Source organism: Serratia sp. NCCP-200, assembly GCF_059697885.1.
Window position 1 is genome coordinate 113,230 of record NZ_BAAKUJ010000001.1, and the last position, 57,671, is coordinate 170,900.

Sequence of the window (57,671 nt, forward strand, 5' to 3'; positions counted from 1 at the left end):
CCCGGCTGAAGACTTTTTCTGGAATGCGTGCAGAACATACACGGCATCACCAAACTTAACGGTATAGACTGCACGATAAGTATCAGTAAGAAAGTCTTCTACTACCTCTAGTACTCCTGCCCCACCAAACCCTCTTAAGGGTTTCGTCTGGGAATGCTTACCACCTGCCTGCGCCAAGTGTAGAGCATAGCCGAAAACATCCTGAACCTCTTCGGGTAATGACTGGAGGTCTTTCTTACTGCTACCAACCCAATATAGTGGCTTCATCCGCGTTATCCATGCGTCAAATTATACCTATATGGATATAATTTAACATGACCAATGGTCGATTTATAGTCAGAAAGCGAAAGAAGTTGATTTGATTAGTTCATACCACGTGTCCAACCGGCTCGTGCTGGAGCAGCGCCATAAACAGCAGGTCGGTCAGGGCGAACTGCGCGGTGCTGGAGGATATTGCTGCGCTGCGGATATTGGGCTCTTGCGCAATGGTATAAAGGCAGTGATCGGCCCGTTGCTGTAGGCCATTAGGTGAGAAGCTGGTCAGTGCCAACACCTTGGCTCCGGCAATACGTGCTTCTTCGGCGGCCAGGTTGATTTCACGCCGTTCGCCGCTAAACGAGATCGCCAGCAGCAGATCCTCCCTACTCAGCGCCTTTATCGTCGCCAGTTGAACGTACATATCCGCTTCTGCCACCGCCATCACGCCAATCTTTAGCAGCTTGAACGACAGGTCTTTGGCCACTAGCCCGGAAGCCCCGATGCCGACCAAGATCACCCGCCGCGCCGCACGCAGCATCTCCAGGGCGGTAAGCAGCCGCTGTTCACTGTTGATATCTAGGGTAGCTCGTAATGCGGCCTGCTTTTCCAGCAGCAATTTCTCACCGACGGTTTTGAGAGGATCGCTGCTGAGAATGTGGTTATGGACCGTCACCACCGGTGCGACCTGCGGTTGAGCCACCACCTCACCCAATGCCAGTTTCAGTGCTGGAAATCCCTTGTAGCCCAGTTTCTGGGCGAACTTGACCACGCTCGATTGGCTGACACCGGCCAACTGGGCCAGCTTTTGTGAGCTGAGGTGGCAGGCCTGTTCGGCGTTATCCAACAGAAAGTCCGCCAGTTTGCGATCGTTTTGTGCCAGCGTTGGGTAAATCTGACGAATGCGAAGAAGGGTACTCATGGTTTTTTCCTTTGAGCCAGCCAGCATTCTGCCATGCCGGTGGCAAAACGGGCAGCAATCATTTTTGCGAGCAGGTCGCTAAAACGCTTGCAGCAACACTATGACTTGATGAGTTAACGCGCCTTTGGCGTTGACCAATGTCGGTTGTATCTGGTCGGTCTAGTGATTACGATAATAGCCGGTTGTATTTTCACCTGCATAATGGGGTCAACGATCCTGAGGAGTAACGTTTGACTGACAAACCGGTTGCACAGGCCCAGCGCGTGGTATTTTTCGATCTGGATGGCACCTTGCATCAGGAAGACATGTTTGGCAGTTTCCTGCGCTTTTTGCTACGGCATCTGCCGTTGAACCTGGTGCTGGTAGTGCCGCTGTTGCCCATTATCGGATTGGGTTTGTTGATCGGTGGGCGGGCGACACGCTGGCCCATGAGCCTGCTATTGTGGGCAATGACCTTTGGCCGTTCAGAGACCAGGCTGAAAGCGCTGGAGGCGAAATTCGTCGATTATTTTCGCCGTAAGGTCACCGCCTTTCCGGTCGTGCAGATGCGTTTGCGCCAGTACCTGGATGCCCAGGATGCTCAGGTGTGGTTGATCACCGGCTCGCCGGAACGACTGGTGGAGCAGGTTTATCGGGACTCTGCGTTCCTGCCACGGGTACGGCTGGTGGGGAGTAGCATTGTGCGTCGCTACGGGGGCTGGGTGTTGCCCATGCGCTGCCTGGGCGTGCAAAAGGTAGTACAACTCGAGCAGCGCCTGGGAGCGCCATTGAAACTGTTCAGTGGCTACAGCGATAGCAAGCAGGATAACCCTTTGCTCTATTTTTGCGAACACCGCTGGCGGGTGGGTAAAGAAGGCGAGTTACAGCAGTTGGACTAAATAAGGCTCCCCCAGTAAACGAGGGAGCCTGGCAGCGGTTACATGGCTGCTTTGAAGATGGCCACAATCTGTTCGTGGCTTGCCTGGATTGGATTGGTAAATCCGCAGGCATCGTTCAGGGCGTTAGTGGCTAACGTAGCAAAGTCTTCTTCTTTGACCTGCAGATCGCGTAAGCCAGCAGGAATTCCCACGTCTTTCGCCAGTTGGCGAATGGCGGCGATACAAGCGGCAGCCCCTTGCTCATCGCTAAGGCCTGCAACATTTACGCCCATAGCGGCGGCAATGTCTTTCAGACGCCCTGCGGCAACCTGAGTATTGAACTCTTGCACGTGCGGCAACAGCACGGCGTTGCACACCCCATGTGGCAGGTTGTAGAAGCCACCCAACTGGTGCGCCATGGCGTGCACATAACCCAATGAGGCGTTATTAAACGCCATACCGGCCAGGAACTGGGCATAGGCCATGTTCTCGCGCGCCTGCATATTTTGCCCGTCGTTGACTGCATCACGTAAAGATTCGGCAATCATGGTGGCGGCTTTCAGCGCGCAGGCATCGGTGATTGGGTTGGCGGCGCTGGAGACGTAGGCTTCGATAGCGTGGGTCAGAGCATCCATACCGGTTGCGGCGGTAAGGCCTTTTGGCATGCCAGCCATCAGGTGAGGATCGTTGACTGACAGGATCGGAGTCACGTGCTTGTCGACAATCGCCATTTTGATGTGGCGCGCTTCGTCGGTGATGATACAAAAACGCGTCATCTCGGAAGCGGTACCCGCAGTGGTGTTGATCGCAACGACCGGCAGTTGCGGCTTAGCTGAGCGATCAACCCCTTCATAGTCTTTGATTTCCCCGCCGTTAGCGGCGACCAGGGCAATCCCTTTCGCACAGTCATGCGGCGAACCGCCACCCAGAGAAACGACACAGTCACAGTGATGTGCGCGCAACAGTTCCAGGCCCTGTTTTACGTTTTCCGTGGTCGGGTTGGGATGGGTGCCGTCATAGACGCAGCTTTCAATGTTCTGTGCCGCTAACAGGGCTTGCACCTGAGCGACGACGCCAATGCCGTTCAAAACCTTGTCGGTCACGATCAGTGCGTTATGCAGACCATGCTCTTTCATGGTTTTTGCCGCGTCTTCCAGACAGCCGGAACCAATCATGTTGATGGAAGGGATAAAGAATGTTGAGGCAGCCATAACCTACTCCTTATAAAGGCTTTTTGCGTGAGGTAAACATTATCGTGCTAATGCTTAAGAGAATATGATCTATCACAATTTAGTTAGAAAAAATTTGCTTAATTTTACGGCTTGATTTTCCACCGGTTTATAACGTTTATCTGAAATTTTAAGAAATGAACAAAATTTAATCATCATTAAATATGATGTTATTGATTTGTTGGTGGCGTTTTGAGCGATCGACAAACGTGGCGGGTTCAAGCTTATTTGCATCAACAGGGCCGAGTGGCTGCGGCAAAAGGGACTAGTGTGTATAATGCCCGCCGCGATGCGCACGAGGATTGATGTGGTGAATGAATATAGTGATGAGTATTGGATGCGTCAGGCGTTAAGCCTGGCTCAACGTGCGCAGGAGGAAGGTGAAGTGCCGGTTGGGGCGCTGCTGGTGCTGGACAATCAGGTGATTGGCGAAGGTTGGAACCGGCCGATCGGCCGCCACGATCCCACCGCTCATGCTGAGATCATGGCGCTGCGGCAGGGGGGAGCGGTATTGCAGAATTATCGCCTGCTGAATGCCACGCTGTATGTCACGCTGGAGCCTTGCGTGATGTGCGCCGGGGCGATGGTGCACAGCCGCATCCGTCGTTTGGTATACGGCGCGGCCGATGAAAAAACCGGAGCGGTGGGTTCGCTGGTGGATATTCTGCGCCATCCGGGCATGAATCATCAGGTAGAAATCGTCTCGGGCGTGCTGGCAGAAGAGTGCGCCGCCACCCTCAGCAACTTTTTCCGCATGCGTCGCGAGCAGAAAAAAGCGCTGAAGCTGGCGCAACGGGCCGGAAAAGACCCACAATAACTACATATTGAATCACTACAGGGCGAGCGCCAGCTTGGCTTCCACGGCAGGATAGCCTTTGGCCAGTTCGGCCTGTTTCATTGCTTCTACCGCCTTCTTCTCTTTTTCCAACAGATAGCCCACCAGGCTGACCTGATAACGGCGGATGTTTTCCACGTAGTTATAGGCTTCGCGGCCACGGGCATAGCCATAGGTGAGTGATGGATAGTAGCGCTTCTGGCTCAGCATCGGCAGGCGCTGTTTCACATCGACCCAACTGTCGGGGTTGCCTTGCTGGTTTTTGGTGAGTTTACGCGCGTCCAGCATATGGCCCCAGCCCATGTTATAGGCGGCCAGTGCGAACCAGATCCGCTCATCTTCCGGCACCGTATCGGGAACCTTCGCCATCAGACGCTGCAGATAGAGCGCCCCGCCTTGAATACTCTGCTCCGGATCGAGCCTGTCGGTGACGCCCAGGCCGTCTGCAGTGGCCCTGGTCAGCATCATCAGCCCACGGACACCCGTAGGGGAGGTCGCCTGAGGATTCCAGTGAGATTCCTGGTAGGCGATGGCGGCCAGCAGCTTCCAGTCAATTTCGCTGGCATACTTTTCAAACAGCGAACGGAAAGTGGGCAATACCGAGTCGATGGCCGACAGGAAGGTTTTGGTATCGACGTAGTCAAAACTGCCCACGTGCCCCAGATACTTCTCTTCCAACCGTGCCAGCGTGCCGTCTTCTACCCTTTGGCTATAAAAATCCAGCAGCGCGGCGTACAGGCTATCGTCATTGCTGCGCTTCAGATACCAGGTCACTGGCTCTTCATCGGTAATGTCAAAAGCGACGGCCAGCTGTGGATGGATACGCTGCAGCAGGGCAATGGTCACGGAGTCGCCAATGGTGTAATCCAGCTTGCCATCGGCCACCTGTTCCAGCAGCTCTTTTGACGTCATATCGCTCGACGCTTCCCAACTGAGATCGGGGTATTTGCTTTGTTTGAGCTGCTTTAGCGTGCTGACGTGCGCCGAACCGGAGGCCACTGCCAGCTTGCCTTTGATATCGGCAAAGGATTTTGGCCGCGTGGTACCCAACCGATAAACCAACTGCTGGGAAACGGAATAGTACGCCGGGCCGGTACTGGCGCGGCTGAGGCGATCCCGGTTGTAGATTAACCCGGCGGCGAGAATATCGGCATTGTCGTCATCGAGATCGTCAAACAGGTCATTGATGTTTTGGTGTGGGATCACCACCAGCTTGACCCCCAGGTAGTTGGCAAAGCTTTTGGCCAGCTCATAGTCAAGGCCACTCGGCCCCTGTGGGGTAGTGAAATAGGTTAACGGTGAGTTTAACGTGCTGACGCGCAGTTCCCCACGCGCTTTGATCGCCTCGAGTTGGCCTCCCTGTCCACCACGCCAGGCGATATTGGGCCACAGGGCTAGCGCCAGCAACAGGGCCACAACACCGATTAGAATGTAATTTATTTTTAGGCGTTTCAAATAGTTATCTCAAATAGATGCACGCTTTATATTGACCGGAATCAGGATTTTTTCATGGTTAAATCACCAGTGCCGGGGCATTTTGCGCAACATTACGCCAGCGTGCAACTTTATTGATAGGTTATGAGAATTCGTCAGCGGGAATAGCTTTTATCAATAATAGCTACGCAAACGGTTTCGTCGGCGGCGCGGATTATCTATAATGGCGCGCGTTTTCCCCCTGTTGCGCCCAATGAAGTGCTGAACCCAGTTGCTTCGAAGACGAGAGAACTTTGATTATGGAAATACTGCGTGGTTCGCCCGCTTTGTCGGCTTTTCGTATTACCAAACTACTGTCCCGCTGCCAGGATGCTCAACTGCCGATCGTTGATATCTATGCCGAGTACGTTCACTTTGCCGATGTCAGCGCACCGCTAAGCGCCGAAGAGCAGGCCAAGCTGCAGCGGTTGCTCAAGTACGGTCCTTCTCTCGCTGAACATGCTCCGCAAGGCCGCCTGCTGTTGGTGACGCCGCGTCCGGGCACCATTTCGCCGTGGTCTTCCAAAGCCACCGATATCGCCCATAACTGTGGCCTGACGCAGGTGGTTCGTCTTGAGCGCGGCCTGGCATTTTATGTCACAGCGCCGACCTTGACCGATGCCCAGTGGCAACAGCTTGCCTCCCTGCTGCACGATCGCATGATGGAAACGGTATTCAGCGAGCTGCAACAGGCGGAAACACTGTTCTCTCATCATCAGCCCGCCCCGTATCAGACGGTGGATATCCTGGCCCAGGGCCGCAGCGCGCTGGAACAGGCCAACACCCAACTGGGGCTGGCCCTGGCGCAGGACGAGATCGACTACCTGCTGGCCGCCTTTACCGAGTTGGGGCGCAACCCAACGGATATTGAGCTGTACATGTTCGCACAGGCCAACTCCGAACATTGCCGCCACAAGATTTTCAACGCCGACTGGGTCATCGACGGCGAACAGCAACCGAAGTCGCTGTTCAAAATGATCAAAAATACCTTTGAGCAGACGCCGGACTACGTGCTTTCTGCCTATAAAGACAACGCAGCGGTGATGGAAGGTTCCCAGGTAGGGCGCTTCTTTGCCGCGCCGCAAAGCGGCCTGTATGACTATCATCAGGAAGAAGCACACATCCTGATGAAGGTGGAAACCCATAACCACCCGACGGCGATCTCGCCTTGGCCAGGAGCTGCGACCGGTTCTGGCGGTGAGATCCGCGACGAAGGCGCTACCGGCCGTGGCGCGAAGCCGAAAGCTGGCCTGGTAGGGTTCTCGGTTTCCAACCTGCGTATACCGGGTTTCGAGCAGCCTTGGGAACAGGATTTCGGCAAGCCGGATCGCATCGTCACCGCGCTGGATATCATGACCGAAGGCCCATTGGGCGGTGCGGCATTCAATAACGAGTTTGGTCGCCCGGCACTGGTCGGTTACTTCCGTACTTATGAAGAGCGCGTCAATAGCCACAACGGCGTTGAGCTGCGTGGCTACCACAAACCGATCATGCTGGCAGGCGGCCTGGGCAACATCCGCGCCGATCATGTGCAAAAAGGTGAGATCACCGTGGGTGCCAAACTGGTGGTGCTGGGTGGCCCGGCGATGAACATCGGTTTGGGCGGCGGGGCGGCTTCTTCGATGGCCTCTGGCCAGTCCGATGCCGATCTGGATTTTGCTTCCGTACAGCGTGATAACCCGGAAATGGAACGCCGCTGCCAAGAGGTGATCGACCGCTGCTGGCAGATGGGCGATAGCAACCCGATCCTGTTTATCCACGATGTGGGTGCCGGTGGCCTGTCGAACGCGATGCCGGAACTGGTTAGCGACGGTGGCCGCGGTGGCCGTTTCGAACTGCGTGACATTCTCAACGACGAGCCGGGCATGAGCCCGCTGGAAGTGTGGTGTAACGAATCCCAAGAGCGCTATGTGATGGCGGTAGCGCCTGAGCAGATGGCGACCTTTGAGGAAATCTGCCGCCGTGAGCGCGCACCTTTTGCGGTGATTGGTGAAGCGACGGAAGAACGCCATCTGACGCTCAACGATCGTCACTTTGACAATCAGCCGATCGACATGCCGTTGGATGTACTGTTGGGCAAAACGCCAAAAATGACCCGCGACGTGAAACGTCAACAGGCGAGCGGCGAAGCGTTGCAGCGTGCTGATATCTCCATTGCCGATGCGGTCAAGCGGGTGCTGCACTTGCCAGCCGTGGCGGAGAAAACCTTCCTGATCACCATTGGCGACCGTACCGTCACCGGCATGGTTGCGCGCGACCAGATGGTCGGCCCGTGGCAGATCCCGGTAGCCGACTGTGCGGTAACCACGGCCAGCCTGGACAGCTATTACGGGGAAGCGATGTCGATCGGTGAGCGTGCTCCCGTCGCATTGCTGGATTTTGCCGCCTCAGGCCGCCTGGCAGTTGGGGAAGCGCTGACCAACCTGGCCGCGGTGGAAATCGGTTCGCTCAAGCGGGTGAAACTTTCTGCCAACTGGATGGCCGCAGCGGGCCACCCTGGCGAAGATGCTGGCCTGTATGAAGCGGTGAAGGCGGTGGGTGAAGAACTTTGCCCGGCGCTGGGGATCACCATTCCGGTGGGCAAAGACTCGATGTCGATGAAAACCCGCTGGCAGGAAGGCAATGAACAGCGGGAAATGACGTCACCACTATCGCTGGTGATCACCGCATTTGCTCGCGTGGAAGATGTGCGCCGCACCGTGACGCCGCAACTGCGAACCGACAAGGGTGATAGCGCACTGTTATTGATTGACCTGGGTAATGGCCACAATGCCCTGGGGGCAACGGCGTTGGCGCAGGTTTATCGCCAACTGGGCGACAAGCCAGCCGATGTTCGCAACGTGGAGCAATTGGCCGGTTTCTTCAACGCGATGCAGCAACTGGTGGCGGATCGTGCGCTGTTGGCCTATCACGACCGTTCCGACGGCGGCCTGTTGGTCACCTTGGCCGAGATGGCATTTGCCGGGCATTGCGGCGTAGAAGTCGATATTCAGGCACTGGGTTCCGACGCCTTGGCTGCCTTGTTCAACGAGGAACTGGGTGCGGTGATCCAGGTGCCAGCTGCGCAGTTGGCAGCCGTACAGCAAGTCTTTGCCCAACACGGTCTGACGGATAACGTGCATCACCTTGGCCAGGCGCTGAGTGGCGATCGTTTCGTTATCACCAGCGCTGGCAAACCAGTGTACAGCGAAAGCCGCAGCACTCTGCGTACCTGGTGGGCTGAAACCACCTGGCAGATGCAGCGCCTGCGTGATAACCCGGAATGTGCCGATCAGGAGCACCAGGCCAAGCAGGACGAGCGCGATCCGGGCCTGAACGTCAAGCTGACCTTCGCTACGGACGACGACATCGCGGCACCTTATATCGCCAAGGGCGCACGCCCTAAAGTTGCGGTATTGCGTGAGCAAGGGGTTAACTCTCACGTTGAGATGGCTGCAGCGTTCCACCGTGCCGGTTTCGATGCGGTTGATGTTCACATGAGCGATCTGTTGGCAGGCCGCCGCGATTTGCAAGAGTTCCACACGCTGGTGGCCTGTGGCGGCTTCTCTTATGGCGACGTGTTGGGGGCTGGTGAAGGCTGGGCGAAATCGATACTGTTCAACGAGCGCGTACGTGATGAGTTTGCCGATTTCTTCCATCGCCCGCAGACCTTGGCGCTGGGCGTTTGTAACGGTTGCCAGATGATGTCCAACCTGCGTGAACTGATCCCGGGGGCTGAACATTGGCCGCGCTTTGTGCGCAACCTGTCGGATCGTTTCGAAGCGCGCTTCAGCCTGGTGGAAGTAGCCAGTAGCCCGTCGCTGTTTATGCAGAGTATGACAGGCTCGCGCATGCCGATTGCCGTTTCTCATGGTGAAGGCCATGTAGAAGTGCGCGATGCGGCGCATCTGGCGGCGTTGGAACATCACGGCCTGGTTGCGTTACGCTTTGTCGATAACCATGGTCAAGTGACTGAAGCTTACCCTGCCAACCCGAACGGTTCACCGAATGGGATTACCGCAGTGACCAGCAGCAATGGCCGCGCCACCGTAATGATGCCACATCCAGAACGCGTGTTCCGCACCGTCAGCAACTCCTGGCATCCAGAGGAGTGGGGTGAAGACAGCCCTTGGATGCGCATGTTCCGCAACGCTCGCAAGCAACTGGGATGATTTAACCAGAGGTTTGCGTGAAGTTTACTGAGGCGCCGCGTAGGCGCCTTTTTTCTTTATTTTTTAAGTGGTTAGCCCGTGTGTCGGTTTTTTGAGACAAAGGCCATATTGCTTGTCTCTAAAAAGAGACACTTAACTAATTGATTTTAAACAGGGTTAAAGCGATTGAGTTTAGTTGTCGTGTTTTGGCGACGGTATGTCGGATTAATACTCAAGCTCGACTACCCAAGTAGAGCGCTGGAAGTGACATAAAAATAAATTATCGTTAATAAACAATGTTGTGAAAATATTTTTGTAAAGTTGGCACGGAAGGTGCATTATAACTATCAGTTGCTCATTCAACTTTTTATGATTGGCCCCGTCTAGCACGGAACAGCGCCTCATAAGCCTCCGAATGATGCCTAAGAAATGGTGCCTATCGTCCAACCAAACCGATAACAGACGCGCAAGCGACTTTATCAAGCATCGGACGACACGTGGAGTGAGGCACCGCCTAGTATCCAACTGTGATGAAATGTTCATCAATCCCGGATACTTTTTGGATGCTATTCGTCCCAATCAGATGCCAGCTTAGTGCTACATCACCTGGGGACGAGGAGTAAGGGCATCCACATATTCCTTGCGATGGGGCATCATGCCCCAGCGTCAAAATCCAAAGCGCGTTGCCTCCGTTATTTCCCTCGATACGTTCTCAAACCACATCAGTTTCCTCTTTTGGGATAACGCGTTTTTGCTTATCTGAACGCCATTAATCCGCTGCCGGGCTTTTCTCTCCCCGGATTGTCGGTTAGCATCTGGGCAGACTAGAGATAATGAGATGATTTCTTTGAAAAGATGGCGTCTATTTCCACGCTCGTTGCGCCAATTGGTCGTAATGGCGTTCCTGCTGGTGCTGTTACCGCTGCTGGTATTGGCTTATCAGGCCTACCAAAGCCTGGATCATCTCAGCGCGCAGGCGGCGGATATCAACCGTACGACGCTGGTGGATGCCCGGCGCAGTGAGGCAATGACCAGCGTGGCGTTGGAAATGGAGCGCAGCTATCGTCAGTATTGCGTACTGGTCGATCCGACCCTGGAGCGGCTGTACCAGAACCAGCGTAAACAGTATTCACAAATGCTGGATGCCCACGCCCCGATCCTGCCGGACGAACGTTACTACCAGACACTTCGTAAACTGCTGACGCAGCTTGCTACCATCAAGTGCCAGAGCAGCGGGCCGGACAAGGACGCTTCACTGCTGTTAGAGTCTTTTTCACATTCCAACGCCGAAATGGTCCAGGCCACCCGTACCGTAATCTTTTCCCGTGGGCAGCAGCTGCAGCAGGCGATCGCCGAGCGTGGCCAATACTTTGGTTGGCAAGCGCTGTTGCTGTTCCTGGTCAGCGTGCTGTTGGTGGTGCTGTTTACCCGCATGATTATCGGGCCCGTCAAGGCCGTTGAGCGTATGATTAACCGCCTGGGGGAAGGGCGGCCTATCGGCATGACGGCGTCCTTTAAAGGCCCGCGTGAACTGCGTTCTTTGGCTCAGCGTATTGTCTGGTTGAGCGAGCGCCTGGCCTGGCTGGAATCGCAGCGTCATGAGTTCCTGCGCCATATCTCCCATGAGCTGAAAACGCCGCTGGCCAGCATGCGTGAAGGCACCGAGCTGTTGGCCGATGGTGTGGCAGGCCCGCTCACCTCCGATCAGAAAGAGGTGGTGGCGATCCTCGATCAGAGCAGCCGCCATTTGCAATTGCTGATTGAGCAACTGCTGGATTACAACCGCAAACTGGCAGATGGCCCGTCGGAACATGAAAACGTCGAGCTGGAAGAACTGGTGGATATGGTGGTCGCCGCCCACAGTTTGCCGGCACGTGCCAAGATGATCCGTACGGAAGTCAAACTTGACGCGGAAATCTGCTGGGCAGAGCCTACGCTATTAATGCGCGTACTGGATAATCTCTACTCCAATGCGGTGCACTACGGCAAGGAATCCGGTAACATTTGGATCCGCAGCCGCCAGGTCGGCCAGCGGGTACAGATTGACGTTGCCAATACCGGCAGCGCGATCCCGCAAGCGGAACGAACCATGATTTTTGAGCCTTTTTTCCAGGGGAGTCACCAGAGAAAAGGGGCCGTTAAAGGAAGCGGACTGGGGCTGAGCATTGCACAGGACTGTATTCGCCGTATGCGTGGCGAATTGACATTGGTGGATCTCGCCGATGCCGACGTCTGCTTCCGTATTGAATTGCCATTAACCGCCGAGAATGAATAAATAATGTACACAGGGTCTAATCGCGCTTATCAATCGCAGACCGAAGGTTCACCGCGTGTTTCTCTACGCGCACCGCTCGGCAAACATTCGCTTTCTTTTTTGGGCACGATCCTTTTTGCCCCGTTTCTGCTGATCGGCTGTGTCGATCGTGCCGTCAGTAGCGGCCCGGCCCAGCAGCAACAGGAAGCGATCCCGGATACCAAGGTGGTGGATTACCGCATTGCGCCTTGCGATACGCTTTGGCAGCTTGACGAAAAAGAAGCCTTGGAAAACTCACTCTTTTGGCTGCGGGCGATGGACTGCGCCGATCGTATCGGCTCCACGCAGGCCAGAGCGTTAGCGAAAACCCTGCCGGGCAACAATTGGCAGGACGTGTTCAAGCAAAGCATTTTGCTGGGCAGCGCTGAGCCGAGCTCGAGTGAGCGCCGTCAGATCATCGATCGTCTGAACAGCTATCGTCTCGAGTTCCCTAACTCGCTGCGTCCATTGCTACAACTGTGGCGTCAGCAGCAGGCGTTGCAAGTGAGCCTGTTTGACGAGCGGGCGCGTTACCAGCACCTGCAGGAAAGTTCAGACAGCCAGATCGATTCGCTGCGCCAGAACCAGATCCATCTGCAGAGCCAGTTGCAGGAGACCTCCCGCAAACTGGAGAACCTGACCGATATCGAGCGCCAGCTCTCGTCACGCAAGCAACTGCAGGGGGAAATCCCGGAAAGCAGCGTGGCGCAGCCTAAAGCCGAGCCCGCAGGCAAGCCCGCAGCGCCCGCCAAAGTGGCCGAGCCCGCAGAGCCAGCCCCGGTGACTGAAACCGGTACCGCCTTGCCGGTAGAGCCGGAAGAGACCTACACGCCGCCCGCGGCTAACAAGGAGTCCCCAGCGCAATGACAGCTCGCAAACCGGCCAATCTGTTGTTGGTTGACGACGATCCCAGCCTGCTCAAGCTGTTGGGAATGCGCCTGACCAGCGAAGGTTTTCACGTTACCACGGCGGAAAGCGGCCAAGAGGCTTTGCGCCTGCTGGCCCGCGAAAAGATCGACCTGGTGATCAGCGATCTGCGGATGGATGAAATGGACGGCATGGCGCTGTTTGCCGAGATCCAGAAATACCAGCCGGGAATGCCGGTGATCATCCTGACCGCCCACGGTTCTATCCCGGACGCGGTGGCGGCGACCCAGCAGGGGGTGTTCAGCTTCCTGACCAAGCCGGTCGATCGCGATGCGTTGTATAAGGCGATCGATGAAGCGCTGTCGCTGTCGTCGATCCCTGCCGGTGATGACAGCTGGCGCGAGGATTTTGTCACCCGTAGCCCGATTATGCTGCGGCTGCTTGAACAGGCCAAGATGGTCGCCCAGTCTGACGTCAGCGTGCTGATCAACGGCCAAAGCGGCACCGGTAAAGAGGTGTTGGCACAGGCCATCCATGCGGCCAGCCCACGGGCCAAGAAAGCCTTTATCGCCATCAACTGCGGTGCGTTGCCGGAGCAACTGCTGGAGTCGGAGCTGTTCGGCCATGCCAAGGGGGCGTTCACCGGTGCCGTCAGCAGCCGTGAAGGTTTGTTCCAGGCGGCTGAAGGGGGCACCCTGTTCCTGGATGAGATTGGCGATATGCCGCTCTCGCTGCAGGTAAAATTGCTACGCGTGTTGCAGGAACGCAAGGTGCGCCCACTGGGCAGCAACCGCGATCTGGATATTGACGTACGCATCATTTCCGCCACCCACCGCGATCTGCCTAAAGCGATGGTAAAAAACGAGTTCCGTGAAGATCTCTATTACCGTCTGAACGTGGTTAACCTGAAAATACCAGCGCTCAACGAGCGGGCCGAAGATATCCCGCTGCTGGCCAACCATCTGCTACGTGCTTCGGCGCTGCGCCACAAACCTTTTGTACGCAGTTTCTCCTCCGATGCCATGAAACGCCTGATGACCGCCAGTTGGCCCGGCAACGTGCGCCAGTTGGTGAACGTGATCGAGCAGTGCGTGGCATTGACTACGGCACCGGTGATCAGTGAAGCGTTGGTTGAGCAGGCGCTGGAAGGGGAAAACACGGCGTTGCCAACCTTTGTCGAGGCGCGCAACCAGTTTGAATTACACTATCTACGTAAACTGTTGCAGATCACCAAGGGTAACGTTACCCAGGCCGCGCGCATGGCGGGCCGTAACCGTACTGAGTTCTATAAATTGTTGTCGCGCCATGAACTGGATGCCAACGATTTCAAAGAATGATGTTTTCTTTTCTGAACCTGTATGCGCAGGTTCTCAACAAAGTAGCCGGAATGATTTACACTCCGGTTTCTTTGTTGTGGCATGGCAGACCATAGAGATATGAGCAGATCACTTTCCATTGCGTTGGCCCAGCTGAATTTGCTGGTGGGCGATATTGAAGGCAACAGCGAGCGCATGTTGCAAACCGTGCAGGAGCAGCAGAAGGCGGGAGCCGATCTGGTCATGTTCAGCGAACTGGCGCTGTCCGGCTATCCGCCGGAAGACCTGCTGTACCGTGATGATTTCTACCAGCGCTGCGATACCCAGCTAAGCCGCTTGCAGCAGGCCTCCGCCGAGGTGGCGATCCTGGTCGGCCACCCGTGGCGTGAAGACGGCAAGCTGTATAACGCGCTGTCCCTGTTCTCTGAGGGGGCTTTGCAGGCTCGTTACTTCAAGCAACAGTTGCCTAACTACGGCGTATTCGATGAGAAGCGCTACTTCCATGCGGGTGATAAAAACTGCGTGGTGGAGCTGAAGGGTTACCGCCTGGGGCTACTGATCTGCGAAGACCTGTGGTTCCCGGAACCGGTCGATGCGGCGAAAGCGGCGGGCGCAGAGATCCTGCTGTCGATCAACGCTTCCCCGTATAACCGTGAAAAGCCGTATATCCGCAAAACCCTGATGTCCGGTCACTGCCAGCGTACCGGGTTGCCGTTGGTCTATCTGAATCAGATCGGCGGGCAGGACGAACTGATTTTTGACGGTTGTTCAAAAGTCTTTGATGCCGCTGGCAATATGACTCATCGCCTGGCGGCTTTCGCCGAACAGGTGACTCTGCTTGAGTTCAAAGGCCTGGAAGTGGTGCCGATGACGGCTCCGGCGGCAGAGTTGCCACAGCTGGCGCAGGTGTATGAAGCGCTGGTGCTGGCCGTACGCGATTATGTGACCAAGAACGGTTTCAAAGGCGCGGTGCTGGGCTTGTCCGGTGGGATCGACTCGGCGCTGACCCTGGCGATCGCCGTGGATGCGTTGGGCAAAGACAAGGTTCAGGCCTTGATGATGCCGTTCCGCTATACGGCAGATATCAGCATCGCCGATGCCAAGGAAGAGGCCGAAATCCTCGGCATAGAATTTGACATCGTCTCGATTGAACCCATGTTCGACGCCTTTATGGGCCAGCTCGCCCCGATGTTTGCCGATACCGGAAGGGATACCACCGAAGAAAACCTGCAGGCCCGCTGCCGTGGTGTGGTGCTGATGGCGCTGTCTAACAAACGCGGCAGCATCGTGTTAACCACGGGTAACAAAAGCGAGGTGGCTGTCGGTTATTGCACGCTGTATGGTGATATGGCTGGTGGTTTCGACGTATTGAAAGATGTGCCGAAAACCCTGGTGTTCAAGCTTTCTGAATACCGTAATACCGTCTCCTACGTGATCCCTCAACGGGTGATCGATCGTCCACCGTCTGCCGAGCTGGCGCCGGATCAGCTCGATCAGGATAGCCTGCCACCGTATGACATTCTGGATGCTATTCTGGAAGGTTATGTCGAGCGCGATAAATCGGTAGCCGATCTGGTTGCTGAGGGCTTTGAAGAAGCCGTAGTGCGCAAGGTGATCCGCCTGGTGGATATCAACGAGTACAAACGCCGTCAGGCCGCCGTCGGGCCGCGCATTACCGCCCGTAACTTTGGCAAAGACCGCCGCTATCCGATCACCTCCGGCTTTGGCCGTAAAAATTGGTAATTAAGGAATAAAAATGAAAAAAATTGACGCGATTATCAAGCCCTTCAAACTGGATGACGTGCGTGAAGCACTGGCCGAAGTAGGCATCACCGGCATGACGGTGACCGAAGTGAAAGGCTTTGGGCGCCAGAAGGGCCATACCGAGCTGTACCGTGGTGCCGAGTATATGGTCGACTTCCTGCCAAAGGTTAAAATCGAGATCGTGGTAGCTGACGATATCGTGGATACCTGTGTGGAAACCATCATGCAGACGGCGCAGACCGGTAAAATTGGCGACGGTAAAATCTTTGTCTTCGACGTGGCCCGTGTGGTGCGTATCCGTACTGGCGAGCAGGACGAAGAAGCGATTTAATCAAAGCCCTAACAGGCTCACAACCAAGGCGCGGCTTAGCTGCGCCTTGGTTGTTTTTGTGCACTCCCTCCCTTTTTCCGTTCTAAAAAAGCGAATGACATCGCGTTTTTCACACATTTCCTGATGGCTTACCGGTGAGCATCTACACTCAAACCAACTGTTTTGTTTGAGGTTGTTACCATGATGACGTTACGCCAAATCCGCCATTTTATTGCCGTGGCCGAAACCGGGTCGATCTCGGCGGCGGCGCAGGCGGTGTTTGTGTCACAGTCTTCGCTCACGCTGGCGATCCAGCAGTTGGAAACCGACATTGGCGTCCGGCTGTTCGAGCGCCACGCCAAGGGAATGAACCTGACCCACCAGGGGCACCAGTTCTTGCGCCAGTCGTACCTGATCCTGGCAACGGTGGATAATGCCAAGCGCAGCCTGCAACTGGGCACTGAAAGCCTGAGCGGCAAACTGACCATCGGCGTCACCAGTCTGGTGGCGGGATATTTTCTGGTGGAACTGCTCAAGCGCTTCAAGTCTGCCTATCCCAACGTGACTATCCAGGTGATTGAGGACGAAAGGCCCTATATCGAGCATTTGCTGGTGAGCGGTGAAATCGATATCGGGGTGCTGATCCTGTCGAACATTGAAGATCGCGACGCCTTACAGACCGAAGTGCTGATGCACTCCCCGTATCGCCTGTGGCTACCGCCGCTGCACCCGCTGCTGGAGCACGAAAGCATCGGTTTGGCAGACGTGGCCAAACAGCCGCTGATCCAGCTCAACGTCGATGAAATGGACGTTCATGCCCGGCGTATCTGGGGACGCGCGGGCCTGAAGCCGGAGATCGCCATGAAAACCGCTTCTACCGAAGCGGTACGCAGCCTGGTGGCGGCAGGCATGGGCATTGCCATCCTGCCGGATATGGCTTACCGCGCCTGGTCGTTGGAGGGCAACATGATTGAGGCGCGCAAGCTGGTGGATTTGCTGGAACCGTTGGATATCGGCCTGGCCTGGCGGCGTGGCAGTGCGCGGCCTGAATTGGTGACCCCATTCCTCACGATTGCGCGGGAGAACAGCAAAACGAACATGACCGGCCTCAAGCCTTCGATTTAATCGAACGCTGCCTTCAGTATTTAGAATTTGTTGTCCGCAGTGCGCTCGCTTAGTCTGGTTAAAACTAACTTATCACATTTAGTTAACGTTTTTGTCACATGAGGCGGCGCAATGGCAGAGCTACAGTTGGTTTCCGGTTTGTCCTGTCGGCAATTCATTAACGGCGAGTCAGTCGAGGGTGAAGGCCATCAGGAGACCATTGTTAATCCTGCCAACGGTGAAACCCTGGTTTCCATTGCCGAGGCAACGCCAACCCAGGTGGGGCACGCAGTTGCCGCCGCGCAGCAGGCATTTTCCCACTGGTCACGCACCACTCCCGCTTTCCGAGCAACAATCCTGCTGCGTATTGCCGATGCCATCGAACGGCAGGCAGAACATCTGGCGCGCCTTGAAGCGCTGAACTGCGGTAAACCTTTCCATCAGGCACTGAACGACGATCTTCCCGCAGCCATTGACGTATTCCGCTTCTTCGCCGGGGCCGTGCGCACCCAGCAAGGCCAGTTGGCCGGTGAATATGTTGAGGGCCATACCTCCATGATTCGGCGTGACCCGATCGGTGTGGTGGCCTCCATCGCACCATGGAATTATCCGCTGATGATGGCGGCCTGGAAGATTGCTCCGGCGCTTGCAGCCGGCAACACCGTAGTATTCAAGCCTTCCGAACATACGCCATTGACCATTCTGGCCTTGGTGCCTGCGTTGCAGGAAATTCTGCCGCCAGGCGTGTTGAACATTGTCTACGGCGGTGGCGAAGGGGTGGGCAGCCATCTGGTTGGTCATCCGCAGGTTCGTTTAGTGTCGGTTACCGGCGATATCGTTACCGGGCAAAAAATCTTGCAGGCGGCGGTCAAAAGCGTCAAGCGCACCCACCTGGAACTGGGCGGTAAAGCCCCGGTGATCGTCTGTGACGATGCCGATCTGGATGAGGTCGTCAGCAGTATCCGTACCTTCGGTTACTACAATGCCGGGCAGGATTGCACCGCGGCCTGCCGCATATACGCCCAGGCAGGCATCTATCCGAAGCTGGTGGAAGCCTTGGGGGAAGCGGTCGCCAGCCTGCGTTTTGCCCGCAAGCGTGATGAAGATAATGAAATCGGCCCGCTGATCAGCAGCCGCCAGCGTGACCGGGTTGCCAGCTTTGTCGAACGGGCTCTCAGCCAGCCACATATCGAATTGATTACTGGTGCGGCGGCACACTCTGGCCCCGGCTTTTACTATCAGCCCACGTTATTGGCTGGCTGCCTGCAAACCGATGAAATCGTCCAGCGTGAAGTGTTTGGCCCGGTGGTCAGCGTGACGCGTTTCGAGACTCTGGAGCAGGCGGTGACCTGGGCCAATGACTCCGAATACGGTCTGGCCTCCTCGGTGTGGACACAGAATATCGACCGCGCACTGCATATCGCGGCGCATCTGCAATATGGCAGCACCTGGATCAACACCCACTTTACGCTGGCGAGCGAAATGCCTCACGGCGGCTTAAAGCGCTCCGGCTACGGCAAAGATCTCTCCAGCGATTCATTACAGGATTACAGCGTTGTCCGGCACGTGATGGCGAAGTTCAAGGCTTCCTTCTAGCCACACGGCCGATAAAAAATCGGCGGCAACCGTTCCTTGCCGCATACCAACATGCAACACAGGGGTAATTACGATGGGAAAAACACACGCAATCACCACAGTCACCGCGCTCTGTATGACGATCCTTTGCGGTATGGCTCAGGCCGCCGATACGCCACAGCAGTTGGGCAAGGGGGAAGGGCGGTTGGACATCATCGCCTGGCCCGGCTACATCGAACGTGGTCAGTCCGACAAGAACTACGACTGGGTGACCCAGTTTGAGAAACAGACCGGCTGCGCGGTGAATGTGAAAACCGCCGCGACCTCGGATGAAATGGTCAGCTTGATGGCAAAAGGCGGTTACGATCTGGTGACCGCTTCTGGCGATGCCTCGCTGCGCCTGATCTACGGCAAACGCGTGCAGCCAATCAATACCACGCTGATCCCTAACTGGCAGAATATCGACCCACGCCTGATAAACGGCCCTTGGTACAACGTGGCGGGCAAAACCTACGGTACGCCATATCAGTGGGGGCCAAACCTGCTGATGTATAACACCAAAACCTTCCCGACGCCGCCAGACAGCTGGGCTGTAGTGTTCCAGCAGCAAAATCTGCCGGACGGCAAGACCAATCAGGGCCGGGTGCAGGCTTACGACGGCCCAATCTATATCGCCGATGCGGCTCTGTTCCTGAAAGCGACTCAACCCCAGCTTGGCATCACCGACCCTTACCAACTGAACGAAGAGCAGTATCAGGCGGCACTGAAACTGTTGCGCAGCCAGCATGCGTTGATCCACCGCTACTGGCATGACACCTCGGTACAGATGAGCGATTTCAAAAACGAAGGCGTGGTGGCCTCCAGCGCCTGGCCATACCAGGCCAACGCTCTGAAAGGCGAAGGCCAGCCTATCGCTACCGTATTCCCGAAAGAAGGGGTTACTGGCTGGGCGGATACCACCATGTTGCACGCCGAGGCCAAGCATCCAAGCTGCGCCTACCAGTGGATGAACTGGTCGCTGGAACCGAAGGTACAGGGTGACGTTGCGGCCTGGTTTGGCTCGTTACCGGCAGTTCCTGCCGGTTGCAAAGCCAGCACCTTGCTCGGTGACAAAGGGTGTGAAACCAACGGCTTCAACCAGTTTGACAAAATTGCCTTCTGGAAAACGCCACAGGCCGAGGGCGGCAAGTTCGTCCCTTATAGCCGCTGGACCCAGGACTACATCGCCATCATGGGCGGTAGATAACCCTTATAGCTCTCACCCGCGAGCGCCAGACGGCTCCCTCTCCCTTTGGGAGCGTTGGGGTGAACAGCTGGATTACATCGCCATTATGGGCGGTAATAACCATCATTGCTCTCACCCGCGAGCGCCAGACGGCTCCCTCTCCCTTTGGGAGCGTTGGGGTGAACAACTGGACTACATCGCCATTACGGGCGGTAGATAACCACCACCGTTCTCACCTACGAGTGCCTGACGGCCCCCTCTCCCTGTGGGAGAGGGGTGGGGTGAGGGGCAACATTTTGGAGCGTACATCATGACCATTGCTGTGCAATTTATCGATGTCTCGCGCATTTTCGGCGATGTTCGCGCCGTAGATCGGGTTTCTGTTGAAATACAGGACGGCGAGTTTTTCTCCATGCTTGGGCCTTCAGGCTCGGGTAAAACCACCTGCCTGCGGCTGATCGCTGGCTTTGAACAACTTAGCTCCGGCTCCATCCGTATTCATGGGCAAGAGGCGAGCAATCTGCCGCCTTACCAGCGCGATGTGAACACCGTGTTCCAGGACTATGCGCTGTTCCCACACATGTCGGTGCTGGAGAACGTGGCCTACGGCCTGATGGTGAAAGGCGTTGCCAAGCGTGAACGGCTGGCGCGGGCGAATCAGGCATTGGAAAGCGTGGCATTGGGGTTTGCTGCCGAACGTAAACCGGCGCACCTTTCCGGTGGCCAACGTCAGCGCGTGGCTCTGGCTCGTGCATTGGTCAATCGCCCACGCGTGCTGCTGCTGGACGAACCGCTTGGGGCGTTGGACCTGAAACTGCGTGAGCAGATGCAGGGGGAGTTGAAGAAGCTGCAACGCCAACTGGGCATCACCTTTATCTTCGTTACGCACGATCAAAGCGAAGCCCTGTCGATGTCCGATCGGGTGGCGGTATTTAACAATGGCCGCATTGAGCAGGTAGATGCGCCTCGCGAACTGTATATGCGGCCAAGAACGCCGTTTGTTGCCGAGTTTGTCGGCACGTCCAACGTGGTACGCAGCGCACTGGCGGAGCGGTTGCTGGGGCAATCGGCCACCTTCTCGATCCGCCCAGAGCATATCCGCCTGCTGGATCAAAGCAGCGCAGCGCAGGGGGAAGTTCAGGTTCAGGGTACCTTGCAGGATATCCATTACCAAGGGGCGGCGACACGCTATGAAATCGCCCTGAGCAGCGGTGAGAAACTGCTGGTCAGCCAGGCTAACCCACAGTGGCAGGCCGTGGCACAGCAGTGCCTGATCGGTCAGCCGGTCACCGCCTGTTGGGCCAGAGAGGCAATGGTACCGCTGCTGGAGGAGAGGTGAGATGGACGTGAGCATCGAGCAGCCGGCAGCGCCCGGCGGTAAAATTCGCGCGATTTCCACCTACCTGTACCGCAAGCCAACGCTGTATCTGCTGCTGTTGCTGGTGCCACCGCTGCTGTGGTTTGGGGCAGTGTATCTTGGCTCGCTGCTGACCCTGCTGTGGCAGGGCTTTTACACCTTCGACGATTTCACCATGACGGTGACGCCGGAACTGACCTTCGCCAACCTGAGCGCGCTGTTCAACCCGGCCAACTACGACATCATCGTGCGTACGCTGACCATGGCGGTGGTCGTTTCGCTGGCCAGTGCGGTATTGGCATTCCCCATCGCCTATTACATGGCACGATACACCAGCGGCAAGGTGAAGGCGTTCTTTTATATCGCCGTGATGATGCCGATGTGGGCCAGCTACATCGTTAAAGCCTATGCCTGGACGCTGCTGCTGGCGAAAGACGGCGTGGCGCAGTGGTTCCTGCAACATATGGGGCTGGAGCCGGTATTGGCGAGCATTCTGAGCATTCCCGGCGTAGGGGGTAATACGCTATCCACTTCCGGTCTTGGGCGCTTCCTGGTGTTTGTCTATATTTGGCTGCCGTTCATGATCTTACCGATCCAGGCGGCGTTAGAGCGCTTGCCGCCTTCGTTGCTGCACGCTTCTGCGGATCTGGGCGCGCGCCCGTCCCAAACGTTCCGCTATGTGATCCTGCCGCTGGCGGTACCGGGTATCGCAGCCGGTTCCATCTTCACTTTTTCGCTGACGCTGGGTGATTTTATCGTGCCGCAGTTGGTGGGGCCGCCGGGCTACTTTATTGGCAGCATGGTGTATGCCCAACAGGGGGCGATCGGCAATATGCCGATGGCGGCCGCCTTTACGCTGGTGCCGATCGTTCTGATCGCCATTTATCTCTCGATTGTGAAACGCCTGGGGGCCTTCAATGCACTCTGAACGCGCGCCGTTAGGGCTGAAACTGGCCGCCTGGGGTGGCCTGATCTTCCTGCACTTCCCGATAGTGATTATTGCCATGTACGCCTTCAATACCGAAGACGCGGCATTCAGCTTCCCACCGCAGGGCTTTACCCTGCATTGGTTTAGCGTAGCGGCGGGGCGGCAGGACATTATTGATGCGGTACTGCTTTCGGTACAGATCGCCTGCCTGGCCACGGCGATTGCGCTGGTGCTTGGCACGCTGGCCGCAGCGGCTTTGTATCGCCGGGATTTCTTCGGCAAGGACAGCATTTCTCTGCTGCTGCTGTTACCTATTGCCTTACCGGGGATCGTCACCGGTCTGGCATTGCTGGCGGCCTTCAAGGCGCTGAACATCGAACCGGGGATCATGACGATCGTCATCGGCCATGCCACCTTCTGCGTGGTGATCGTGTTCAACAACGTGATCGCCCGCTTCCGCCGTACCTCACACAGCCTGATCGAAGCCTCGATGGATTTGGGGGCCGATGGCTGGCAGACCTTCCGTTACGTGATCTTGCCGAATCTGGGCTCGGCACTGCTGGCGGGAGGAATGCTGGCGTTTGCCCTGTCATTCGACGAAATCATTGTGACCACCTTCACCGCCGGGCACGAACGTACGCTGCCGCTGTGGCTGCTGAACCAGTTGGGCCGCCCACGTGATGTGCCGATCACCAACGTGGTCGCGCTGTCGGTGATGGTATTGACGATGTTCCCGATCCTGGGCGCGTACTACCTGACCAAAGGCGGAGAAAGCGTCGCAGGCAGCGGTAAATAGCACCTCAATTCCTAAATAGCTTATGCCAATATTTCAAAGGATAACCCTATGCAAAGCCAACTGCTGATTAATGGTCAACTGGTTACCGGCCAGGGCGAAAAGTTGCCGGTCTACAACCCGGCAACGGGAGAAGTGATTGTTCAAGTGGCCGAGGCCAGCGCACAGCAGGTTGAAGAGGCCGTGCAGGCCGCCGATGCGGCGTTTGAACAGTGGGGGCAAACCACCCCGAAAGAGCGTGCCGAACACTTACTGGCGCTGGCGGACGTGATTGACCAGCATGCGGAAACCTTCGCCAAACTGGAGTCTCTCAACTGCGGCAAGCCTTATCACTGTGCGCTGAATGACGAACTGCCTGCGGTGGCCGATGTCTTCCGCTTCTTTGCCGGTGCCAGCCGTTGCTTGAGTGGCATGGCGGCCGGTGAATATCTGGCGGGGCACACTTCGATGATCCGCCGCGATCCGTTGGGCGTGGTGGCTTCGATTGCTCCCTGGAATTACCCACTGATGATGGCCGCCTGGAAGTTGGCACCCGCATTGGCGGCAGGGAACTGCGTGGTGATCAAACCTTCTGAACAGACGCCGTTAACCACCTTCAAGCTGGCCGAACTGGCCGCTGGCGTGTTCCCATCGGGAGTGCTCAACGTGCTGTTTGGCCGTGGTGCCAGCGTGGGCGATGTGCTGACCGGCCACGACAAGGTGCGCATGGTGTCTCTTACCGGCTCTATTGCTACCGGCGAACATATCATTGCCCATACCGCTCCAGGGATTAAACGCACCCATATGGAGCTGGGCGGCAAAGCGCCGGTAATCGTCTTCGATGATGCCGACATTCAGCAGGTTGTTGACGGCATCCGCACCTTCGGTTTTTACAATGCCGGGCAGGATTGCACCGCCGCCTGTCGGATCTATGCGCAAAAAGGCATTTACCCACAGCTGGTGAAAGCGCTGGGTGAAGCGGTGGCCAGCTTGAAGATCGGGCCACCGGAAGACAGCAGTACCGAATTAGGACCGTTGATCACTTCCCAGCATCTGGAGCGGGTGATTGGCTTTGTTGAGCGGGCCAAAGCACTGCCTCATATCCAGGTGGTCACCGGGGGCGAAAAAGTCGCTGGCCCTGGCTTCTATTTCCAACCAACGCTGTTGGCAGGCGCGCGCCAGGAAGATGAGATTGTCCAGCGTGAAGTGTTTGGCCCAGTAGTGACGGTGACAGAATTCGACGACGAGGCGCAGGTACTGGCCTGGGCCAACGCCTCCAATTACGGCTTGGCTTCCTCTTTGTGGACACGTGACGTAGGCCGTGCCCACCGCCTGAGCGCGCGTTTGCAGTATGGCTGCACCTGGGTGAACACCCACTTTATGCTGGTGAGCGAAATGCCGCACGGCGGGCAGAAGCTGTCTGGCTATGGCAAAGACATGTCGATGTACGGACTGGAGGATTACACCACCATTCGCCACGTCATGTTCAAACACTAATCTGCTTGATCTGACAGGATTTATACGCACAATAACGCGGCTCTCAGGCTGGTTTCGGCTGGCCTGATAATAATAAAGAATAAAAGGACGCTTTTATGGCTATCACCCGTCGCGATTTTCTTAATGGGGTGGCGATCACCATCGCCGCCGGGCTTACGCCGATGCAGATCCTGCGCGCATCGCCGCAAGCCGCCCATCAAACCCTGTATTACCCACCCGCGTTAACTGGTCTGCGTGGCAATCACCCAGGCTCCTTCGAACATGCCCACCAACTGGGGCGTGATGGCAAAACCTTTGATTTTGTCAACCTGCCGATCGAGGAAGAATTCGATCTGGTGGTCGTTGGCGCTGGCATCAGCGGCCTGGCGGCGGCCTGTTTCTGGCAGCAAATGAAGGGCAAACAGCAACGTATTTTGCTGATTGATAACCATGATGACTTTGGCGGCCACGCCAAGCGTAACGAATTCAGCAGCGAGAACGGCACCCTCCTCGGTTACGGGGGCAGCGAATCGTTACAGTCGCCGCGTTCCAACTTCAGCCCGGTCGCCATGGGGTTGCTGAAAAATCTGGGCGTTAGCCTGGACGGTATGGAAAAGGCCTTCGACACCACTTTCTATCCGGACCTCAATCTCAGCCGTGGCGTCTACTTTGATCGCCAGAACTTTGGCGTTGATAAGGTAGTGAGTGGCGATCCGGGCCGAGTGGTGGCGGATGATATTCCGCGTGATCGCCTCAATGGTCGCTCTTATGAAGATTTTATCAACGACTTCCCGTTGCCGCAGGCCGATCGCCAGGCCTTGATTGCGTTGCACACCGTCGAAAAAGACTACCTGCCGGGCCTGAGCCAGGAAGAGAAGGTAGCCTGGTTGGACAAGCACAGCTATAGCCAGTTCCTGCGCGAGAAAGTGGGGCTGAGCGAAATGGCGATCCGCTATTTCCAGCAAACCACCAACGATTTTCAGGCCGTCGGCATTGATGCGACCTCTTGCAGCGATGCCCGCATCTGTGATCTGCCAGGCCTGAACGGCATGAACCTGCCGCCGTTGGATGAGGAATCGCAGGCCGATCTTGACGATCCCTATGTATTCCACTTCCCGGATGGCAACGCTACGCTGGCTCGCCTGATGGTGCGTCATTTGATCCCGGCGGTGGCACCGGGTGGCAAAGATATGAACGACGTCATCCTGGCAAAGTTTGATTACAGCCAGCTGGATCGCCCCGATTCGCCGGTGAAACTACGCTTGAACAGCACCGGGCTGCACGTGGCCAACGTGGGTGATAAGGCCGAGGTGACCTATATCAACGGCGAGAAGATGGTCAAAGTGCGGGCCGGGCAGGTGGTGATGGCCGGTTACAATATGATGATCCCTTATCTGATCCCGGAAATGCCTCACGAGCAGCAAGAGGCGCTGAAGCAGAACGTCAAATCGCCATTGGTGTACAGTAAGGTGGTGATCCGCAACTGGCAGCCGTTTATCAAACTGGGAGTGCACGAAGTCTATGCCCCGACCGCGCCTTATAGCCGGGTGAAATTGGACTACCCGGTAAGCATGGGGGGATATCAGCACCCACGCGATCCAAACCAGCCTATCGGGTTGCATATGGTGTATGTGCCGACATTGCCCGGCAGCGGCCTTAGCCCGCGTGAACAGTCGCGCAAAGGGCGAGCGCTGTTGCTAGGAACCCCGTTTGAGGTACATGAGAAGATGATCCGTGAGCAGCTGCAGGGAATGTTAGGTGATGCCGGATTTGATCATCAGCGGGATATTCAGGCGATCACCGTCAACCGCTGGTCGCACGGTTACTCCTATTTCCTCAACGGTATGTTCGATGATGAAGATGAGTCCCAAAAGATCATCGAAACCGCGCGGCAACCGATCGGCAAGATCGTCATTGCCAATTCCGATTCCGACTGGAGCCCGTATGCCAACTCGGCGATCGATCAGGCTTGGCGAGCCGTGAATGAACTGGCCTACGGCAAGGTTGCTGCCAAGGAGGGGGTATGACATTACGTCCGTGGTATCTGATGCTGTTGCTGGCTGGTGGCTCGGCTCACGCCATGTCCGCCGGGGAATACGTGGCCAAGGCAGGGGACTGTACGGCTTGCCATACCGCTCCGGGTGGTAAGGAACTGGCGGGCGGGATGAAGTTCCCAACGCCGGTAGGGGATATCTATGCCACCAATATTACGCCCGATAAACAGCAAGGTATTGGCAGTTACAGCTTTGCAGAGTTCGATCGTGCCATGCGGCAGGGCGTGGCCAAAGATGGGCATCGTCTGTATCCCGCCATGCCTTATACCTCCTACGCCAAAATGAGCGAGCAGGACATGCGTGCTCTGTATGACTACCTGATGCACGAAGTCCCGGCGCAAGACACTGCCAACCGGGAAAGCGATATCAGCTGGCCAATGTCCATGCGTTGGCCGTTAGCGGTATGGAATACGCTGTTCCATGAAGACCAAACCTATCAGCCAGACAGTAAGCAAAGCGCCCAGTGGAATCGCGGTGCTTATCTGGTACAGGGGCTGGGCCACTGTGGCAGTTGCCATACTCCGCGCGGCTGGGCGATGCAGGAAAAAGGGCTGGATAACCAATCCCCTGAGTTCCTGAGCGGCGCAGAGTTGGATGGTTGGTATGCCCCGAGCCTGCGTGGGTTGAAGCCGGATGATGTGGTTGCGCTGCTGAAAAGCGGCCGTAGCCAACACGCGGCTGTGGCCGGGCCGATGAGCGACGTGGTGGCGCATAGCACGCAATACCTCAGTGATGACGATTTAAAGGCTATCGCGCAGTATGTACACAGCCTGGAGATAGAGGCACCGAAACCTGTAGCAACCATGGCGGCATCAAGCGCGAGCATGGCTTCTGGCGGGCAGATCTATGCGATGTACTGTTCAACTTGCCATGGCAATAAGGGGGAGGGGAGCGACAACGTCATACCTGCTCTGGCGGGTAATCTGTCGGTGACGGCGGATAATCCACTGACCGCCTTGCGCGTGGTGCTGGAGGGGGCGCATACGCCGGTCACCCAACATGCACCATCGATCGTTATGCCGGGCTATGGCTGGGTGCTCAACGATCAGAAGGCTGCCGATCTGATGAGCTATCTGCGCGGGAGCTGGGGGAACCAGGCTGCGCCGGTGACGGCGGAACAGGTACGGGATGCGTGGAAGCTGACTAAATAACAGAGTGTTGCGGTGTGTTACTCTGTGCTTGTTTTATAGGGTTCGAACATGTTCGAACCCTATAACTTCAGCCACTCTCATCGAATGCCACCTCCAGATTGTCGAAGCGCCGTATATCGTACCCAGGCAAACCCCACCGTATACACCAAATTAACATCATGTCTGCGATATCTGATGCAGCTAATTAAAAAATAATTAACCATCGTGTTTTCCCTTCCGAATAAGCTCGTCATAATACTCAGGCGTATGGATCAAGGTTTGTATAAACTACTTCACCTAAATAGCTGCGCCTAATAGTAGATCACTTAAAGGGAACTCAGCCCGGGTTGTGCGATCTGATCAATCGCCAAACCAACCAAAATCACCAACCGGACTGAGTTATGCCGATCATAGCACCCATCCCCCGAAATGAACGACGCCAGATGCAGAAAATCATCCATAAAACACCAGATAAAAATCATGCCCGCAGGCTTATGGCTATGTTGATGTTGCACCGTGGAGAACGCGTCAGCGACGTCGCAAGAACTCTCTGTTGTGCCCGTTCATCCGTAGGCCGCTGGATTAACTGGTTTACATTATCGGGTGTCGAAGGTCTGAAATCCTTGCCTGCCGGGCGCTCTCGACGCTGGTCTTTTGAACACATCTGCACATTGTTACGCGAACTGATAAAGCACTCTCCCGGCGATTTTGGGTATCAGCGTTCACGATGGAGTACAGAACTGTTGGCGATAAAAATCAGAGAGATAATAGGATGTTCGTTACATGCCGGAACTGTACGTCGCTGGTTGCCGTTAGCCGGACTGGTCTGGCGCAGGGCAGCACCAACCCTGCATATCCGTGACCCACACAAGGATGAAAAGATGGCTGTAATCCATAACGCGCTGGCTAAATGTAGTGCAGAACATCCGGTCTTTTATGAGGATGAAGTGGATATCCATCTCAACCCAAAAATCGGCGCAGACTGGCAACTTCGCGGACAACAAAAGCGAGTGGTAACGCCGGGCCAGAATGAAAAATACTACCTTGCCGGGGCCTTACACAGCGGTACGGGAAAGGTCAGTTACGTAGGTGGCAACAGCAAAAGCTCGGTGTTGTTCATCAGCCTGCTTAAACACCTTAAAGCCACATACAGACGGGCAAAAACCATCACACTCATCGTGGATAACTACATTATCCATAAAAGCCATGAAACACAGCGTTGGCTAAAGGCGAATCCAAAGTTCAGGGTGATTTATCAGCCGGTTTACTCGCCGTGGGTGAACCACGTTGAGCGTTTATGGCAGGCGCTTCATGACACAATAACCCGCAATCATCAGTGCCGTTCAATGTGGCAGTTGTTGAAAAAGGTTCGTCATTTTATGGAAACCGCCGGCCCATTCCCTGGAGAGAAACAGGGTCTGGCAAAAGTGTAGCGGTATTAAGCGCAGCTATTTAGGAACGCCAGTTATTGATATGGAGAGTTAACTGCTGGAAATCGGCAGCTAACCCTACTGTATCATTACAAAAATCATTTGCATATTAAATTAATAATGCAGATATTTTCTATAATACTCTTCAGTATCCTGTACTGAATTAATATCCGTGTAAGATCCTCTGCATCGAATGCTTATTTGCTCATCTGGAATATCAGCGACATTCCCTATCCTTCCCTTTTCATTGCTACCTACACAAACATATACTTCATCTTCATCTGCTTCTATGCAAGCGATAAACTCATCATGATGAACACTTGCCAATGGCTCCCATTCTCCATATAAATCAAAGTTATCCATTCTACCATTCAGTAGAAACCCAACAACTTCCTTCTTCCAGAAAACTTTATCTTTTCGCATAGTTACTCCAACTCTTTTTTCACATCAACAATTTTGAAACCTGATTTACTAGTTCCTTTTCCCTTAGGCGGAACATATAGATCCTTAATTCCGAACTCATTCATTTCCTCATCTCTAAACCTATTGGGTTTTGTTCTTCCACCTCTAGTTTCAAGTTCCAGATTGAAATCTATGCCAGCACTTTTTGGACCTCTAATCGTAATAAGCTCCACATTTCTACCGTCATTTAATGCCTCACGAAATTCACGTTCTGCCCCAGCTTTATCAAAAGTTGTAGATATCACTGGACTGCTACCTCCACCAGCCTGAGCATGCTGCATAGCTCTAACCGCGTCTGCAGGATCATCAGACTCCAGTTTTCCAAGCAATTTCTTCCGCTGATTATTTGCCTGCATTATAGATTTACCTTTCTCACGCTCACGCAAGAATGCACCACCTAAAACAATATCTGAATTAGGTCTCACGGGCTGAACTCGATAAACTTCAACCAGTTCTTCACCCGCATGCGCTCTTACTCCTGTGCCCGGCGGCTCCGGACAATCTCCAGGAACGCTAGCCAAACCAAGCGGATCCACCCACCCGGTAGGGTTAGGTACATACTGCGTCTGGTTTAGGCCACCGGCCAGCCCAATCGGATCAGGGATGATAAACCTTGCGGTCTCCGGCGAGTAATAGCGATACCGGTTATAGTGCAACCCGCTTTCTACATCGAAGTACTGCCCCTGAAAACGCAGTGGTTGCGGCACAGATTCAACGAACGCTACCGCCAGATTGCCGTAGGCGCGGTACGCCGCGCTCCAGGCAATCTGTCCTTTGCCGTTGACCAGTTCCTCGGGGGACCTAGGTAGTCATTCAGATTGTTCAGGTCGATATTTTCATATCGACCTTTCTGAGCTACCTTTATATCATTTCATTCACTTTATAGTTATAAATTCCTTTTTTATTATCATCTATTTCTTGATTGATTGAGATTTCAATTGCATACTCAAGAAGTAATTTCATAAAATGGTGGGGATCTTCTAAGATGTCACCAAATACTAACTTATGCAAAGCATCTTCAAAAGACTCGTCAGCATTCAAAAGATACTTCTCAAGCACGGTAATAGTTAAAAACATCCAAGCAGGGATGATGCCAGATCACTTTTTATATATTTATCAAATAATTTAAAAATGCTTGACTTATCGGAGAAATTGCATTCAAATATATCCTCACTCCACAGTAGTGATATTTGAGTTGAAGGGGCTTAACACCCCCCCTAAAAACCCCATCGCTTTCAGCCTTTTCTTTTTATTTAATTTCACTTTTACTGTCCCCGTTTAGGATGGCTGGTTAATGGACTGCCATTATCATCAATATCTTTCCCCATATGTTGAGGCCTTTTTGAAAGACTGTTGTCACCTCTTTGTTTCAATATCAATTTGGCGTGATAAATAGAGTTAAGCTGATCTCGTTGGCTTAAATATCGTTTCGGAGCTCTAGGGGACTTTCGCTTGCCCAGCTTTCGCGGCACTTTTATGTATTACTGCTTGATAAACCGGACTGTATCCAGTGACTGGAAAGATAAGTGATGTAAAAAGCCGGAACTATCAGAAGTTCCAGCATTCTCATCTACAACATAACTAATGAATTACGTCAAGTTATCATGAGAGCAGTGGGTTAACATTTATCTAATATTGTTTATTATTTCCCTTGCTTTATAAGTCAAAACAAAACAATCCTCCAGTGGTTCTCCATCTAACGCCCAGTATTCAATTAACTGAAAATGCTTCTGGTGATTATTTGAAAGCAAATCTAATGCTTTAACGATAACTTCATTATTAGTATCCATTCCCATACTTAAACAATCATTAGTAACATCGAGTATCAATTGCATCAGCAAATCTCTCTCTGATTCTGAATAATTATCATTTGAGTAAGTTAAGATATATTTGTTCAGATATTCCTCGGTACGAAATTCCTCAGGTAATTCATATGTCCAATCTTGAGTAAAATCATCCCCGCAAGGTAAGCCAAGATCTCTGCATATCCGTTCTATTGAGTTCATTTTTTGCAACTTTATAATTTTTTTTGAGATGTGTTAAGTTATATAGCAATGACGTTATGGCAGAGCCAGAATATCAATCTGGTGTGACTGTAAGCATGATATCCGACAAGGTGATTCGGTGTGGCAAAGGAATATACTTATATAACAAAAAAGATATAAGGCCGAAAAAATCTTAACCTCCGGCCTTTCTAATCACTTAAGCATATACAACTTCGCACTGACCTATCACATCAAAGACATGATCATAAGTACTTAAAATGTAATTGTTATTTCCTCCTGAAACAATCAAATCAAAACAAGACTTCTTTATCAACTGATAGTCTGATTCATCAATCATTATTATTTTTAAGCTCTTTATGTTTTTGAATTTAAAACAAACTAGAGCTTCAATATTACTTTCTGTGGGCGGCTGACAAAAAGACAGATCAAGTAAAGCATTCACCTCAATGCTCATGGGGTACATATCTAACTTGACATCCTTTAATATTAGCGCATCTCTTCCATGTATTGTCCCGTACTGAGTTTTAATTGCTCTGTTTTCCATTTTTAATTCCTCACCCTTATATTTTTCCCACCTGTTTTAGTGGAGAACCTGTCAACTAAATTAATCCCTTTCAAATCATCCGGTGTTGCCCATCGTGTTGGAATTTGGGATATTCCAGCCTCCTTAGCTGCATATAACCTTCTGTTGTCTAAAGAAAATACTGAATGTTTGTGCGCTCCTTGTGACAATAGTTTTTCTTGGACTTCAACAGGGAGATCCACCATCCTCACTCTTCTTATTGGCTCAACTTGATTGATATATGAAGGATCATTTTTCAATCTAAATATTAAATCATTAATTTTATTACCGTCACTAAAATGTGGATTAATACTATCTTGAGAGTACTGGATAGTTTTAGGATTTATGAACTTAATTGATGGCGGACAATCTCCCAACGCATTCGCCAACCCCAGCGGATCCACCCACCCGGTAGGGTTAGGCACGTACTGCGTCTGGTTTAGCCCACCAGCCAGCCCAATTGGGTCAGGCGTGATAAACCTTGCGGTCTCCGGCGAGTAATAACGATACCGGTTATAGTGCAACCCGCTTTCTGCATCGAAGTACTGCCCCTGAAAACGCAGTGGTTGCGGCACAGATTCAACGAACGCTACCGCCAGATTGCCGTAGGCGCGGTACGCCGCGCTCCAGGCAATCTGTCCTTTGCCATTGACCAGTTCCTGCGGGGTACCCAGGTGGTCATTCAGGTAGTAGTAAATCTCCGACTTGCGTCCTTTACCCAGTAACTGCGCCAGCGGCACAAAGCTGCCGGGGCTGTACAGGTAGCTTTTATAGGTCGCCAGGTGCGCCGGTTTTGGATCGTCCGCTGTGAAGATATTATCATCGTCGGCGCATTCTGCCACCATCCGCTCACCCTGCCAGAAGAACCGGGTTACGGCATCAGGCCGTTGGGCTAGCAGGTCCTGCTTTTGGATGCGTCGACCAAAGGCATCATAGGTATAGGCAAAATGGGTTTTCTGCCCCTGGCGTTGTTCAATGAACTCCACCAGCCGGTGCTGGCAGTCATAACGGAACTCCCGCACCCACAGTGGCTTGGTGCTGCGCACTTCACGTGTCAGGTTGCCAAACTCGTCATACTCGAACCGCACATCGCCTTTCTGCTTCAGCAGGTTGCCACGCACTTGTGTTCCACGGGAGGCAGCATCGTTCCCCAATACGTTACCCGCTGCATCGTGCGTAAATTGTTCACTGATACCCCGCCAGCGCAGCGCCTGCGGCAAGGCTTCGGGGTAGGCTATCGGGTGGTGCAGCGCTTCGGTCAGGCGATGTTGCTTATCGTAGCGGTATTCCCGGTTGCCCTTGTGCGGGTCGAGGATCTGCGTCAGGTTGCCTGCCGGGTCGTACTCGTAGCGGCGCTGCATCACCGGCGTCACGTCTGGGGCGTCACCCTCCATTTCTGCCTGTACCACGGCGGTAGCCCGTTGATGGCGCAGGCGTTGCTGCGCGTCATAATCAAACTCGCTGACCACCTCACCGGTGATGCGCCGGGTTTCCCGCTCGCCGCGATACTGGTGTTCACTGAGTATGCGGCCATTCAGGTCAATGCGTGAGACTTGCCCCTGTTGGTAGTGGTAAGCCAGCAGGTTGCCATCGGGCAGGCGTTGGCGTGTCAGGTTGCCCGCGCTGTCATAGCCGTAAAACAGGCTGGCAAAGCCCTGATACTCCTCCGTCAGTCGACCAATTTCATCGTAACCGTATGCCAGCGGCCAATGCCCGTCATCCACCAGGCGCAGGCGGTTAAAACTATCGTAGGCGTAACTGACTTCCTTGCCGTCCGGCAATACTTTACGAACTAGCCTCCCGGCAGCATCCCGCTCGTAGCGAGTCACCAGCGCGGTCTGTTCACTCTGGCTAGTGCCGTACTCGGTGCGCTGGGTCAGGTGCCCGTTAAGGTCGTAGTTATAGAGGAAGTGGCGTCCGTCAACGGTGTGCTCTTCACTCACCAACCCGTTGGGGTGATAGTCCAGCCGATGATGTTCACCGTTCTGGTTGATGATGTCGCTGACGAAGTTCTTCGGGTTGTCATAGCGGTATTCCACCTGGCTGAGGTCGGGGTAAATGACTCGGCTCACCAAATGGGAGTTTGGATGGTATTCGTATTGGGTGGTCAGCCCCTTTTCATCACGCTCGCTGGTCACCTTGCCGTAGGCGTTGTACCGGTAGTGGCGCACTGAGCCGTCAGGCGCGTGAATAGCCTCCAGCCGGTTGGCGGCATTCCAAGTATAACGGGTACCGTTTACCCCCGCCTCGTCCAGTGGGCTGTCGCTGTGCCGGATCACTTGCCCCAGCAGGTTGTAGCGATAATAGTGGGTCAGCCCGTTGCGCTGATGGTGTTCCAGAACCTGGCCAAAGGCATCGCGGACAAAGCGCTCGCGGCTGCCATCCGGGTATTGCACCTCGTTGAGTGCCCCTTGCGCAGACCACAGGTAGTGGCAGGTATTGCCCAACGCATCGGTTTCTTCCGTCAGGTTGCCCTGCGTATCGTAGCGATACCGTTCACGGATCTTGTCCTCCTGATCGAGGCTCCAGGTGGTTTTCTCTACTACTCGGCCCCGCGAATAACGGTATTGGGTCTCTTGTCCGTCAGGAGTGCGCACCCAAGTGCACTGTAGTTCACCGTTATAGCCATATTCGGTGCGGTTGCCCAACGGATCGGTTTCACTCAGCAGCTCACCGCGTTCACCGTATTCGTTGTGGTGAATCGCCCCGTCTGGGTCGACCTTCTTTATCAGGCGGCGAAAGCGGGTGTCATGTTGCCAGGTCTCCCGTGAACCGTCCTGATGGACCAGGGTGACGGCCCCGGGTTGCTCATCCCACAGAAAACGTTGGTCAAAGTTAGGCAGGTTGCTCCAGTGGCGCACCGCACGAGCTTGTTTGCCTTCCCCTTGCCATTCCCAATAAAACTCAGCCCCGCCGGCCAACTGCCGCAGGCTGAATACATAGTCATCACGATACTGATAGCGCTCGGCTTCCCCGGCTGCATTGATAGCGGCACTCAGTTGCCCCCGCTCATCGTACTCATAGGTCATCAGTGGATGGAGAGCCTCTTCCCGGCCCGATTCTGGGGTCAGGCTCAACTGCGTCAGGCGCCAGCCTTGAGGGAATTCCTGATAGCTGAACTGCAAGGCAGCACCAGCCGGATGTTCCAGCCGAACAGGTAAGCCATCGTGATAGTGCAGGGTCAACCGCAACTGGCGGTGTGAAAGGCCGGTGATGCGCCCGGTCGTTTGCCCCGTAACCCGATGCACATGCAACACCCAGCCTTCCATGCTACCGGCCATCAGGCAGTAGCTGTCAGGTTCCTTGTCCAGATAGGCGGCGGCCCCGGCTACATAATTAAGCCCACTTGGGGAAACTTCGGTAGGTAACGGCAGAATGGTGGTGAGGGTCTGGTGATCGGTCCAGTGCAGTTCATCATCGATAAACTCGACGGTATGCTGCAGGCTATGGCTCCAGCCAAAACCAAACACCGACGTGCGTTCGACCGCGGTGGTGCGGTACTGACGCTGGAAGATAAAGGGCGTCAGGCCAATCAGTTGCCCATCGTCCAGAGTAAGCAACTCTTCGCCGTTGATCAGCGAGACCGGGCAGCCGGTGCCGGGGGTGCACTGCGAGTTCACCGTGGGCTGGTCAGCCGCATTTGTCGCGGGGTTGTTTTTCACCGTGCCTGAGTTATCCACCAGTCCAGTATGGTTTGACGAACCCAGCTGGTTTTTCCGATCCTGTTTCAACTTGGCATTGGCCTGGCGCTTGAGGTTCAGTTGGCGGGTCTTCTCAAAGAACCGTTTGACCAGTTCCAGGGTGGCAAACAGAATCGTCTTCAGCCCCTGCCAGACAGACTGCAATGCGTTGCCCAGTTTCTTGAGCAATCTGCCTACCTTATAGATCAGGAACGCCACGCCCAACCCGGCGGTCACCAGGGTCAGCAGCGCCCCGAAGACAATACCGACCAACGCATCGCTGATAATGGACCCCCCTATTTTTACCATCGGTTCCAGTAGTGCGCCCCAAGGGTACATACGCACTTGCAGTTCCACTGAGCGCATAAACAGGTACAGCGCAGCTTCATCATTGAACAGCGCCAACAGCTCGCGGGCCATCTGCTTGCTGCCTTCCAGCAGCGACTTCAGCTTCTGTTCATCTACCTGGGTGATCAGATCCTTATACTTACCCGCTTCCGCATAGATTTTCTGCCCGTACTTTGCGGGGTCGGTGATCACGTCGTAGGCCAGTTTCACGTCGTCCCACAGCCCAAACATGCCGTCGTACAACCCAGAGCCCAGCGCAGTCAACAGGCCGGCATTGATTGGACTCAACTGCCACTGCGGCCTGTAGGTCTGCCATTGCGTTGACAAGGTGTCGTACATCTCCAGCATCAGGCCGTCATAGGCTTGCAGCATCTGGTCATTGTGCTGCTCCAGCTGGGGATCGGTGGCTTTAACGTAATATTTCTTGCCCGCAGTCAGACCAGGGAAACGGGCTATGCCTTGCTCATCGGTTTGCTGGGTAGCCACCTTGGAGTCAAAACCAAAACTGACATCTTCATAGATCTCAATGGTTACATCGGGGATAGGCAGTTCAAGCGTGGACTCGTAGGCGAGAGCCACCTTGATCTCGCCACTCTTCGGGCAGGTCACTACGCTACTCTCAAAGCTGCGATCGTTTTCCGAGACCACGGTCTTGTTGTCGTTGAGCCGCAGAGTTTTTTCCATCCCCAGCGTCGGCCCACCTAATCGCCCCGAAATGCTGCTGGCCGTGGCCCACTCCTTGACGATCTGCCGATACTCTTGGGTGATCAGGGTCTTGTTTTTGAAGCCCAGCAAGGCATTGTCAATACTCGCAATATATTCGGTCGTCATAGTCCATTACTCACGGTCGAAAAGAGGAAACGTTGAAGGTGATCACCTCGAACGGATTGGTACGGCGGCTTAGCGCATCTACCAGGGCCTGGGACAACCGGGCGGTTCGCTTCTTCGGATCTGGCGTCTGTTGCCAGACCTGTGGGTAAAGCCGCAGCGCTATCTGGCGCAGAACCGGTTCTGGCACGGCTTGATAGAGTTCAAACTCATTCTCGCGCAGCCAGGTCAGCTGGTTGGCGATCAGCGGCTCCGGATCTTCATCCAGCAGAGCATCCACCATCCCTTGGGGCACCTGCCACCAGGGGCTGATCTGGGCCTGCGCAGAAGGATCCACCGGGCAGGTAAAACCCTCGCCGTTTACCCAGTAATCGGAGAATACCGGCAGGATAGAGCGCCACTCATTGCCAAAGTAGCGCAGGTAAGCTGGCAGATAGCGCCCATCCCAATAGCGGAAAAACACCGCTTTGCCGCTGGGCATGATCACCTGTGTCAAACCGGCAAGGTGGACCGCCAGGGCAGCCTGCGGCAACGGCGAACGTGCCAGCCAGCCCCAGTTGCGTAAAGGGGTTTCTGCCACCCAGCGTAAGAATGGGCTGCCTTCGTTTAGCTGCACCAGTACCGGCATCACTTCAAACCAGTTGGCATAGGGCGTATTGGCGTAAAGCCCGTGCGGCGTGCGGCTGCCGTCCTCACGGTAATAGGCCTTGATGCCTTGCGCACCATGGGTATTGGCCAGGATGGCATACAACGGTGTACCCGCCGTGTTTCTTACCCAGTCCTGTACGGTCTGTTGCATCTCTGTACCTCCTTGAAGATGACGCAAATAGTGAGTCCACTGATGCGATCAACGTACACTTTCCATAATTAACAACGTGAATGAACAGCTATGGCTGCCAAAAAAGGTATTAGCCTGACGGGAGTATGGCGAGAGTGGCGGGTCAGATTACTGGCGAAAATACAGCGGGATGCTGAAAGCTGGATCATCCTTGCGCTCCATGCAAAGTCCTTATCAATGGGGCGTAGATTTACCACAATGTCGGTTTAAAAACGATAGTGGAAAGGGGAATAACATTAAGGAAATTGTAGGTTTTAGATTGAGGTCAAATCCGTTGAGGATTTTCGCGGGTACCGTTTCTTAGGCACCCGCACTTATCGCGCAAAGTAATCAATAACATTCGTACCTGATAATGTTATCAAGACACTAGGATGTTACAGCACCTTATGCGGGCCGAAGCATTCGTAGTGGATACGTTCGGCCTCCACGCCCATCTCAAGCAACTGCTTACCCACGTGCTGCATAAACGGCACCGGGCCACAGAAGTAGTAATGCATCTGTGGATCGCTTAACTCGCTACGCAATGCGCTCAGATCCATCAGGCCCTGGCTGTGATAATCGCGGCCCTGCACATCATCGGCATTGGGTTCACGGTACCAGACATGACGGCTCAGATTAGGCATACGCCCGGCGATATCCGCCACTTCGTCGGCAAAAGCATGCACCGCACCGTTTTCTGCGGCATGTAACCAGTGGATGTTGGCCGGATGCTGATTGTCGTGCAGGGCGTTAAGCATCCCCAGCATTGGCGTTTGGCCAACGCCTGCCGAGATTAATGCCACTGGCGTAGTCGGTTCTACCTGCAGGAAGAAATCGCCGTGTGGTGCCGCGAGATGAATGATATCGCCTTCTTTGGCCTGCTGATGCAGGAAGTTGGAAACGGCGCCCTGTTCCTCACGTTTGACCGCGATACGGTAATATTCCCCGTTCGGTGCGGTGGTGAGTGAATATTGGCGGATCTCCTGATGTTGCAGGCTGTCATCGTTAATATAAACCGCCAGATACTGGCCTGGCTGATAATCGGCCACGCGACCACCGTCTACTGGAGCCAGTACAAAGCTGGATATGACCTCGCTCTGAGGCTGTTTTTTCACGATGCGGAAGGCACGCAAATCACGCCAGCCACCGTCACTCTTTTCCGTTTCCTGGTAGATCTGGCCTTCACGTTGAATAAACACGTTGGCCAGCACCCCGTAGGCTTTTCCCCAGGCATCAAGCACTTCCTGGCCAGGGCTGAGCATTTCGTCCAACGTGGCTAACAGGTGGTGGCCGACAATCTGATACTGATCGGGCTGGATATTGAAGCTGGCGTGCTTCTGGGCAATGCGTTCTACCGCAGGCAGCAGGGCGGCCAGGTTTTCCAGATTGCTGGCGTAAGCGCAGATGGCATCGAACAACGCCTGGCGCTGATCGCCGTTACGCTGGTTGCTCATATTGAAAATATCCTTCAATTCAGGGTTATGGGCAAACATGCGATCGTAGAAGTGGGCGGTCAGTTTGGGGCCGGTTTCGGCTAACAGGGGAATGGTTGATTTAACGGTGGCGATGGTTTGACTATCCAGCATGGTGATACTCCTTGGCGGGCGTTTTATGTTTGTCTAATAGGTGTATTTTAAATGCATCTTATAAAATTACCCCGTGCTTGTAAATATCCCTGTTATTGTTATGGGGTTGTTAACCGTCGATCGCCTTCACAGAACATGAAAAAAGCGCATTTTGTTGATGAGTAAAACTCCGTTGCCAAAATGTGGCCTTTAAGGGTTCAAAGCCTTACGCCACGTGATGCCAATCGTTTGCGTAAAAACCTCTGTCAAGACCTATCTTCGATAGGCCGAAACGGTTTACACTGTTGCCCAGCACCCGTAGGGGTAAATTAAGTTAGCTGATTTCAGTCAGGAGATGCCGGATGTTAAAGCGTGAAATGAACATTGCTGATTATGATGCCGAACTGTGGCATGCAATGGAGCAGGAAGTCGTGCGTCAGGAAGAGCACATTGAGCTGATTGCGTCTGAGAACTACACCAGCCCGCGCGTGATGCAGGCCCAGGGTTCCCAACTGACCAACAAATACGCAGAAGGCTATCCGGGCAAGCGTTACTACGGCGGTTGCGAATACGTTGATATCGTTGAACAACTGGCGATCGATCGCGCCAAAGAGCTGTTCGGTGCCGACTATGCCAACGTGCAGCCACACTCAGGTTCCCAGGCTAACTTTGCCGTTTATACCGCGCTGCTGCAGCCGGGCGACACCATCCTGGGGATGAACCTGGCACACGGCGGCCACCTGACGCACGGTTCACCGGTGAACCTGTCCGGTAAGCTGTATAACGTGGTGCCTTACGGCATCGACGAAACTGGGCAGATTGACTATAACGATCTGGCCAAACAGGCGCAGACCCACAAACCAAAAATGATCATCGGCGGTTTCTCTGCCTTCTCCGGTGTGGTTGATTGGGCAAAAATGCGTGAAATCGCTGACAGCATCGGCGCTTATCTGTTCGTGGATATGGCACACGTGGCGGGCCTGATTGCCGCTGGCGTTTACCCGAACCCGGTTCCTCATGCCCACGTTGTGACCACCACCACCCATAAAACGCTGGCGGGTCCGCGCGGTGGCCTGATCCTGGCCAAAGGTGGTGATGAAGAGCTGTATAAGAAGCTGAACTCTGCCGTCTTCCCTGGCGGCCAGGGGGGCCCGCTGATGCACGTGATCGCCGGTAAAGCGGTAGCGTTGAAAGAAGCGATGGAGCCTGAGTTCAAGGTGTACCAGCAGCAAGTGGCCGATAACGCCAAAGCGATGGTGAAAGTGTTCCTGGAGCGCGGTTACAAAGTGGTTTCCGGCGGCACCTATAACCACCTGTTCCTGCTGGATCTAGTAGATAAGAACCTGACCGGTAAAGAAGCCGATGCCGCGTTGGGCCGTGCTAACATCACGGTTAACAAAAACAGCGTGCCAAACGATCCGAAGAGCCCGTTTGTGACTTCTGGCATCCGTCTGGGTACTCCAGCGGTGACTCGCCGTGGCTTTAAAGAAGCCGAAGTGCGTGAACTGGCTGGCTGGATCTGTGACGTGCTGGACAACCTGAACGACGAAGCCACCATCGAACGTACCAAGAAGAAAGTGCTGGATATCTGCGCTCGCTTCCCGGTTTACGCCTAAGTACTTCGATTGCTTTGCAGATAAACCCGCCTCGGCGGGTTTTTTTAGCATTGTTGCAGTTAAACTGTGAACTGCTTTGCACTCTAGCCCTTTGAACATGAATGAAGATTGCTGCAAGGTGTGAGCTCTGTCAAAGTATTGCCCTCATCCTGGAGGGAACATGGTTCTGCAATCAACGCGTTGGCTCGCTCTCAGTTATTTCACGTACTTCTTTTCCTATGGCATCTATCTCCCGTTTTGGAGCGTTTGGTTAAAAGGTGAGGGTATACCGCCTGAAACCATTGGTATCTTGCTCGGCGCTGGCCTGGTGGCGCGCTTCCTTGGTAGCCTGCTGATTGCTCCACGCGTTAAAGATCCCTCCTATTTAATCACCGCGTTGCGTTTGTTGGCATTGCTCTCCCTGGCGTTTGCCGTCGGCTTCTGTTTCGGTAATGGCTGGGCCTGGCTGATGCTGGTGATCGCCGGTTTTAACCTGTTCTTCTCCCCGCTGGTGCCGCTGACCGATGCGTTGGCTGCCACCTGGCAACGGCAGATCACTCTGGACTATGGCCGGGTGCGGTTATGGGGATCGCTGGCCTTTGTGATCGGCTCGGCGCTAACCGGCAAGCTGGTGTCTGTTTGGGGGCATAATGCGATTTTGATCAGCCTGTTGGTCAGCATCCTGGCGATGCTGGTGGGCATGTTGCTGAAACCGAGCGTGCTGCCACAAGGTGAATCTCGGGCGCAGAACGAACCTGGCCGCTCCTGGCGAGAACTGCTCAGCGAAGGGCCTGTCTGGCGTTTTCTGCTGTGTGTGACGCTGTTGCAAGGGGCACATGCCGGTTATTACAGCTTTGCCTCCATCTATTGGGAAGAGGCGGGTTACTCTGCGGCAACTATCGGCTACCTGTGGTCTTTGGGCGTGGTCGCTGAAGTGGTTATCTTTGCCAGCAGCAATTTCCTGTTCCGCCGTTGGAATGCGCGTAATCTGCTGTTACTTTCCGCCGTGTGTGGTCTGCTGCGTTGGGGCCTGATGGCAACCACGACGGAAATCGGCTGGCTGCTGCTGGTACAGGTGCTGCACTGTGGTACCTTCACGGTCTGCCATCTGGCGGCAATGCGCTTTATTGCGGCGCGTCAGGGAGCGGAAGTGATTCGCCTGCAAGCGGTTTATTCGGCGCTGGCGATGGGCGGCGGCATTGCAGTGATGACCGTAGTGGCGGGTTTCCTGTTTGAGCACTATCAGGGCGGAGTGTTCTGGGTGATGGTCGCGGTGGTGGTGCCAGCGTTGTTTATTCGCCCACCGGCGGTGGCGGTTAGCTATAGCCGTTAATGGCTTTCCAGCAGCGCACGGATCGCCTTGCGCTGCTGACGTTCCAGCGGCAGTTCGGTAATAATCAGCGTGGGGGGATGCTCCTGGCTTGGTGTGGCGTAGGGGCTAATCACCAGCGTAATCCCTTGCGGTGCACCAGCAAGCAGGTAGTCGTGTAAGGGCTGATATTTGATATTCAATGGCAATAGCGTCAGTTCGCGGATCTGATATTCCACTTCTTCTTCCAACTGCGGGTTATCCAGCGTCAGCAACAGTATCTGCTTTTCATGCAGCGCGTTACCCTGCATCAACCAGGCACCAAAGCTGATTGCCACTAGCCCTGCTTCTTCCCGCGAAAATTGAATCTCATATTCCTGTTCAAACGGCGCTAACGCCTCCTGCGTAGTGCGCATCAGACGGGGATATTTACGGACCACCTCTTCTAGTAGCGTATTGTCGATGCCGATAGCAAACCGGCAGCGTTCTACTGCAGGGGCTAAATGGGCAAACAGCTGGCTGATTAACCCCTCCTGGCTGCTGAAATGCATGCCGGAGATCTGCTGGAAGCGTTCCACCACCTGCCCAATCGCCGCCATCAGGCGTTGGTCCTCTGGCGAATCGCTGCTCTGGTAGCTGTGACTTTTCAGCAGGGTAAACATCAACGTAAGGAAATCACATTCCCTATTGTCATCGGGCTGGTCAAATAGCTGGTTCAGCGCTTGATGCAGTTCCGCTGCCGCCAGGTGCTCTGGTTTGGTTTGCAGCCACTCATGCTGGCGGCGATCAAATTGAGGATGGCGCTGATGCTGGCTAGCCCAGACGCAATAACAAAGATAGTGTTGCAAAAACAGTCGGTCACGCTGCTCAAAGCGGCGGTTAAGGCGCTGTTCACATTGGTTGATGCACAATGCCAGAGCCGGAAGCTGTGGGTGCTGAAGTTGCATCGCCCGCTGAAACTGAGGGCCAAAGTGTTGCTCGACAAACTCAGGGCTGCAACGCAAGGCTCGCCGTAGCCATTGGAGCAGACACAAGCGAAGATCCAGCGCGCTGCCCTGGATCTGGTAGCCTTCGTCGGGATCGCCGCTGATTTCCAGATGATGGAAATGCTGGATCTCGCTGGCAACCTCGGCTATATCTTGCCGGGTAATGAGCAGGTCTACGCCGTTGATTTGGCCAATTGTGTCTAGTTGTACCGAGGGTACTGGCGCATACAGCATCAGCAGTAAATGACAGCGCCGTTGTTGACCTGAAAACTCAGGCGCAGAAGAAGTCTCCAGGCTCATATCACCTTCTGGCAGGTCGTGTTTAAATTATGTTTAAGCATAGCAAAAGGCTCTGCGGGGCGTGGCAGTTGCCCCTGCTTTTACTTCGGCTTACTACTTTCGTCACAGTTATTCGGCTTGTTAACGCCGGTTGAGGTTTGATTGATGTTATATTATAACAATAGAAAGTATGCTTGGATGATGAAACTCCGTGGCCTGGTGGCCTGCTTGCTAATGATGACCTGCATGGGCGCACTCGCCCACCCACACAGTTTTATCGATATGAACACCACCTTTGTGGCTAAGGATCAGAAGCTGACCGGTTTAAAAATGGTTTGGGTAATGGATGAGATCACCTCGGCGGATCTGCTGTATGACGCAGAAAATGCCAACAGCGATTCAGAAGTCTGGAAAAAACTGGCGGCGGAAGTAATGGCTAACGTCCTCGGGCAGCACTATTTCACCGATATTTACCGCGCAGGCAAACCGGTGAAATACCTCAATCTGCCAACCGAATACCATCTATCCCGGCAGGGCCATAAAGCCGTGCTGGAATTTGTGCTGCCGCTGGCGGAGCCACAGCCGCTGGTGGGAGAACCCTTTGAGATTGCCACCTACGATCCCACCTATTTTGTGGACATGACCTATCAGGATCAAAAGGCGCTGCACTTGCCGCCAGAGATGGCAAAGCAGTGCAAATTCAGCCTGGTGACGCCAAAGCCCGATTCGTCATTACAAGCTTATGCATTGTCTCTCGATAAGAACGACTCGCCCGGTGAAGATATGGCATTAGGGCAACAGTTTGCCCAGCGGGTGACGTTAACATGTCAATAAACCTCAGCCAGACCAGCAAACCTCAGCGCCATTGGGCCTTCAGCCTGTGGCCGCTGTTGCTGTTCTTCATTCTGCTGGCGGCGGTGGCCCAGTGGGTTTGGCATTACTGGCCGCAGCTGTTGATGCAAAGCGTGGTGTGGCAGAAAGGGTTACATCAGGAAATGGCGGCCTTGCTGCAACAGGTCAAGGCGGCTCCCCAGCAAGCGGGAGTGGCGCTGATGCTGTTCAGTCTAGGCTATGGCGTATTGCATGCCCTGGGGCCGGGCCACGGTAAAGTGGTGATCGCCACCTATCTGGCTACCCACCCGGCACGGTTGAAAAGCAGCCTGAAGCTGACGTTTGCCGCCTCTGTGGTGCAGGGATTGGTCGCGATTGCCCTGGTCACGCTAGTGCTGGTGGTGCTGCAACTTTCTTCCCGGCAGTTGCATCAAAGTAGTTTCTGGCTGGAGAAGGGCAGTTTTATTCTGGTGATCCTGCTCGGTGTCTTGCTCAGTTGGCGGGCGTTAAAGCGCTTGTTTATGGCGGTGAAAGCCATGCGGCCTCGGCCTGCGCTGCGCATCAACAGCTTGCAGCCTCTGACTGCCGATCATGTCCATAGCGCGAATTGTGGTTGTGGCCACCGGCATTTGCCGAGCGATGAGGAACTGCAAGCCGGCAATGATTGGCGCACCAAAACGGCGATTGTGCTGGCAATGGGGCTGCGGCCTTGCTCCGGGGCGATCCTGGTCTTGCTGTTTTCCAAGGTGATCGGTGTTTTTACCTGGGGTGTGTTGTCGGCACTGTCCATGGCACTAGGTACCTCGATCACGATTTCCGGATTGGCGCTGTTGGTGCATTACAGCCGTAAGCTGGCGATACGCATCAGCCGCCAGTGCGCACCGGCGGCCTGGAGTGCGGTTGCTTGGGGCTCGTTGGCGTTAGCCGGAGGTTTAATTCTGCTGTTTGCCGGTGTGCTACTGTACGTCAGCGCTCAGCCGGAATTTGGCGGCGGGATACGGCCTTTTGCCCGCTGAGGAAAAAAAAAGCGCTGCAAATGCAGCGCCTTGATTTTCAGCTGAGTTATTAACGCTTCAGCGCTTCACTCAGTTCTTCACGCATATTGGAAAGCAATGCTTTCACCACACGTGGGTTACCGGCAACCACGTTGCCAGAGCTGAAGTGGTTATGGCCGCCAACGAAGTCGGTGACCAGGCCGCCAGACTCACGTACCAGCAGTTCGCCAGCAGCAAAGTCCCAAGGCTTCAGGCCAATCTCAAAGAAACCATCAACGCGGCCAGCGGCAACGTAGGCCAGATCCAGCGCGGCTGAACCGGTACGGCGGAAGTCGGCACATTGGGTGAACAGTTTGCCCAGCACGTTGATGTAAGCCGGTGCGTGCTGTTTGACTTTGAACGGGAAGCCGGTCGCCAGGATGGTGCCATCCAGATCTTTGGCATTAGTACCGCGCAGACGGTAACCGTTGAGCTGTGCGCCCTGGCCACGGGTGGCAGTGAACAGTTCGTTGCGCATTGGATCGTAAACCACGGCCACTTCGGTACGGCCTTTAATGCGTACGGCGATGGAAACGGAGAAGTGTGGCAGACGTTTGATGAAGTTGGCGGTGCCATCCAGTGGATCAATCACCCATTGTACATCCTGATCTTCACCGGTTAACTCACCGCACTCTTCACCAATAACGGTGTGTTTCGGGTAAGATTTACGGATGATTTCGATGATCAGACGCTCAGCCTCGCGATCGACGTTAGTGACAAAGTCGTTAGAACCTTTTTGTGTCGCTTCTACAGCGTCTGGAGTCTCGTAATTTTTGGCAATCAGGTTGCCAGCCTTGCGCGCAGCGCGCACGGCGATAGTCAGCATCGGATGCATGGGTATCTTCCACAGGATGTTAAAGAACAGGAAACGGCGCGAAGTATAGCAGGTGTTCGGCAAAATACCTACGACTGTGTTAGGATGCTACGATTTTCCGCAACGCTCAGAGTTTGTATGCTGCACAATATCCGCATTGTTCTGGTTGAAACCTCTCATACCGGCAACATGGGCTCTACTGCCCGTGCCATGAAAACCATGGGGTTAACCAACCTTTATCTGGTCAATCCACTGGTGAAACCCGATTCCCAGGCGATCGCCCTGGCCGCAGGCGCCAGCGATGTGATTGGCAACGCCACGATTGTCGATACCTTTGATGAAGCCATTGCGGGTTGCCGCTTGGTAGTGGGCACCAGCGCTCGCTCGCGCACTCTCCCATGGCCGATGCTGGAACCCCGCGAATGCGGCGTGCGCGCGGTACAGGAAGGCGAGCAGGGGCCGGTTGCGTTGGTCTTTGGCCGTGAACGCGTTGGGCTAACCAATGACGAATTACAGAAATGCCATTATCATGTCGCCATTCCTGCCAACCCGGATTACAGCTCGCTGAATCTGGCCATGGCGGTGCAAATCCTGGCGTATGAGGTTCGCGTTGCCTTCCTCGATCGCCAGCAGGCTGATGCCGCACCGGTGGAAGAATCGCCGTATCCTCTGGTGGATGATATTGAACGCTTCTATCAGCATCTGGAGCAGACTTTGGTGCGCACCGGCTTTATCCGCGCCGCCCATCCAGGGCAGGTGATGAACCGTTTACGCCGCCTGTTTGCCCGGGCACGCCCGGAAGCGCAGGAGCTGAATATCTTGCGTGGTATGCTGACCTCGATCGAGAAACAGGATAAACAGCAAGGTAATTAATTTTGCTGTCACTCGCAGTTAGGCAAGATACTATTGCTTATCTGCGGGTTATAAGGTGTATTTTATATGCATTGGATAGCAAAGCGCACAAAAAGCACGAATACTTGAGTGAATTAGTAGGTTAAATAGTTGACTGATTTACTCGGGAATGTCAGAATTTGGCCCATGTTTGACCAACAGGTAACCAATTAGCTATGAGACTGACATCCAAAGGCCGTTATGCAGTAACTGCCATGCTCGACGTGGCATTACACTCCCAGGAAGGGCCGGTACCACTGGCGGATATTTCCGAACGCCAAGGTATCTCGCTCTCTTATCTGGAACAACTGTTTTCCCGTCTGCGTAAGAATGGCCTGGTGGCCAGCGTGCGTGGGCCAGGCGGTGGTTACCTGCTGGGCAAAGACGCGGACGCTATCGCCGTAGGCGCGGTGATTTCCGCCGTCGACGAATCGGTAGACGCAACCCGTTGCCAGGGTAAAGAAGGCTGCCAGGGGGGCGATCGTTGCCTGACCCATACCCTGTGGCGCGATCTGAGCGAGCGCATCAGCGGGTTCCTGAACAATATTACGCTGGCCGAACTGGTGAACAACCAGGAAGTGCTGGACGTGGCAGACCGTCAAAATAGCGATACGCGCCGCACGGCCAACGGTCGTCTGCAAGAAACGATCAACGTTAATCTGCGCGCATAAGCAGCTGACGACTAATTTATTGGTTTTTGGAAGTGATGTACGGAGTACAAGAGCAATGAAATTACCGATTTATCTGGACTACTCGGCCACGACTCCGGTCGACCCGCGTGTTGCCGAGAAGATGATGCAGTTTTTGACCCTGGACGGCACTTTCGGTAACCCGGCCTCCCGTTCCCACCGTTTCGGCTGGCAGGCGGAAGAGGCGGTTGATATCGCCCGTAACCAGATCGCTGGACTGGTTGGTGCGGACCCGCGTGAGATCGTGTTCACCTCAGGGGCGACCGAATCCGATAACCTGGCGATCAAAGGCGCTGCCAACTTCTATCAGAAGAAAGGCAAGCACATCATCACCTGTAAAACCGAACATAAAGCCGTGCTGGATACCTGCCGCCAACTTGAGCGCGAAGGTTTTGAAGTCACCTACCTGGCACCGCAGAGCAATGGGATCATCGATCTCCAGGTTCTCGAAGCCGCGATGCGTGAAGACACCATCCTGGTTTCCATCATGCACGTGAATAACGAAATTGGCGTGGTGCAGGATATCGCCGCCATCGGCGAAATGTGCCGGGCGCGTGGCATCATCTATCACGTCGATGCAACCCAGAGCGTAGGCAAACTGCCTATCGACCTGAGCAAGCTGAAAGTGGATCTGATGTCCTTCTCCGGTCACAAGATTTATGGCCCGAAAGGCATTGGTGCCCTGTATGTGCAGCGTAAGCCGCGCATCCGCATCGAAGCCCAGATCCACGGCGGTGGCCATGAGCGCGGTATGCGTTCTGGTACCCTGGCAGTGCATCAGATCGTTGCCATGGGTGAAGCCTATCGTATCGCCAAAGAAGAAATGGCCAGCGAAATGGCACGCCTGCGCATCCTGCGCGATCGTCTGTGGAACGGCGTGAAAGATATGGAAGAAGTGTATCTGAACGGCGATCTGCAACACGGTGCACCGAACATTCTCAACGTCAGCTTCAACTATGTTGAAGGTGAGTCGCTGATCATGGCGTTGAAAGACTTGGCGGTTTCTTCAGGCTCAGCCTGTACTTCTGCCAGCCTTGAACCTTCCTATGTGCTGCGTGCACTGGGTATGAGTGATGAGTTAGCGCACAGCTCGATCCGTTTCTCCCTGGGGCGTTTCACCACGGAAGAAGAGATCGATTACACCATTTCGTTGGTGCGTAAATCCATTGGCCGTCTGCGCGATCTCTCCCCTCTGTGGGACATGTTCAAGCAGGGCGTGGATATCAACAGCATCGAATGGGCACATCATTAATTCTCAGGATCCAGGAGCAACGTCATGGCTTATAGCGAAAAAGTAATCGATCATTATGAAAACCCGCGTAACGTAGGGTCGTTTGATAACGAAGATCCTACCGTCGGTAGCGGTATGGTAGGGGCACCGGCCTGCGGCGACGTGATGAAGCTGCAGATCAAGGTCAACAACGAAGGCATTATTGAAGATGCCCGTTTCAAAACCTACGGCTGCGGTTCCGCCATCGCTTCCAGTTCGCTGGTCACCGAATGGATGAAAGGCAAGTCTCTTGATCAGGCCGAAGCGATCAAAAATACCCAGATCGCCGAAGAGCTGGAGTTACCTCCGGTTAAAATTCACTGCTCAATTCTGGCCGAAGACGCCATTAAAGCAGCGATCGCCGACTACAAGAGCAAGCACAGCGCCAAGTAGTTATTATTGAGTCAGTTAGCCCGCCTTGCGGGCTAAGATTGAAGAGGTTGTTATGTCGATTACCATGAGCGACAGCGCCGCGCAGCGGGTTCAGGCATTTTTGGACCACCGTGGCAAAGGTCTCGGCCTGCGTCTGGGCGTGCGAACTTCCGGCTGTTCCGGAATGGCGTATGTGCTCGAATTTGTTGATGAAACGAACGACGATGATATCGTTTTTGAAGACAAAGGCGTCAAGGTGATCATTGACGGCAAGAGCCTGGTCTATCTGGACGGTACCGAGCTTGATTTCGTCAAGGAAGGTCTGAACGAAGGCTTCAAGTTCAACAACCCGAACGTCTCAAGCGAGTGCGGCTGCGGCGAGAGCTTTAACGTCTGACAGTCCATCGTGCTCCCCCGTGACCCACGGGGGAACCTCAATCATCACGATAACGCCCCGAGCACGCTATGGATTACTTTACTTTATTCGGGTTGCCGGTCCGCTATAGCGTAGACGGCAGCTTGCTTACCTCACGCTATCAAGATTTGCAGCGCCAATTCCACCCCGATCGTCATGCCCTCCAACCGGAGCGTGAACGCCTGATGGCGTTACAGCAGGCGGCGACCATCAACGAAGCCTATCAGTCGCTGAAGCACCCGTTAAAACGTGCCGAGTATATGTTATCTTTGCACGGCTTTGATTTGGGCAACGAGCAGCATACCCTGCGCGATACCGCGTTTCTGATGGAGCAGTTGGAGCTGCGTGAAGAGCTTGATGCCATTGAACGCTCGCCGGATGCGCAAAACGCACTGGCTGCCTTCGCCACGCGCTTGAACAAGACCTTCAAACAGCGTAGCGCGCAGATGGTGCAGGAGTTGGATGAGCAGCAGTGGTCACAGGCTGCCGATACCGTGCGCAAGCTACGCTTTTTGGACAAACTCCAGCAACAGATTGAACAACTCGAAGAAAAACTGCTGGGTTTTGAGTAATAGATTCTTGATCTCGATTTTGGAAGCTCTGTAAATGGCCTTATTACAAATTAGTGAGCCTGGCCTCACGGCTGCGCCGCATCAGCGCCGCCTGGCTGCCGGTATTGATCTGGGGACCACCAACTCGCTGGTGGCTACGGTGCGTAGCGGCCAAGCCGAGACGCTGGCCGACATTGAAGGGCGCTATCTGCTGCCTTCCGTGGTGCATTATCAGGCCACCGAACATCAGGTTGGCTGGAGTGCTCGTGCACAGGCGGCACAAGATCCGGTCAATACGGTCAGCTCTGTCAAGCGCATGATGGGCCGTTCTTTGGCTGACGTGCAACAACGCTATCCAAACCTGCCGTATCAGTTCCAGGCCAGCGATAACGGCTTGCCAATGATCGTGACCGCCGCAGGCCTGGTTAACCCAGTTGGTGTTTCCGCCGATATCCTCAAGGCACTGGCTACCCGCGCTAAAGCAGCGTTGGAAGGTGAGCTTGATGGTGTGGTGATCACCGTTCCTGCCTACTTCGACGATGCTCAACGCCAAGGTACCAAAGACGCTGCGCGTCTGGCTGGCCTGCACGTGCTGCGCCTGTTGAACGAACCGACCGCTGCGGCTATCGCTTACGGGTTGGATTCGGGTCAGGAAGGGGTCATCGCCGTTTACGATCTGGGCGGCGGCACCTTTGATATTTCCATTTTGCGCCTCAGCCGTGGCGTGTTCGAAGTGCTGGCTACCGGCGGTGATTCCGCATTGGGTGGCGATGACTTCGATCATCTGCTGGCGGACTGGTTGCGTGAACAGGCAGGTATTAGCGATCGTAGCGATCATGGTGTGCAACGCCAATTGCTGGATGCCGCGATTGCGGTCAAAATCGCCCTGAGCGATGCGCAGAGCACCACGGTAGATATCGCTGGTTGGCAGGGTGAAGTGACCCGCGAACAGTTCGAAACGCTGATTGCCTCGCTGGTGAAACGTACCCTGATGGCTTGCCGCCGCGCGCTGAAAGATGCCGCCGTCAGTGCCGAAGAGGTGCTGGAAGTGGTGATGGTGGGCGGTTCAACCCGTGTGCCGTTGGTACGCGGACAGGTGGGCGAGTTCTTTGGCCGCACGCCGCTGACGTCGATCGATCCAGACAAGGTGGTGGCGATCGGTGCTGCTATTCAGGCGGATATCCTGGTGGGTAACAAACCGGATAGCGAAATGCTGCTGCTGGACGTGATCCCGCTGTCGCTTGGCCTGGAAACCATGGGTGGCCTGGTTGAGAAGGTGATCCCGCGTAACACCACCATTCCGGTGGCGCGTGCGCAGGAGTTCACCACCTTTAAAGACGGCCAGAGCGCGATGATGATCCACGTGCTGCAAGGCGAGCGTGAACTGGTGCAAGATTGCCGTTCGTTGGCGCGCTTTACGCTGCGAGGCTTACCGCCGCTACCTGCCGGTGGGGCACATATTCGTGTGACCTTCCAGGTGGATGCCGACGGCCTGCTGAGCGTGACGGCGATGGAGAAATCCACCGGCGTCGAAGCCTCCATTCAGGTCAAGCCTTCGTATGGCCTGTCCGATGCCGAAATTGCCGGCATGTTGAAGGACTCGATGGCCAATGCGCAAAGCGATGTTGGTGCTCGCAAGCTGGCGGAGCAACGGGTAGAAGCTTCCCGTGTGCTGGAAAGCCTGCAAGGTGCACTGGCAAGCGATGCCGCTCTGCTGAGTGACGAAGAAAGCCTGGCTATCAACAACGCGGTAGCTGAGCTCCAGCAAGTGATGCAAGGCTCCGATCCTGCTGTGATCGAGGCCGCAATAAAAATAGTCGATGCAACAACCCAAGATTTTGCCGCGCGCCGCATGGATGCCTCCATTCGCCGTGCGCTGGCTGGCCATTCTGTGGATGAGGTTTAACCATGCCGAAAATTGTTTTCCTGCCCCATCAAGATCTCTGCCCGGAGGGGGCAGTACTGGAAGCGGAAGTTGGGGAAACTATCCTCGATGTCGCACTGCGTAACGGTATTGAAATTGAACATGCCTGTGAGAAATCCTGCGCCTGTACCACCTGCCACTGCATCGTGCGTGAAGGGTTTGATGCCCTGGCCGAAAGCAGCGAGCTGGAAGATGACATGCTGGACAAAGCCTGGGGGCTGGAGCCGGAAAGCCGCTTGAGCTGCCAGGCCCGGGTCACCGAAGACGATCTGGTAGTCGAAATGCCACGCTACACCGTCAACCATGCTCGTGAGCACTAGGAGCTACTAATGGGACTGAAGTGGACACACAGCCGCGAAATCGGCGAAGCCCTGTACGACGCCTATCCAGATACCGATCCGAAAACCGTGCGTTTCACCGATATGCACCAGTGGATTTGCGATCTGGAAGAATTTGACGATGAACCGCAGGCTTCCAATGAAAAAATACTGGAAGCGATCCTGCTGGTCTGGTTAGATGAAGCAGAGTAAATAGCGAAATGGGCTGCCAAAGGCAGCCCGTTTATTTTGTATCCGACAAGATTAGTACAAGAATAATCCGGAGTAAGGCTATGACAACCGAAATCATGCAGATCACGCTATCCCAGCAACCCGCTGATGCGCGCTGGGGTGAAAAGGCGCTGCTGAGCACCAATGACCAAGGCATCACCATCCATCTGAGCAATTCCGGCAAACTGGGCCTGATCCAGCGCGCGGCACGCAGGATCGATGGCCAGGGCATCAAGAAAGTGAAACTGGCCGGGGAAGGCTGGGACCTGGAAAACAGCTGGGCGTTTTGGCAGGGCTATCGCGGGCCAAAAGGGCAGCGTAGCGTCGAGTGGGCTGAGCTGCCGGAAGCGGAAAGCCAAGAGCTGCAACAGCGCCTGAAGATTGTCGATTGGGTGCGTGACACCATCAATATGCCAGCGGAAGAGCTGGGGCCAGAGCAACTGGCAACCCGCGCGGTTGATCTGATGTGTGCTGTTGGTTGCGATGCCGTCAGTTACCGTATCACCAAAGGTGAAGACCTGCGTGAGCAGAACTACGCCGGTATTCATACGGTTGGCCGGGGTTCCGATCGTTCTCCGGTGCTGTTGGCGCTGGACTTTAACCCGACGGGCAACCCGGATGCACCGGTATTCGCCTGCCTGGTAGGTAAAGGGATCACCTTCGACAGCGGCGGCTACAGCCTCAAGCAAAGCGCGTTTATGGACTCGATGAAGTCCGACATGGGCGGCGCGGCCACCATCACTGGCGCATTGGCATTGGCGGTGGCTCGCGGCTTGCAGCAGCGCGTCAAACTATACCTGTGCTGTGCGGACAATATGGTCAGCGGTAACGCCTTTAAACTGGGCGACATTATCCGCTATCGCAATGGCAAAACGGTTGAAGTGATGAACACCGATGCGGAAGGGCGTCTGGTACTGGCCGATGGCCTGATCGATGCCAGCGCGCAAAACCCGCAGTTGATCATCGACTGTGCGACCTTGACCGGCGCCGCGAAAACGGCGGTAGGTAATGATTACCACGCGCTGTTCAGCTTTGACGATGCGCTGGCGCAAGAGCTGTTGGCCAGTGCGGATGAAGAGCACGAGCCGTTCTGGCGCCTGCCGCTGGCGGAATTCCACCGCAGCCAGTTGCCGTCAAACTTTGCTGAACTGAACAACGTTGCGGGCCCGGCTTACACCGCTGGCGCCAGCACCGCCGCGGCCTTCCTGTCGCACTTTGTGCAGAATTATCAAAAGGGTTGGCTGCATATCGACTGTTCTGCCACCTATCGCAAAGGTGCCGTGGAGCAGTGGTCAGCAGGCGCAACCGGTCTAGGCGTACGTACGCTGGCCAACCTGTTGCTGAGCAAAGCGAAGTAAGTTTAACATTACGTTTTTCCGTAGGGGCTCAGCATGCTGGGCCCTTAATACATTGGAGGAGTCGGCAATGAGTTCCCACCATCATGATGATGACGCCGTTTCAGGCGAAAACGAGCTTGAGCGCCTGCTGAGGCTGGCGGCCTCAGAACCGGCATACCGCCCGGCGTTTTTCCGCGAACTGCTGGATTCAACGGTCTACATTCTGGGTGACAGCGAGCAGGTGCCGCACGACGGTGAAATTACGCTGAATGCCGAGACACCGGTGAACATTCAGCACTGGGAAAAGCAGGATGGCAGCAGCGTGGTGCCTTTCTTCACCTCGCTGGAGGCGCTGGAAAACGCAGTGGAGGATGAGCAACCCTTTATCGCCATGCCCGCTCGCGTGCTGTTTGAAATCACCCAAGGTGCCGAACTGTTCCTGAACCCGAAAGGCACCCACGGCAAGGAATTCTTGCCAGCCGAGATCGCCATGCTGTTGGCTACCGGCGGCGTAGTGAAACCGGCAGAGCGTTATATCGATACCGAAACTCAGCTACTGCTTGGGCAGCCTGAAGAGTATCCGGCGGCGATGGTGGATGCGCTGACGACCTTGTTCAGCCAGCGGAAACCGGTACGCCGCGCTTTCCTGGCGTTGATGCACGATCGTGCCGTAGACGAGAAGCCGAACCTGCTGGTGGGCCTGGAAGTGGATGGCGATCCCGCAGAGATTGAAGCCCTGATCAGCGAAGCCGGTATGGTGGCCAGCGAAACCGCGCCGAACGATGAGCCAGTCGATTTTTGCCTGGTAGAAGAGAATGCGCGGGGCGTGAGCCATTATCTGATCAATCATACCCAGGCTTTCTACCAGCGTCGCTGGGGCAGTTGGCTGCGAAATATGATTCCATCGACCGATAAAACCCAGTAAGGCCACCGGCGAGGATCCCATTTGTCGCTGACTATGGTGGATTAAGATAATTTTTTTTTAATGAAATGTTGATTTTCCCGTAGGCAAGCGTTAACAGCGCACATATAATCTGCGCCACTTGAAAGGCCGGCACCTCACCTTATCGCCCGGCCTGTTTTGGAAGACATAATAGAGGCCATCATGACCGTAGAACGTACCTTTTCCATCATTAAGCCAAACGCTGTAGCTAACAATGACATCGGCGCTATCTATGCTCGTTTCGAGCGCGCGGGTTTCAAAATCATCGCATCTAAAATGTTGCGTCTGACTCGCGAACAAGCCGAAGGCTTCTACGCCGAGCACAAAGGCCGTCCTTTCTTCGACGGTCTGGTTGAGTTCATGACCTCTGGCCCGATCGTGGTACAGGTTCTGGAAGCGGAAAATGCCGTACAGCGTAACCGTGACATTATGGGCGCAACCAACCCTGACAACGCATTGGCCGGCACCCTGCGTGCTGACTATGCAGACAGCTTCACTGCCAACGCCGTTCACGGCTCAGACGCAGTAGAATCTGCCCAGCGTGAAATCGCATACTTCTTTAACGAAAGCGAAATCTGCCCACGTTAATTGTGGTGGGGTCTGCTGAAACCGGTTATTTACCGGCAGATACAATAAAAATGCCGTGAAAGCCGTTCAGACGTAGAAACCCGCTACTAAAATTTGTACAATGCCGCGCCCCAGGGAAGCTATCTTGCCTGGGGCGTGTCTTTTGATGACACACTTACTTTTCACTCCTTCAAGCCATAACGTGTAATAACGAGGCTAAGAGATCATTATGTTAGAACCCATCGCGCCCGAGCATACCTTGTCTGAAAATACTTCCCTGACCGTGCAAACGGAACAACCGGCTACCGCCAAAATCAACCTGCTGGATTTGAACCGTCAGCAATTGCGCGAATTTTTCGCCAACATGGGTGAAAAACCTTTCCGCGCCGATCAGGTGATGAAGTGGATGTATCACTATTGCTGCGACGATTTTGAGCAGATGACCGACATCAACAAGGTGCTGCGCAATAAATTACAGCGCGTGGCGGAAATCCGTGCGCCGGAAGTTGCAGAAGAGCAGCGTTCGGCCGATGGCACCATCAAGTGGGCCATCAAGGTGGGCGATCAACAGGTCGAAACCGTCTATATCCCAGATGGCGATCGCGCCACCCTGTGCGTGTCTTCACAGGTAGGCTGCGCACTGGAGTGCAAATTCTGTTCCACGGCTCAGCAGGGCTTTAACCGCAACCTGCGCGTCTCGGAAATCATCGGCCAGGTTTGGCGTGCCGCTAAAATCCTGGGCGCCATCAAAGTCACCGGCCAACGTCCTATCACCAACGTGGTGATGATGGGCATGGGGGAGCCGTTGCTTAACCTGACCAACGTGGTGCCAGCGATGGAAATCATGCTGGATGATTTTGGCTTTGGTCTGTCCAAGCGCCGCGTTACCTTGTCTACCTCCGGTGTCGTACCCGCTCTGGACAAATTGGGCGATATGATCGATGTGGCGCTGGCCATTTCGCTGCATGCGCCTAACGACAAGATCCGTGACGAGATCGTACCGATCAACCGTAAGTACAATATTGAAACCTTCCTGGCGGCGGTACGCCGTTATCTGGAAAAATCCAATGCCAATCAAGGGCGCGTCACCGTTGAATACGTGATGCTGGATCACATCAACGACAGCACCGACGATGCGCACCAACTGGCGGAAGTGCTGAAAGATACGCCGTGCAAGATCAACCTGATCCCATGGAACCCGTTCCCTGGGGCACCTTATGGCCGCAGCTCCAACAGCCGCGTCGACCGTTTCTCCAAGGTGTTGATGGAATACGGCTTTACGACTATTGTTCGTAAAACCCGTGGCGATGACATCGATGCTGCCTGTGGGCAGTTGGCGGGAGAGGTGATCGATCGTACCAAGCGTACCCTGAAAAAGAAAATGGCCGGGGAACCTATCAACGTACGAGCGGTCTGAATCCTATAGCATGATTTTTTTGTTATCTAACAGCCTGTTATGTGAGCAGCAATCCTTCAGGCGATCGGGTAACATCGGATAAGGAAATGAGTGCAAGCATGAAGCTGAAACTGTGGGGTGTATTATTGGCGGCCAGTTTGCTGGCGGGCTGTTCCAGCTCGCAACCCGATAACGACGGGCCAGCGGTGGCGGCAGGCCAGACCCGGTTGCAACTGGGCCTGGAGTATCTGAACCAGGGCGATCTACCGGCAGCCAGGCAGAATCTGCAAAAAGCGGTCGATGCGGCCCCACAGGATTATCGTACCCAATTGGGCATGGCACTCTACAAT

The 57,671-nt window shown here is 54.7% G+C and carries 50 protein-coding genes and 1 pseudogene (2 of these 51 only partly in view); 36 read left to right on the top strand and 15 right to left on the bottom strand.

Going from position 1 to position 57,671, the window contains the following annotated elements:
- On the bottom strand, positions 1 to 267 hold the 5' portion of the coding sequence (locus AC6HVW_RS00575) for a type II toxin-antitoxin system RelE/ParE family toxin (protein ID WP_071683941.1). The gene continues 78 nt to the left of window position 1, outside the view; the window shows 267 of its 345 coding nt (coding positions 1-267); the start codon lies at positions 265 to 267; its stop codon lies off the left edge, out of view.
- A gap of 100 nt (positions 268 to 367) precedes the next feature.
- The gene (locus tag AC6HVW_RS00580) at positions 368 to 1,177 is read right to left on the bottom strand and encodes a MurR/RpiR family transcriptional regulator (protein WP_071683940.1); all 810 of its coding nucleotides are present in this window, start codon (positions 1,175 to 1,177) and stop codon (positions 368 to 370) included.
- Positions 1,178 to 1,407: 230 nt separating this feature from the next.
- Here AC6HVW_RS00580 and yfhb point away from each other — a divergent pair, with 230 nt between their 5' ends.
- Entirely contained in the window at positions 1,408 to 2,055 is a 648-nt protein-coding gene (yfhb, locus tag AC6HVW_RS00585) for a phosphatidylglycerophosphatase C (RefSeq protein WP_021807693.1), read from the top strand.
- 38 nt (positions 2,056 to 2,093) lie between these two features.
- Here yfhb and yiaY read toward each other — a convergent pair whose 3' ends face one another.
- A complete protein-coding gene (yiaY, locus tag AC6HVW_RS00590) occupies positions 2,094 to 3,245 on the bottom strand; it encodes an L-threonine dehydrogenase (RefSeq protein WP_059201549.1) in 1,152 nt (383 codons plus the stop codon).
- Between the two features lie 328 nt (positions 3,246 to 3,573).
- Here yiaY and tadA point away from each other — a divergent pair, with 328 nt between their 5' ends.
- The gene (gene tadA, locus AC6HVW_RS00595) at positions 3,574 to 4,080 is read left to right on the top strand and encodes a tRNA adenosine(34) deaminase TadA (RefSeq protein ID WP_024484269.1); all 507 of its coding nucleotides are present in this window, start codon (positions 3,574 to 3,576) and stop codon (positions 4,078 to 4,080) included.
- 15 nt (positions 4,081 to 4,095) lie between these two features.
- Here the strand turns inward: tadA and mltF are convergent, their stop codons facing one another.
- A complete protein-coding gene (gene mltF / locus AC6HVW_RS00600) occupies positions 4,096 to 5,553 on the bottom strand; it encodes a membrane-bound lytic murein transglycosylase MltF (RefSeq protein ID WP_037376561.1) in 1,458 nt (485 codons plus the stop codon).
- Positions 5,554 to 5,828: 275 nt separating this feature from the next.
- Here mltF and purL point away from each other — a divergent pair, with 275 nt between their 5' ends.
- The 16 genes from purL to AC6HVW_RS00680 all read left to right on the top strand — a co-directional run bounded on the left by purL (position 5,829) and on the right by AC6HVW_RS00680 (position 29,305).
- Entirely contained in the window at positions 5,829 to 9,722 is a 3,894-nt protein-coding gene (gene purL / locus AC6HVW_RS00605) for a phosphoribosylformylglycinamidine synthase (protein ID WP_175415667.1), read from the top strand.
- 817 nt (positions 9,723 to 10,539) lie between these two features.
- Positions 10,540 to 11,976, top strand: coding sequence for a sensor histidine kinase (locus AC6HVW_RS00610; protein WP_071683937.1), 1,437 nt, complete (start codon positions 10,540 to 10,542; stop codon positions 11,974 to 11,976).
- A gap of 3 nt (positions 11,977 to 11,979) precedes the next feature.
- Positions 11,980 to 12,861, top strand: a complete 882-nt coding sequence (qseG, locus tag AC6HVW_RS00615; RefSeq protein WP_071683936.1) for a two-component system QseEF-associated lipoprotein QseG — start codon at positions 11,980 to 11,982, stop codon at positions 12,859 to 12,861.
- Positions 12,858 to 14,198, top strand: coding sequence for a two-component system response regulator GlrR (gene glrR / locus AC6HVW_RS00620; protein WP_021178888.1), 1,341 nt, complete (start codon positions 12,858 to 12,860; stop codon positions 14,196 to 14,198). Before qseG ends, glrR begins: the two co-directional genes overlap by 4 nt.
- 99 nt (positions 14,199 to 14,297) lie before the next feature.
- Positions 14,298 to 15,920 carry an NAD+ synthase gene (locus AC6HVW_RS00625; protein ID WP_071683935.1) on the top strand — a complete coding sequence of 541 codons (1,623 nt, stop codon included), beginning with the start codon at positions 14,298 to 14,300 and terminating at the stop codon, positions 15,918 to 15,920.
- Positions 15,921 to 15,933: 13 nt separating this feature from the next.
- The gene (gene glnB / locus AC6HVW_RS00630; RefSeq protein WP_004847623.1) at positions 15,934 to 16,272 is read left to right on the top strand and encodes a nitrogen regulatory protein P-II; all 339 of its coding nucleotides are present in this window, start codon (positions 15,934 to 15,936) and stop codon (positions 16,270 to 16,272) included.
- Positions 16,273 to 16,452: 180 nt separating this feature from the next.
- Positions 16,453 to 17,376, top strand: a complete 924-nt coding sequence (locus tag AC6HVW_RS00635) for a LysR substrate-binding domain-containing protein (RefSeq protein WP_021178886.1) — start codon at positions 16,453 to 16,455, stop codon at positions 17,374 to 17,376.
- A gap of 111 nt (positions 17,377 to 17,487) precedes the next feature.
- Complete coding sequence (locus tag AC6HVW_RS00640) at positions 17,488 to 18,951, top strand: gamma-aminobutyraldehyde dehydrogenase (protein ID WP_071683934.1); 1,464 nt, start codon at positions 17,488 to 17,490, stop codon at positions 18,949 to 18,951.
- Between the two features lie 73 nt (positions 18,952 to 19,024).
- Complete coding sequence (gene ydcS / locus AC6HVW_RS00645) at positions 19,025 to 20,176, top strand: putative ABC transporter substrate-binding protein YdcS (protein ID WP_071683933.1); 1,152 nt, start codon at positions 19,025 to 19,027, stop codon at positions 20,174 to 20,176.
- A 289-nt stretch (positions 20,177 to 20,465) separates the two neighbouring features.
- Positions 20,466 to 21,494, top strand: coding sequence for an ABC transporter ATP-binding protein (locus tag AC6HVW_RS00650; RefSeq protein WP_497569221.1), 1,029 nt, complete (start codon positions 20,466 to 20,468; stop codon positions 21,492 to 21,494).
- 1 nt (position 21,495) lies between these two features.
- On the top strand, positions 21,496 to 22,440 hold the full coding sequence (locus tag AC6HVW_RS00655; protein WP_071683931.1) for an ABC transporter permease: 945 nt from the start codon (positions 21,496 to 21,498) through the stop codon (positions 22,438 to 22,440).
- On the top strand, positions 22,430 to 23,236 hold the full coding sequence (locus AC6HVW_RS00660; protein WP_071683930.1) for an ABC transporter permease: 807 nt from the start codon (positions 22,430 to 22,432) through the stop codon (positions 23,234 to 23,236). Before AC6HVW_RS00655 ends, AC6HVW_RS00660 begins: the two co-directional genes overlap by 11 nt.
- 48 nt (positions 23,237 to 23,284) lie before the next feature.
- Positions 23,285 to 24,709, top strand: coding sequence for an aminobutyraldehyde dehydrogenase (gene patD / locus AC6HVW_RS00665; protein ID WP_071683929.1), 1,425 nt, complete (start codon positions 23,285 to 23,287; stop codon positions 24,707 to 24,709).
- A gap of 95 nt (positions 24,710 to 24,804) precedes the next feature.
- A complete protein-coding gene (locus AC6HVW_RS00670; RefSeq protein ID WP_071683928.1) occupies positions 24,805 to 26,715 on the top strand; it encodes an NAD(P)-binding protein in 1,911 nt (636 codons plus the stop codon).
- Entirely contained in the window at positions 26,712 to 27,893 is a 1,182-nt protein-coding gene (locus AC6HVW_RS00675; protein ID WP_071683927.1) for a c-type cytochrome, read from the top strand. Before AC6HVW_RS00670 ends, AC6HVW_RS00675 begins: the two co-directional genes overlap by 4 nt.
- 380 nt (positions 27,894 to 28,273) lie before the next feature.
- Positions 28,274 to 29,305 (top strand): IS630 family transposase, encoded by a 1,032-nt coding sequence (locus tag AC6HVW_RS00680; protein WP_059201542.1) that lies wholly within the window; start codon positions 28,274 to 28,276, stop codon positions 29,303 to 29,305.
- 111 nt (positions 29,306 to 29,416) lie between these two features.
- Here the strand turns inward: AC6HVW_RS00680 and AC6HVW_RS00685 are convergent, their stop codons facing one another.
- The 9 genes and pseudogenes from AC6HVW_RS00685 to hmpA form a co-directional block, all read right to left on the bottom strand.
- Positions 29,417 to 29,725, bottom strand: coding sequence for a hypothetical protein (locus AC6HVW_RS00685; protein WP_037376419.1), 309 nt, complete (start codon positions 29,723 to 29,725; stop codon positions 29,417 to 29,419).
- Between the two features lie 2 nt (positions 29,726 to 29,727).
- Positions 29,728 to 30,285, bottom strand: coding sequence for a hypothetical protein (locus AC6HVW_RS00690; RefSeq protein WP_223498216.1), 558 nt, complete (start codon positions 30,283 to 30,285; stop codon positions 29,728 to 29,730).
- A gap of 57 nt (positions 30,286 to 30,342) precedes the next feature.
- Positions 30,343 to 30,471: pseudogene (locus tag AC6HVW_RS00695) on the bottom strand (RHS repeat-associated core domain-containing protein); the annotation flags it as partial.
- 154 nt (positions 30,472 to 30,625) lie between these two features.
- Entirely contained in the window at positions 30,626 to 30,805 is a 180-nt protein-coding gene (locus AC6HVW_RS00700) for a hypothetical protein (protein WP_137751187.1), read from the bottom strand.
- A 584-nt stretch (positions 30,806 to 31,389) separates the two neighbouring features.
- Positions 31,390 to 31,770: a hypothetical protein gene (locus AC6HVW_RS00705; protein ID WP_071683925.1), complete on the bottom strand. Its 381-nt coding sequence runs from the start codon at positions 31,768 to 31,770 to the stop codon at positions 31,390 to 31,392.
- Positions 31,771 to 31,966: 196 nt separating this feature from the next.
- On the bottom strand, positions 31,967 to 32,314 hold the full coding sequence (locus AC6HVW_RS00710; protein ID WP_059201538.1) for a hypothetical protein: 348 nt from the start codon (positions 32,312 to 32,314) through the stop codon (positions 31,967 to 31,969).
- A 2-nt stretch (positions 32,315 to 32,316) separates the two neighbouring features.
- The gene (locus tag AC6HVW_RS00715) at positions 32,317 to 37,191 is read right to left on the bottom strand and encodes an RHS repeat-associated core domain-containing protein (protein ID WP_497569222.1); all 4,875 of its coding nucleotides are present in this window, start codon (positions 37,189 to 37,191) and stop codon (positions 32,317 to 32,319) included.
- Positions 37,192 to 37,201: 10 nt separating this feature from the next.
- Positions 37,202 to 37,987 (bottom strand): DUF4123 domain-containing protein, encoded by a 786-nt coding sequence (locus tag AC6HVW_RS00720; RefSeq protein WP_071683923.1) that lies wholly within the window; start codon positions 37,985 to 37,987, stop codon positions 37,202 to 37,204.
- Positions 37,988 to 38,400: 413 nt separating this feature from the next.
- A complete protein-coding gene (hmpA, locus tag AC6HVW_RS00725) occupies positions 38,401 to 39,591 on the bottom strand; it encodes an NO-inducible flavohemoprotein (RefSeq protein WP_497569223.1) in 1,191 nt (396 codons plus the stop codon).
- A gap of 341 nt (positions 39,592 to 39,932) precedes the next feature.
- Here hmpA and glyA point away from each other — a divergent pair, with 341 nt between their 5' ends.
- Positions 39,933 to 41,186 carry a serine hydroxymethyltransferase gene (glyA, locus tag AC6HVW_RS00730; RefSeq protein WP_024529358.1) on the top strand — a complete coding sequence of 418 codons (1,254 nt, stop codon included), beginning with the start codon at positions 39,933 to 39,935 and terminating at the stop codon, positions 41,184 to 41,186.
- Between the two features lie 160 nt (positions 41,187 to 41,346).
- On the top strand, positions 41,347 to 42,498 hold the full coding sequence (locus tag AC6HVW_RS00735) for a 3-phenylpropionate MFS transporter (protein ID WP_497569224.1): 1,152 nt from the start codon (positions 41,347 to 41,349) through the stop codon (positions 42,496 to 42,498).
- Here the strand turns inward: AC6HVW_RS00735 and csiE are convergent.
- A complete protein-coding gene (csiE, locus tag AC6HVW_RS00740; RefSeq protein WP_497569225.1) occupies positions 42,495 to 43,760 on the bottom strand; it encodes a stationary phase inducible protein CsiE in 1,266 nt (421 codons plus the stop codon). The genes AC6HVW_RS00735 and csiE overlap by 4 nt on opposite strands.
- Before the next feature lie 144 nt (positions 43,761 to 43,904).
- On the opposite strand from csiE, the gene AC6HVW_RS00745 reads away from it, so the two are divergent.
- Positions 43,905 to 44,573 carry a DUF1007 family protein gene (locus AC6HVW_RS00745; RefSeq protein ID WP_438272281.1) on the top strand — a complete coding sequence of 223 codons (669 nt, stop codon included), beginning with the start codon at positions 43,905 to 43,907 and terminating at the stop codon, positions 44,571 to 44,573.
- Positions 44,564 to 45,586, top strand: a complete 1,023-nt coding sequence (locus AC6HVW_RS00750; RefSeq protein WP_497569226.1) for a nickel/cobalt transporter — start codon at positions 44,564 to 44,566, stop codon at positions 45,584 to 45,586. The genes AC6HVW_RS00745 and AC6HVW_RS00750 overlap by 10 nt, the downstream gene beginning before the upstream one ends.
- A gap of 49 nt (positions 45,587 to 45,635) precedes the next feature.
- On the opposite strand, the gene suhB is transcribed toward AC6HVW_RS00750, so the two are convergent.
- Positions 45,636 to 46,439 (bottom strand): inositol-1-monophosphatase, encoded by an 804-nt coding sequence (suhB, locus tag AC6HVW_RS00755; RefSeq protein WP_021178863.1) that lies wholly within the window; start codon positions 46,437 to 46,439, stop codon positions 45,636 to 45,638.
- Between the two features lie 117 nt (positions 46,440 to 46,556).
- On the opposite strand from suhB, the gene trmJ reads away from it, so the two are divergent.
- From trmJ to pilW, 14 genes are all read left to right on the top strand, one after another.
- Entirely contained in the window at positions 46,557 to 47,291 is a 735-nt protein-coding gene (gene trmJ / locus AC6HVW_RS00760; RefSeq protein WP_021178862.1) for a tRNA (cytosine(32)/uridine(32)-2'-O)-methyltransferase TrmJ, read from the top strand.
- Positions 47,292 to 47,485: 194 nt separating this feature from the next.
- Entirely contained in the window at positions 47,486 to 47,980 is a 495-nt protein-coding gene (gene iscR, locus AC6HVW_RS00765) for a Fe-S cluster assembly transcriptional regulator IscR (RefSeq protein ID WP_021178861.1), read from the top strand.
- Between the two features lie 55 nt (positions 47,981 to 48,035).
- Positions 48,036 to 49,250 carry an IscS subfamily cysteine desulfurase gene (locus AC6HVW_RS00770; RefSeq protein ID WP_071683918.1) on the top strand — a complete coding sequence of 405 codons (1,215 nt, stop codon included), beginning with the start codon at positions 48,036 to 48,038 and terminating at the stop codon, positions 49,248 to 49,250.
- Between the two features lie 24 nt (positions 49,251 to 49,274).
- Complete coding sequence (iscU, locus tag AC6HVW_RS00775; RefSeq protein ID WP_004952090.1) at positions 49,275 to 49,661, top strand: Fe-S cluster assembly scaffold IscU; 387 nt, start codon at positions 49,275 to 49,277, stop codon at positions 49,659 to 49,661.
- Between the two features lie 52 nt (positions 49,662 to 49,713).
- Positions 49,714 to 50,037, top strand: coding sequence for an iron-sulfur cluster assembly protein IscA (gene iscA, locus AC6HVW_RS00780; protein ID WP_021178859.1), 324 nt, complete (start codon positions 49,714 to 49,716; stop codon positions 50,035 to 50,037).
- 68 nt (positions 50,038 to 50,105) lie between these two features.
- Positions 50,106 to 50,627 (top strand): co-chaperone HscB, encoded by a 522-nt coding sequence (hscB, locus tag AC6HVW_RS00785; RefSeq protein ID WP_021807191.1) that lies wholly within the window; start codon positions 50,106 to 50,108, stop codon positions 50,625 to 50,627.
- Positions 50,628 to 50,661: 34 nt separating this feature from the next.
- The gene (gene hscA, locus AC6HVW_RS00790) at positions 50,662 to 52,512 is read left to right on the top strand and encodes a Fe-S protein assembly chaperone HscA (protein ID WP_497569227.1); all 1,851 of its coding nucleotides are present in this window, start codon (positions 50,662 to 50,664) and stop codon (positions 52,510 to 52,512) included.
- 2 nt (positions 52,513 to 52,514) lie between these two features.
- Positions 52,515 to 52,850 carry an ISC system 2Fe-2S type ferredoxin gene (gene fdx / locus AC6HVW_RS00795; RefSeq protein ID WP_071683916.1) on the top strand — a complete coding sequence of 112 codons (336 nt, stop codon included), beginning with the start codon at positions 52,515 to 52,517 and terminating at the stop codon, positions 52,848 to 52,850.
- Between the two features lie 9 nt (positions 52,851 to 52,859).
- Positions 52,860 to 53,060 (top strand): Fe-S cluster assembly protein IscX, encoded by a 201-nt coding sequence (gene iscX, locus AC6HVW_RS00800; protein WP_071683915.1) that lies wholly within the window; start codon positions 52,860 to 52,862, stop codon positions 53,058 to 53,060.
- 80 nt (positions 53,061 to 53,140) lie between these two features.
- Complete coding sequence (gene pepB / locus AC6HVW_RS00805) at positions 53,141 to 54,436, top strand: aminopeptidase PepB (protein WP_021807189.1); 1,296 nt, start codon at positions 53,141 to 53,143, stop codon at positions 54,434 to 54,436.
- Between the two features lie 67 nt (positions 54,437 to 54,503).
- Entirely contained in the window at positions 54,504 to 55,340 is an 837-nt protein-coding gene (gene sseB, locus AC6HVW_RS00810) for an enhanced serine sensitivity protein SseB (protein WP_497569228.1), read from the top strand.
- Positions 55,341 to 55,520: 180 nt separating this feature from the next.
- Positions 55,521 to 55,946 carry a nucleoside-diphosphate kinase gene (gene ndk / locus AC6HVW_RS00815; protein ID WP_004952077.1) on the top strand — a complete coding sequence of 142 codons (426 nt, stop codon included), beginning with the start codon at positions 55,521 to 55,523 and terminating at the stop codon, positions 55,944 to 55,946.
- A gap of 208 nt (positions 55,947 to 56,154) precedes the next feature.
- Positions 56,155 to 57,342, top strand: a complete 1,188-nt coding sequence (gene rlmN / locus AC6HVW_RS00820) for a dual-specificity RNA methyltransferase RlmN (RefSeq protein ID WP_021178852.1) — start codon at positions 56,155 to 56,157, stop codon at positions 57,340 to 57,342.
- Positions 57,343 to 57,440: 98 nt separating this feature from the next.
- Positions 57,441 to 57,671: the beginning of a type IV pilus biogenesis/stability protein PilW gene (gene pilW / locus AC6HVW_RS00825; RefSeq protein ID WP_021807187.1), read on the top strand. Its footprint extends 519 nt past the window's final position; 231 of the gene's 750 nt are visible here — the first part of the coding sequence; the start codon lies at positions 57,441 to 57,443; its stop codon lies off the right edge, out of view.

Bases quoted from the DNA above. Each gene is read 5' to 3' on its own strand.
- iscA (WP_021178859.1), top strand. From the start codon at position 49,714: ATGTCGATTACCATGAGCGACAGCGCCGCGCAGCGGGTTCAGGCATTT.
- glnB (WP_004847623.1), top strand. From the start codon at position 15,934: ATGAAAAAAATTGACGCGATTATCAAGCCCTTCAAACTGGATGACGTG.
- AC6HVW_RS00710 (WP_059201538.1), bottom strand. From the start codon at position 32,314: ATGGAAAACAGAGCAATTAAAACTCAGTACGGGACAATACATGGAAGA.
- qseG (WP_071683936.1), top strand. From the start codon at position 11,980: ATGTACACAGGGTCTAATCGCGCTTATCAATCGCAGACCGAAGGTTCA.
- AC6HVW_RS00660 (WP_071683930.1), top strand. From the start codon at position 22,430: ATGCACTCTGAACGCGCGCCGTTAGGGCTGAAACTGGCCGCCTGGGGT.
- AC6HVW_RS00770 (WP_071683918.1), top strand. From the start codon at position 48,036: ATGAAATTACCGATTTATCTGGACTACTCGGCCACGACTCCGGTCGAC.
- AC6HVW_RS00680 (WP_059201542.1), top strand. From the start codon at position 28,274: ATGCCGATCATAGCACCCATCCCCCGAAATGAACGACGCCAGATGCAG.
- AC6HVW_RS00675 (WP_071683927.1), top strand. From the start codon at position 26,712: ATGACATTACGTCCGTGGTATCTGATGCTGTTGCTGGCTGGTGGCTCG.
- AC6HVW_RS00610 (WP_071683937.1), top strand. From the start codon at position 10,540: ATGATTTCTTTGAAAAGATGGCGTCTATTTCCACGCTCGTTGCGCCAA.
- iscR (WP_021178861.1), top strand. From the start codon at position 47,486: ATGAGACTGACATCCAAAGGCCGTTATGCAGTAACTGCCATGCTCGAC.
- hscB (WP_021807191.1), top strand. From the start codon at position 50,106: ATGGATTACTTTACTTTATTCGGGTTGCCGGTCCGCTATAGCGTAGAC.
- AC6HVW_RS00735 (WP_497569224.1), top strand. From the start codon at position 41,347: ATGGTTCTGCAATCAACGCGTTGGCTCGCTCTCAGTTATTTCACGTAC.
- AC6HVW_RS00705 (WP_071683925.1), bottom strand. From the start codon at position 31,770: ATGAACTCAATAGAACGGATATGCAGAGATCTTGGCTTACCTTGCGGG.
- AC6HVW_RS00640 (WP_071683934.1), top strand. From the start codon at position 17,488: ATGGCAGAGCTACAGTTGGTTTCCGGTTTGTCCTGTCGGCAATTCATT.
- csiE (WP_497569225.1), bottom strand. From the start codon at position 43,760: ATGAGCCTGGAGACTTCTTCTGCGCCTGAGTTTTCAGGTCAACAACGG.
- glyA (WP_024529358.1), top strand. From the start codon at position 39,933: ATGTTAAAGCGTGAAATGAACATTGCTGATTATGATGCCGAACTGTGG.
- AC6HVW_RS00635 (WP_021178886.1), top strand. From the start codon at position 16,453: ATGATGACGTTACGCCAAATCCGCCATTTTATTGCCGTGGCCGAAACC.
- iscX (WP_071683915.1), top strand. From the start codon at position 52,860: ATGGGACTGAAGTGGACACACAGCCGCGAAATCGGCGAAGCCCTGTAC.
- hscA (WP_497569227.1), top strand. From the start codon at position 50,662: ATGGCCTTATTACAAATTAGTGAGCCTGGCCTCACGGCTGCGCCGCAT.
- hmpA (WP_497569223.1), bottom strand. From the start codon at position 39,591: ATGCTGGATAGTCAAACCATCGCCACCGTTAAATCAACCATTCCCCTG.
- AC6HVW_RS00650 (WP_497569221.1), top strand. From the start codon at position 20,466: ATGACCATTGCTGTGCAATTTATCGATGTCTCGCGCATTTTCGGCGAT.
- pepB (WP_021807189.1), top strand. From the start codon at position 53,141: ATGACAACCGAAATCATGCAGATCACGCTATCCCAGCAACCCGCTGAT.
- trmJ (WP_021178862.1), top strand. From the start codon at position 46,557: ATGCTGCACAATATCCGCATTGTTCTGGTTGAAACCTCTCATACCGGC.
- yiaY (WP_059201549.1), bottom strand. From the start codon at position 3,245: ATGGCTGCCTCAACATTCTTTATCCCTTCCATCAACATGATTGGTTCC.
- ndk (WP_004952077.1), top strand. From the start codon at position 55,521: ATGACCGTAGAACGTACCTTTTCCATCATTAAGCCAAACGCTGTAGCT.
- AC6HVW_RS00655 (WP_071683931.1), top strand. From the start codon at position 21,496: ATGGACGTGAGCATCGAGCAGCCGGCAGCGCCCGGCGGTAAAATTCGC.
- AC6HVW_RS00685 (WP_037376419.1), bottom strand. From the start codon at position 29,725: ATGCGAAAAGATAAAGTTTTCTGGAAGAAGGAAGTTGTTGGGTTTCTA.
- AC6HVW_RS00745 (WP_438272281.1), top strand. From the start codon at position 43,905: ATGTTATATTATAACAATAGAAAGTATGCTTGGATGATGAAACTCCGT.
- ydcS (WP_071683933.1), top strand. From the start codon at position 19,025: ATGGGAAAAACACACGCAATCACCACAGTCACCGCGCTCTGTATGACG.
- AC6HVW_RS00580 (WP_071683940.1), bottom strand. From the start codon at position 1,177: ATGAGTACCCTTCTTCGCATTCGTCAGATTTACCCAACGCTGGCACAA.
- rlmN (WP_021178852.1), top strand. From the start codon at position 56,155: ATGTTAGAACCCATCGCGCCCGAGCATACCTTGTCTGAAAATACTTCC.
- sseB (WP_497569228.1), top strand. From the start codon at position 54,504: ATGAGTTCCCACCATCATGATGATGACGCCGTTTCAGGCGAAAACGAG.
- AC6HVW_RS00720 (WP_071683923.1), bottom strand. From the start codon at position 37,987: ATGCAACAGACCGTACAGGACTGGGTAAGAAACACGGCGGGTACACCG.
- suhB (WP_021178863.1), bottom strand. From the start codon at position 46,439: ATGCATCCGATGCTGACTATCGCCGTGCGCGCTGCGCGCAAGGCTGGC.
- iscU (WP_004952090.1), top strand. From the start codon at position 49,275: ATGGCTTATAGCGAAAAAGTAATCGATCATTATGAAAACCCGCGTAAC.
- patD (WP_071683929.1), top strand. From the start codon at position 23,285: ATGCAAAGCCAACTGCTGATTAATGGTCAACTGGTTACCGGCCAGGGC.
- AC6HVW_RS00750 (WP_497569226.1), top strand. From the start codon at position 44,564: ATGTCAATAAACCTCAGCCAGACCAGCAAACCTCAGCGCCATTGGGCC.
- AC6HVW_RS00715 (WP_497569222.1), bottom strand. From the start codon at position 37,191: ATGACGACCGAATATATTGCGAGTATTGACAATGCCTTGCTGGGCTTC.
- AC6HVW_RS00670 (WP_071683928.1), top strand. From the start codon at position 24,805: ATGGCTATCACCCGTCGCGATTTTCTTAATGGGGTGGCGATCACCATC.
- AC6HVW_RS00625 (WP_071683935.1), top strand. From the start codon at position 14,298: ATGAGCAGATCACTTTCCATTGCGTTGGCCCAGCTGAATTTGCTGGTG.
- fdx (WP_071683916.1), top strand. From the start codon at position 52,515: ATGCCGAAAATTGTTTTCCTGCCCCATCAAGATCTCTGCCCGGAGGGG.
- glrR (WP_021178888.1), top strand. From the start codon at position 12,858: ATGACAGCTCGCAAACCGGCCAATCTGTTGTTGGTTGACGACGATCCC.